Below are 57,671 nucleotides of genomic sequence, written 5' to 3' on the forward strand. Positions count from 1 at the left end.
GCCCATGGGGACCGACCTTTCCGCGCAGGTGGCCCGCGCGGGTTTCGCCGAGCGCAACGGTCTCGCCCCGCTGGACTTCTCCTGGTACGGCGGGGTCAACCAGTTCGGCTACAGCCTCTACACCCAGACGCTCGGCGCGTCGGTGGGTGTGCGTACGGTCGGTGCGGTCGCGGCGGTCGTCTCCGCAGTGGCACTGGCCTGGTTGCTGGTGCTGACGGGTGCCCGCCGTCCGCTGCTCGGCGGCCTGCTGGGAGCGGTGGTCCTGGTGGGGAATCTGGCCAGTGGTCGGATCACCTTCGCCGTCGGCCTGATGTGGGCGCTGCTCGCGCTCTGCGCGGTGGCCGTGTCCCGAGGGGCGCGGTGGTGGCGGCTGTCGGCAGCCGGTGCGACGGCCGTGCTCGCGACGGCCGCCAGCCCGGTGGCCGGCCTCTTCGTCGGCCTGGCCGGCGGCACCCTGCTGATCCTCGACATCCGGCGGCACCGGCGACCCGGGACGGCCGCCCTGGTCCTCTGCCTGGCACCGCTGGTGACGGTGGCGCCGATGGCGGTGCTCTTCGGCAACGGTGGCTGGCAGCCGTTCAGCGCCGAATCACTGCGGATCAACCTCGCCCTGGCCGTGGTGGTGCTCGCGCTCGTACCGGTCCGGGCCCTGCGGGTCGGCGCCGCGCTCACCGCGCTGCTCCTGGTCGCGGCCTACTACCTGCCCAGCCCGATCGGCTCGAACGCGCTGCGCCTGCCGATGCTCTTCGCCCTGCCGCTCGTCGCGGCCTACGCGGGGCTGGGCCGACGGTGGCTGGCCGCGCTGCTCGTCGCCCTGTTCTGGTGGCAGTCCCCGGTGATGACGAACGACATCGCCCGCCGTGGTTCGGCACCGGCGTACGCCACCTTCTACCGACCGTTGCTTGACGACCTGGACCGGCGGGCACCGGTGGGCCGGGTCGAAGTGGTGCCGCTGCGCGACCACTGGGAGAGCGCGTTCGTGGCCGCCGCCGTACCACTGGCCCGGGGCTGGGAGCGGCAGGTCGACGCGGGACGTAACGCCCTCTTCTACGACGGCAGCCTCGATGCCGACAGGTACGGCGAATGGCTGCGCCGGAACGCCGTGAGCCACGTCGCCGTCGCGCCGAACGCGGCCCTCGACCGGTACGGCCAGGCCGAGGCGACACTCATCCTGGCCGGTCAGCCGTACCTTCGCGAGGTCGGTCGCCCCGGGCGGTGGCGCCTCTACCAGGTGCTCGACCCGGAACCGCTTGTCTCCCGTCCGGCTCGGCTCGTCGGATCCGACGACGCCGGTGTGCGGTTCACCGTCGACGCGCCGGCCGATGTGCTCGTCCGGGTCCGGTGGTCCCGCTGGCTGTCACTGGTGGCCGGCGAGGGCTGCCTGAGGCCGGGCGCGGACGGATGGGTCACGGTCCGGGCCCGGACTCCGGGCCCCTTCCAGATCACCAGCAGCCTGCGGCCGTCGGGCCACTGCCGGTCCGGTTGACGTCTGCCGGTGCCGGTGGCCCGTGCGTCGCGGCGAAGGCTGGCGTGCGGTGTGGTCCGTGCCCGCCGCGCCGTGCCCACCTCCGGACCGCGATCACGGTACTGGCAGCATGTCGGACGTGCCCCATCACCTCGTGCGCTGGACCGGACTGGCCGGATCGATCATGCTCTCCGTGGCGGCGTTCCTCGGTGGCGCACTGCCCGACGGTGACCTGCGACCCAACCCGGTCAAGATCTGGCTGGGCCCGAACGGGCCGCTGATCATCGGGCTGTGGTTGTTCGGTACCGCAGCGATGGCGGTGGCCTGGTGGACGCTGCGGGACCGGGTGCCGTCGGCGCGGTGGGCCCTGGTCACCGCCGGGCTGTGGGTGCTGCCGTTCCTGTTCACCCCGCCGCTGGGCAGCCGGGACGCCTACGCGTACGCCTGCCAGGGAGCGAGCTACGCCAACGGCATCAGCCCCTACGAGTACGGCGTCTCCACGCTGCCCTGCCCGTGGCTGGACACCATGTCGTACATCTGGCGGGACACTCCGGCACCGTACGGTCCGCTGTTCGTGGTGCTCTCCGGCGCGGTGGTCGCGGCGACCGGTTCCCTGATCGGCAGCATCGCGTTGTTCCGGGTACTCGCCGTGGCAGGTGTGGTGCTGACGGCCGCCTGCCTGCCGGTGCTGGCCCGCCGCTGCGGCGTACCTGTCGAGCGGGCGCTCTGGCTCGCCCTGGCCAGCCCGCTGGTGGGGGTGCACCTGATCTCCGGCGTGCACAACGACGCGCTGATGGTCGGGCTGCTGGTGGCCGGACTGGCCGTGGTGGTCAGCCGCCCGGGACGGCCCTGGCCGCTGCTGGCCGGCGGCGTCGTGCTCGGGCTGGCCGCCGGCATCAAAGTGACCGCGCTTGTGGTGGTGCCGTTCGCGGCGCTCGCCGCGATAACCGGCGGCTTCTCGCTGCGCGCGCTGCTGCGCCACGGTACGCCTGTGGTCGGTGGCGCCGTGGCCACGCTGTTCGGCGTGACTCTCGCCGCCGGACTGGACCTCGGCTGGATCACCGGGCTGTCCCACGGCAACGAGGTGGTCGCCTGGACCTCCCCGCCGACCGCCGTCGGGCAGACCGTCAACTACCTGGCGTTGCCGTTCGGCCAGCACATCGACGCGCTGCCGGTGACCCGGGGCATCGCGGTGCTGGTGCTGGCCGCGTTGCTGGTGTGGCTGTGGTTCCGGGCCCGCCACCGCGAACCGCTCTGGCACGCCGCGCTGGCGTTGACCGCGACGGTGGCGCTCGCCCCGCTGTTCCATCCCTGGTACTGGTTCTGGCCGCTGGCGCTGCTCGCCGCCACCGCGCAGCGCACCTGGTGGTTCAGCGCGGTGACCGTGTACGCCGCGTTCCAGGTGCTGGCCGACGGTACCGGGCTGCCCCGGTACACCAAGACGGTGGGTGCGCCGCTGATGACGCTGTTCGTGATCGTGGTGGCGATCCGCTTGGTACGGTCGGCGAAGGAGGCCCGGGCGGCTCGCCCCCCGGTTCCCGTCGAGTAGAGAGGTACGCCGGTGACCGGTCCCGGCGATCGCTCCGATCCCGGCGTCCGGCCCGGTTCCGGTCCCGGCGTCCGGCCCGGTTCCGGTTCCGACGTGCGGGCGGTGGGCCCGCGGGACCGGGTCGCCCGGTACACCGGACTGGTGGGGGCGCTGCTGCTGGCGGTCGCCGGATACCTCGGCGGGGCGCTGCCCGACGCCACCACCGACCGGGTGTGGAACACCGACGCCGGCCCGCTGACCGTCACCCTGTGGCTGCTCGGCACGGCCGCCATGGTGGGCGCCTGGTGGACGTTGCGCGAGGGTGCGCCGTCGACGAGGTGGGCGTACCTGACCGCCGGGTGGTGGACGCTGCCGCTGCTGGTCACCGCCCCACTGGGCAGCCGGGACGTCTACTCGTACGCCTGCCAGGGCTGGATCTACGCCGACGGCGGTGATCCGTACGCCACCGGGGTGGCCGCGGCGGGTTGCCCCTGGGTCGAGGCGGTTGCGCCGGTCTGGCGGGACACCCCGGCCCCGTACGGGCCGTTCTTCGTGCTGCTCGCCGCGCTGGCCGTACTGGTCGGTGGCGGGTTGCTCGGCACCGTGGCGCTGCTGCGGGTGCTGGCGCTCGCCGGCGTACTGGCGGCGGCAGCCTGCCTGCCCGGCCTGGCCCGGGCGGCCGGCGTACCGCCCCGGCGGGCGACCTGGCTGCTGCTGGCCTGTCCACTGGTCGGGGTGCACCTGGTGGCCGGCGCGCACAACGACGCGCTGATGCTCGGCCTGCTCCTGCCCGCCCTGCTGATCCTGGCCCGCCGTGGACCGGATCAGTCCGATGTCAACGGGGCAGGTCAGCGGGTGGTGACAGCCGGTGGGCTGCTGGTGGCCGGGATGCTGCTCGGACTGGCGGTGTCGGTGAAGGCCACCGCCGTGGTGGTGCTGCCGTTCGCGGCGCTGGCCGCCGTGCGCGGGCGGCCCGTCGTGCGGGCGCTGCTGCGCGACGGTGGCCTGCTGGCCGTCGGGGCCTTCGGCGGGCTGCTGGTCCCCGCGCTGCTGACCGGTCTCGGGCTCGGCTGGCTCGGTGGGCTGGGCCGCAGCGGCGACACCGTGCAGTGGACCTCGCCACCGACAGCCGTCGGCATGCTCGTCGACTATGTCGGCGAGCTGTTCGGTCGCCACCCCGACGCGGTCCCGTTGACGCGCATCGCCGGACTGCTCCTCCTGACCGCCCTGCTCCCGCTCCTCTGGTACCGCACGCTCTCCACCCTCCACCCCCCACCCGAGTCCCGCCCAGCCGGGTTGATCATGAGGTCATGGCGCTGGGCAAGCGCTTACCCAGGCGATAACCTCATGATCAACCCGGCTGGGGTGGTGTTGGGGGGAGCGGGGGTGGCGTTGGCGGCCACTGTGGTGCTCGCGCCGGTGTTCCATCCCTGGTACGCCACGTGGCCGCTGGCGGTCCTCGCGGTGGCGGCGACCCGGACCGGCTGGTTCGTGCTGCCGTGTGCGCTGGCCTCGTTCCTCGCCCTGCCGGACGGCACCAATCTGGCCCGGCTGACCAAGGCCCCAGGCGCGATCGCGATGACGATCCTGGTCCTCGCCATAGTCATCTGGTCACTGTCCCGCCGCCGACCACAACGGTCGCCCCCACCCCCCTGACCATCGGTACGCGCCGGTACGCGGCCGAACCGTGGCAGCAAAGTTGCCCGACACGCCGCTGCGGCAGCACCGGAACTGCCACGGTTACCAGCCTTGCTGCGTCGAGCCGCCAGGGCCCGATGCGGCAGGGGTCCGGGTCAGCGGCGGGCTCCGCAGGTGGGGCAGGGTTCGCCGGGGCTGCCGCCGACCCGACGTCGCAGGGCCACGGCGGCCGGCAGCAGGGCCGGCCCGAGCAGCCCGACGGTGAGGGCGGCACCGACAAGGGTGGGGTAGGTAGGGCGCGGTGCGCCACCGAGACCGTCCACCGCCCCGGCCAGGATGTGCACGCTGAGCAGGCCGATCGGAGTGAGCAGGACGACCACCGCCCAGCCGCCCCGCCAGTCCCGTCGCATGGCCAACCCGACGGCGAGCAGCAACGCGATCCCCAGCAGCACCGCCCCGGCGGCCGGCAGCAACTGTTCGGACGTCCACCGGTACGAGCCCCAGTAGAGCTCGTTGCCGGCACCGGCGGCGAATGCGCCGCCACCCGCCGCTGCCATGATCGGCAGCACCCGAGCCGGCAACGGCAGGTGACTGTCGACGGCCAACGCCAGCACGCCGAGGGCGACCTGTGGCACCAGCACCAGCAGTGGCGGCCGGGGCAGCCCGGCGACCGGGCTCACCAGGAGAACCGCCACAGTGGCCAGCACCGCCCCGGCGACAGCCACCCGGGCGGGCCGGCCCGGTGCCACGAGCACCAGCAGCGCAGAGACCAGCCACGCCAGCCACGCGACGATGCCTGTCGACACGAACGGGCCGAACACCGGCACGCCCGCCTCGGCGGGTGGTTGGTTCTGCTCGACGAGCGTCCAGAAGCCGGCCAGGAAGGCGGCGGTGGTCAGCGCGAGCAACGCCGCGAGGCGTACCCCGGGAGCCAGATCGGTGGCGCCGGCGGCCCGCACCCGCTGGCGGAGGCCGCCACGCACGAGGTCGGCGGCGTCCGCGAGGGAGGGCCAGCGCCGTCGCGGGTCCGCCAGGTCGAGGTACGTCCCGACGATCTCGTCGCCCCGGTCGTGGCGGTAGTCCGTCGGGTACGCCCGCAGCAGGTGCCGGTATCGACGCTCCAGGTTGCTCATGCCGGCCCTCCGCTTCGCTGCGTGCCGGCCTGAGGCGCCAGCGCACTGCGTTGATGATTCGCTCGCTGACGCTCGCTCATGCCAGACCTCCGGCGGTACGCGGTGCGAGCGGGTGCACCGAGCGGGCGCGCAGCCGTGCGGTGGCGGCCTCGACGTTGCGGCGCAGCCGTTCGGTCTCGGCGGCGAGCGTGGCGCCGCCGGTCGTGGAGAGACGGTAGTAGCGGCGCAACCGCCCGTCGACGGTCTCCTCCCGGTCGAGTTCGACCAGGCCGGCGTCGGTGAGCCGGTCCAGCGCGCCGTAGAGGGTGCCGGGGCGCAGCGACAACCGCCCGTCGGAGAGGGCCGCGACCTCGCCGATGATCGCGTAGCCGTGCATCGGCTCGCGGGCGAGCGCGGTCAGGATGAGGAAGGTGGGTTCGCGTAGCGGAGTGTCCACCCGGCGAATATATCGGACGCGAAGGTATTGCGTTGCCCCTACGGCGACCGAATGCGAGGCGTCAGACCGGAATGTGGTCGGCGACAACCTGGGCCCAGCGCCGGTAGCCGGCCGCCGAGAGATGGAACCGGTCCGTGGCGAAGAAATGCCGCGGCGGGATTTCGGTCATCGTGACCCAGGTGGCGCACGGGCGCGTCCGGCAGATGTCGCGCGAGACCTCGTCGAGTGCCTCGGCGCGCGCGGTCAGCACCCGGCCGAGGGCCGGGGGGACCGACGGAAACAGTGCGAACGGCGGGATGCCGGCCACGATCACGTGGCCGGAGCGCTGGACGTGCCGGCCGTACCGGTGGTGGGTCCGGCCGCCGGCGGGGCCATCTTGATGGTGGCCTTGAGCCACAAGCCCTGCATCGTGGCGAGCGGCAGGTCCAATGCCTTCATCATCGGCTCGACACCCCGCTGTGGGCCTTGCCCGCCGTGATCCGGGACGCCGCCTTGCGCAGCACGCCGGGCACGAGCCGGCGATGCAGGACCGACAGCGGAGGCCAGACCAGGTGCGCCAGCCAGCGGTCGTAGCGTAGGAATGTGCCCAGAGCCACGCGGTCACCGCTTGCTTGGACGACCAGGTTGGCAGCCAGGAACCAAGAGTCAGCCTCGAGTCGGATCCAATCGTCACCCTGCTCGCCGATCTGCCAGCCGGCTACGGTGTCCGCCGACGCGGTGCGGCTGAGCCTCAGGCCCATCAGGCCCCGCCACAGAAACAGCTCGATGGCGTCGGGCGTGTCACCGAACATCACGCGTGCCCATCGTTCGACCGTCGCGGCGGCGTCGGTCGGCAGCACGAAGTGGTCGGCGTAGTCGATCCGGGACAGGGAGCTGAGGGCGCGCACCGACGCGGGCAGACGTTCGGCCCCGACGGTGCTGATGGCGGCTCCTGCGGTCATGGGGACAGCTCCATTCGCAATATACGGTGCCGTATATAGCTACCGTAGCGGGGATATACGGTGGTGTACACAACAGGACGAGGTGAGAGGCAGTGGCTGTCACCCGCACGCCCCGCGACAGGTGGATCGAGGAGGGCCTGCTGGTCTTGGCCGAGGGCGGCCCGGACGCCGTCCGGGTCGAGGTGCTCGCGAAGCGGCTCGGCGTCACCAAGGGCGGTTTCTACGGCTTCTTCGACGACCGTGATGCGCTACTCCGCGCGATGCTCGACGTGTGGGAGCGCGAGAGCACGGACGAGGTGATCGCGCGCGTCCAGCGTGAGGGTGGCGACCCGCGCAGCCAGATCCAGCGGGCCGGCGTGCTCACGTTCTCCAGTAGCCGGTTGCTGCCGATCGACCTCGCGATCCGCACCTGGGCGCGGCGCGATGAGGTGGTCGCCGAGCGGCTGCGCGCGGTGGACAACCGGCGGATGGCGCTGCTACGCCAGATGATCGGCACCTTCTATTCGGACCCGGAGGAGATCGAGGCCCGCGCCCTGCTCGCCTTCTGCATGGCGATCGGCGTGCACTTCCTGGCCGCCGATCACGAGCAGCACACCCGCAGTGACGTGGCGCAGCGTGCGGTCGACCTGTTGTTCGACCGCGCGCCCCGATCAGCGGCGGCCGAAACGGCGGTACCCAGGCCCTCGGCGTGACCACTGCTTGGACTTCGCCACCGCCATGGAGCGGATCCGCCGACTGGCCTGCACCAGCGCCACGGCGTCAACACCCACGTGCCCGAGTGGCCGGACGTGCCCGACCGGACCCGGCCGCTCATCGACGGCGCGCTCGGTCAACACGAAACGGCGGCCACGCCGGCTGTGAGCCGGGCATGACCGCCGTCCGTGAGGTTGTACCCAACCTGCACCCAAGATCAGTAGTGATCCTTTTGGCGCAGGTCAGAGCCTTGATCAGGCTCAGCAGTCGAAGTACATCGCGAACTCGTGCGGGGTCGGGCGCAGCCGCACCGGGTCGACCTCGTTGGCCCGCTTCCAGTCGATCCAGGTGGAGATCAGGTCCGGGGTGAAGACACCGCCGTCGAGCAGGTAGTCGTGGTCGGCCTCGAGCGAGTCGAGCACGGCCGGCAGCGAGCCCGGCACCTGCTTGACGTCGCCCCACTCCTCCGGCGGGAGGTCGTAGAGGTCCTTGTCGATCGGCGCCGGCGGCTCGATCTTGCTCTTGATGCCGTCCAGGCCGGCCATCAGCATCGCCGAGAAGGCGAGGTAGACGTTTGCCGACGGGTCCGGCACCCGGAACTCGACCCGCTTGGCCTTGGCGTTGCTGCCGGTGACCGGGATGCGGGTGCAGGCGGAACGGTTGCGCTGCGAGTAGACCAGGTTGACCGGCGCCTCGTAACCGGGCACCAGGCGGCGGTACGAGTTGACCGTCGGGTTGGTGAAGGCCAGCAGCGACGGGGCGTGGTGCAGCAGACCACCGATGTACCAGCGGGCCGTGTCGGACAGACCGGCGTACCCGGTCTCGTCGTAGAACAGCGGCTCGCCACCGAGCCAGAGGCTCTGGTGGGTGTGCATGCCGGAACCGTTGTCGCCGAAGAGCGGCTTCGGCATGAACGTGGCGGTCTTGCCGGCGGCCCAGGCGGTGTTCTTCACGATGTACTTGAAGAGCTGGAGCTGGTCACCGGCGTGCAGCAGGGTGGAGAACTTGTAGTTGATCTCCGCCTGGCCGGCGGTGCCGACCTCGTGGTGCGAGCGCTCCACGGTGAAGCCGGTGTCGATCAGTCGGCGGACGATCTGGTCGCGCAGGTCGGCGTAGTGGTCGACCGGCGGCACCGGGAAGTAACCGCCCTTGTACGCGGTCTTGTAGCCGCGGTTGCCGCCCTCCTCCTCACGACCGGTGTTCCAGGCGCCCTCGATCGAGTCGATGTAGTAGTAGGCCTGGTGCGCGGAGGTCTCGTGGCGGATGGAGTCGAAGATGTAGAACTCCGCCTCCGGACCGAAGTAGGCGGTGTCGGCGATACCGCTGGCGGCCAGGAAGGCCTCGGCCTTCTTCGCCACGTTGCGCGGGTCACGCGAGTACGCCTCGCGGGTGAACGGGTCGTGGATGAAGAAGTTCAGCGCGAGGGTCTTCTGCGCGCGGAACGGGTCGATGAAGGCGGTGGCGACGTCCGGGAGCAGGAGCATGTCCGACTCGTGGATCGCCTGGAAGCCGCGGATCGACGACCCGTCGAAAGCGAGACCGTTGGTGAAGAAGTCGTCGTCGACGGACTCCACCGGCAGGTTGAAGTGCTGCATGACGCCGGGCAGGTCACAGAATCGAACGTCGACGAACTTCACGTCCTCGTTCTTGAGGTAACGCAGGAGTTCCTCGGGATTGGCGAACACTCGTCCTCCTGGCACGTCCACGGGTAGCTAGGCTCCTGGCGACGCTATGGCCGTGCGGTTGCCCGGCCATGTCTCCAGTGTTTCTGCCGTGTTACGTCCCTCGCGTTGGGTCACCCCGGTGCCTGACCCGGACACCTCAACCCGAGGAACGGGTCCGGCTGTGCCAGTGTAGTGAAACTTGATGAGATTGGTCCTTTTTGGCGCCACGCGTCGGCCCGGCCCGGGCGCCCCTTCCGGTCGGTCTGGCGCCCGGGTCCGGCCCGGCTCGGCACCAGGCGGTGCGCGCCCGCTTCCCGCCCCAGCGCCACCGTCACCGGCATCTGCCGACCCCAGGCGAACACCGGCCCCGGCGCGGCGTCGGGCCAGCACCGGGTCGGCCACGGCGCTGACTAGGCTCGTCCGGGTGACCACCCAGCCGCGCCCCTCGCCGCCACCCGCCACGGACCCCGACTTCGTCCCGGCCGACCTGGGTCGTCGGTTCGGGGCGCTGGTCGTCGACTGGATTCTCTGCCTGCTCGCGTCGGGCCTGTTCGCCAGCCCGGCCCGGGACGCCTGGGCACCCGTGCTGGTGCTGATCCTGCTGTACGGCGTCTTCCTGGGCCTGTTCGCCCAGACCCCCGGCATGTACCTCACCCGGATCCGGTGCGTCGACTGGACCGACGGCGGCCGGATCGGCCTGCTCCGGGCACTGCTGCGCGGTGTGCTGCTGGCCCTGGTCGTTCCGGCCCTGCTGATGGACCAGCACCGGCGGGGCCTGCACGACCGCCTCACCGGCTCGGTCGTCACCCCCGCCCCGCGCTGATCCGACCTCCCGCCCGAGGTGGTTCCTGAACCCGCAGAACCCCTCATCCCCGTCGAATCGCCGACCCGAAGTGCATGATCGGCGCGGTGGAGGTGAGGGGTTCTGCGCGGTGGGAATGGGGCGTCGGGGTCAGCGGCCGCGCATCTGGCGGGACGCCCCGCGCGGCGGGCGGAGGTTCTTGGGGATGGCGCCCTTGGGCATCTGGGGACGGGCAGTGAGTGCCTTGAGCCGCTTGTCCAGGGAGTTGACGTCCTTGCCGCTGAGGTTGCGGGGCAGCCGCATCAGCGTCATCCGCAGCTTACGGATCGGCAGCTCACCCTCCTCCTGCCCGATGACGTAGTCGTAGAGGGGGGCGTTGCCGATCACCTTGGCCAGCCGACGCTTCTCCTGGCCGAGCAGCCCTCGGACCCGCTGCGGGTTGCCCTCCGCCAGCAGGATCACGCCTGGCCGGCCGATGACCAGGTGCACCATGTCCATCTGGGTGGTCGAGCTGACCGCCGGGGAGACCCGCCAGTCACCGCGCATGTTCTCCATGATCTGCGCGGCGGCGCCCGGCTGCCCCTCGGCCGCGTTCATCATCGCCCGGTTGGACCGGAGGTTGAGCACGATCAACAGACAGAGCAGGGCGAACAGGATGCCCAGCGGCAGCCAGAGCCAGCCCCAGAGCGCGACCGCGACCACGGTCAACGCGAGCGGGATCAGCACCGCACCGGTGGCCATGGGGGCGAACCACTTGTCCTGCTTGGCGGTGAACCGGAACACCAACCCGATCTGCTTCAGCCGCTGGCCGAACGAGACCTTCTCCTGGGGCTTTGCCATGGTGTCGAGTCTAGTGGTCGCCCGCCGCACCGTTGATCCGCGGCCGGCTGAGTACCTTACGACCCGCCTGGGCCGTCAGCGAGCCGGGGTAAGGAGGGCGAGCGGGTAGAGATGAGGCGCTGTGCCCATGCCCCGGTGGCACCTTCGCGAGCAGAGTCAAAGTCACCAGTTGACGACGATCGCAGGGAGCGCGACATGTTCGGTCACGACGCCAACCTCATGCTCACCCTCTACCGTACGCACTCCGCGGAGCTGCGGGCCGAGGCCGCCCGGGACCGACTGGCCCGGTCGGTCCCGCACCGCTCGGCACGCGGCTGGCTGAACCGCCGGCACCATCGGACGCGCACCGACGAGGCGCGCCACTGAGCGCCGACATGGGGGAGAACCAGCCGGCCGAGGTCAAGCACCGTGCCCGTCCCGACACCGCCACAGGTGTCGGGACCGGCCCGGTCACCGGCGGCGACACCAGCACCGGCCCGGGCACCAGCAGCAGCGCGGGTACCGACCCAGGCATCAGCAGCGGCGCAGTCACCAGCACGACCGGCACGGTCACCAGCACCACCGGTACGGTCGCGGCGAGCGGGACGGGCACCAGCAGCGGCCCGGCGGTCGGGGATCGGGAGGACGGCCGGCGGGCCGGCGGGGGTGGGCGTGGCATGCTCGGTCCCGTGACCGTCCGCCCCACCAGTACCGTCCTCGTCGGCCGCCAGCGTGAGATGACCCGACTACGCGAAGCGGTCGCGCGCGCCCGCACCGGGGAGCCGGTCACCGTTCTGGTCGGCGGCGAGGCCGGGGTCGGCAAGACCCGCCTGCTGGAGGAGTTCGGCCGCTCCGTCGGCGACAACGCCCGCCTACTGGTCGGGCAGTGCCTCGAACTCGGTGAGGCCGGCCTGCCGTTCGCCCCGTTCGCCGCGGTCCTGCGGACGGTGCTGCGCCGCGACGGGACCGGCGTCCTCGACGGGTACGACGCCGAGTTCGCCCGCCTGCTGCCGGAGCTGGCCCGGCCGGCCGGTGCCACCGCGCCCGCCGCCGCACCACCCTCGGACGCCCCCCGGGGCTACCTGTTCGAACTGGTCGCCCAGCTGTTCGGCCGGCTGGCCGCCGAACAGCCGTTGATTCTGGTGATCGAGGATCTGCACTGGGCGGACCGGTCGACGCGCGACCTCATCGGCTTCCTGGTGCGGGCGGGCCACACCGGCCGGCTGTTGCTGGTCTGCACCTACCGCACCGACGAACTGCACCGGGGTCACCCGCTGCGGCCCTTCCTGGCCGAGCTGGACCGGGTCCGGGGCGTCGAGCGGGTCGAGCTGTCCCGGCTGGAGCGGGACGGCACCGGGGCGGTCCTCGCCGGGCTGCTCGGTGCCGAGCCGGCCGCCCGGGCGGTCGACGACATCCACGACCGTACGCAGGGCAACCCCCTGTTCATCGAGGAGCTGGCCGCCGCCGGCAGCCCGATCGGCTGCGCCGCTCTGCCGGACACGCTGCGTGACCTGCTGCTGGCCCGGGTGGACCGGCTGCCCGAGACGGCCCAGCGGGTGCTGCGGATCGCCGCTGCCGGCGGCAACCGCCTGGCCCACCAACTGCTCGCCGAGGTCGCCGGCCTGCCCGAGGCGGAGCTGGACGACGCCCTGCGGGCCGCCGTCGCCGCCCAGCTGCTGGTCGCCGACCCGGACGGCGACTACGAATTCCGGCACGCCCTGGTCCGCGAGGCGGTCCACGACGAGCTGCTGCCCGGCGAGCACGCCCGGCTGCACGCCCGGTTCGCCGCTGCCGTCGAGGCGCAGCCGCACCTGGTCGCCGCCGGCCGCGCCCCGGCCGAGATCGCCCACCACTGGCACGCCGCCCATGACCATCCCCGAGCCCTGGTGTCCGCCCGGGTGGCCGCCTGCGCCGCTGCCGACCGGTACGCGTACGCGGAGCAGACCCGGCTGCTGGAACGGGTACTGGAACTGTGGGAGCTGGTGCCTGATGCGGCCGACCGGCTCGGTATGGACCACCTCGCGGTGCTGGAGGAGACGCTCAGCGCGGCGACCACCGCCGGTGACTACAAGCGGGCGCTGACCCTGACCCGGGCCGCGCTGGCCGAGGTCGACACCGAGGCGCAGCCGCTGCGCGCGGCGCGGCTGCTGGACCGACGTGGCCGGATGCTGGCCATGCTCGGCAAGAGCGACGGCGCGACCGAGCTGCGGGAGGCGTACCGGCTGGTGTCAGGGGTGTCGGACGGCCCGGAAAGACTTCGGCTGCTCGCCGACCTCGCCGATCATCTGGCCCGCATCGACCATGCCGACGCGGCCCGGATCGCCGCCGAGGTGGTGACCGCGGCGCAGACCGGCGGCGCTGACTGCGCCCTGCTGCCGGTGCAGCTCGCGGTGTTGAGTCGCCGGGAGGGCGCGGCGGATCTCGGGCTGGCCGAGCTGCGTCGCTGCGAGGCCCTGGCTCGCGCCGCCGGGGAGGTGCCGGCGCTGGTCAGCGCACTTGTGCACATCTCCGACGTGCTCTTCGAACTGGGCCGGTACGACGAGTCGGCGCAGGCCGCCGCCGACGGGATGAGCGAGGCGCGTCGGGTCGGTATCAGCCGCTCCACCGGGGCGTACCTGCTCTCCAACCGGGCGGAGGCGCTGCTGGCGCTGGGGCGTTGGGCGGAGGCCGACCAGGTGTGCGCCGAGGCGGCCCGGCTCGACCCGCCGGGCGTCTCCGGGCTGCACTGGCTGCAACTGCGGGCCGTGCTGCGACTGGCGCAGGGGCATCCCCGCGCCGACGAGACCGTCGCCCGGGCGTTGGGTTTCCTCGCCAAGCCGTACCTGCATCCGCACAACCGGCTGCCACTGCACCAGTTGCGGCTGGAGGCGGCGCTGGTGGCCGACGACCGGTTCGAAGCGGTGCGGGCGGCGCAGGCGAGCCTCACCGACCCCGCGATCGTCGACTATCCCCGTTACGGCTGGCCGGTGCTGGCCGCGACAGCGCGGGTCGCCCGGCACACCGGTGACGAGGAGGTGGCCGCCGAGGTCGCCAAGCTGGCCGGCGGCGTCGCGGCCCGGTTCCCCGCCGAGCGGGCGTACGCCGCTGAGGTCGCCGCCACCGTGGCGGCCGGCGCCGAGGCACTCGCCGCCTGGCAGGCGGCGGTCGCGGCCTGGCGGACCGCCGGTCAGCCCGGGGAACTGGCGCGGGTGCTGCTGGGTTACGCCGAGGCGGCGGCGGGCGCGGGGGAGCGGGACGAGGTCGGCGCGGCGGTGAGCGAGGCAGCGGCGCTCGCCGACGGGCTCGGTGCGATCCGGCTCGCCCAACAGGCGGCCACCCTGGCCCGCCGGGTGGGCCTGCGTGGTGCCGGCCGGGGCCGCCCGGGTGCGGATCTGCTGACCGAGCGGGAACGTGAGGTGTTGCGCCTGGTCGCCGTGGGACACAGCAACAGCCGCATCGCCGAGCAACTGTTCATCTCGCCCAAGACGGCAAGCGTGCACGTCTCCCGGATCATCGCGAAACTGGACGTGACCAACCGCGTCGAAGCCGCCGCCGTCGCACACCGCCTCAACCTCCTCACCGACCAGCCCTGACCTCAGACCCCGCGCGGGCTGAGCGACGGGGGCTGTTAGCGGGTGGGGAGGGTGACGGTTTCGCGGGCGGCGAGGGCCTGCTGGTAGAGGCGGCCGGCGCGGTAGGACGAGCGCACCAGCGGGCCGCTCATCACACCCGCGAAGCCGATCTCTTCGGCCTCCTCGCGCAGCTCGACGAACTCCTCCGGCTTGACCCAGCGTTCCACCGGGTGGTGCCGGGGGGAGGGGCGCAGGTACTGGGTGATGGTGATCAGCTCGCAGCCGGCGTCGTGCAGGTCGCGCAGTGCCTGGGAGATTTCGGCCCGCTCCTCACCCAGACCCAGGATGAGGTTGCTCTTGGTGACCAGGCCGTCGGCGCGGGCCTGCCGGATGACGTCCAGGGACCGCTCGTAGCGGAAGGCCGGCCGAATCCGCTTGAAAATCCGGGGGACCGTCTCCACGTTGTGCGCGAGCACCTCCGGTCGGGCGCCGAAGACCTCGGCGAGCTGCTCAGGTACCGCGTTGAAGTCCGGGATCAGCAGCTCGACACCGCAACCGGGCTGCAGGGCGTGGATCTGCCGGACGGTCTCGGCGTAGAGCCAGGCACCGCCGTCGGGCAGGTCGTCCCGGGCGACGCCGGTGATGGTGGCGTACCGCAGGCCCATCGAGACCACCGACTCGGCGACGCGACGCGGCTCGTCGGCGTCGAACTCGGCCGGCTTGCCGGTGTCGATCTGGCAGAAGTCGCAGCGGCGGGTGCACTGGTCACCGCCGATGAGGAAGGTGGCCTCGCGGTCCTCCCAGCATTCGTAGATGTTGGGGCAACCGGCCTCCTGGCACACCGTGTGCAACCCCTCGCGGGCGACCAGCCCGCGCAACTGGGTGTACTCCGGCCCCATCTTGGCCTTGACCTTGATCCATGGCGGTTTGCGCTCGATCGGCGTCTCGGCGTTGCGTGCCTCGATCCGCAGCAGTCGCCGCCCCTCGGGGGCGGGCGTCGCGGTACTCGCGGCCTGGCCGGTCGTCGGCGCGGAGTGCTCGATCGTCACAAAACGAGCCTACGCCGGACGGCGGCCGTCGATGAACGGCGGGCGACGGCCGTCACCCCGGAAATCCTGTGACACCGGACACCGGGGCCAGGAAAAACGGGTCACACGGTGACGGCGGGTGGTGCTAGCGTGCCCGTCACGAAGCGATGACGGAGCCGAGTAGCGTCCCGCCCCGCCAGTTGAAGAGAGCCGCCGGTTGCTGCGAGGCGGTCTGGCACCGGGGCCGCGAAGACCCTCCCGAGCTGCGGGAAGAACAGCGTTCGATGACCTGACGGCCCTGCTGAACAGGGCCACCCGGCATCCGCGCCCAGTAGAGCCCGCCCGGCTGGCCCCGGTGAAAAGGCGACGAACGAGGCTTCTGCCTAGGCGGGAGCGAAGGTGTGGTGGCACCGCGAGGTTCCCGCTCGCCCACACCTCCCGGGGATCGCGTTGCGATTGATCGAGGAGGTAGCCATGCAACGCATCCTGTCCGACCAGCTCACCCGGCACACCGGCGCCACCGTCCGGATCGCCGGCTGGGTGCACCGCCGCCGACTGCTCAAGTCGGTGGCCTTCCTGATCGTCCGGGACGCCGCCGGCCTGGCCCAGGTGGTGGTCACCGACCCCGCGGTGCGCGCCGAGGTCGAGGCGCTGCCCGAGGAGACAGTCGTCGAAGTGGTGGCCACCGTGGTCACGAACGCGGCGGCCCCCGGCGGGTTGGAGCTGACCGAGCCGACGGTACGGCCGCTCGGCCCGCCCGCCGAGACACCCCCGTTCGACCTCTACCGACCCGACCTGGCCGCCACCCTGCCGACCCAGCTGGACCACGCCCCGCTCGCCCTGCGCCACCCGACCCGGTCGGCCGCGTTGCGGATCTCGGCCGCGGCGGTGGCCGGCTTCCGGGCCGCCCTGGACGCCCGCCGCTTCGTGGAGATCCAGACGCCGAAGGTGGTCGCCTCCGCAACCGAGAGCGGGGCGAACGTCTTCGCCCTGGACTGGTTCGGTCGGCCCGCGTACCTGGCCCAGTCGCCGCAGTTCTACAAGCAGCTCATGGTCGGGGTCTTCGAGCGGGTGTACGAGGTCGGGCCGGTGTTCCGCGCCGAGCCGCACGACACCGTGCGACATCTGGCGCAGTACACCTCGCTCGACGTCGAGCTGGGCTTCGTCACCGACCACCGGGACGTGATGGCGGTGCTGCGGGACACCCTCGCCGGGATGCTCGACGCGGTCGGTGACCGGGCCGCCGGTGCGCTTGCCACTCTCGGTGTGACGCCTCCACCGGTGCCGACACGGATCCCGGCGGTGCATTTCACCGACGCGCTGCGGATTGCCGGCGCGCCTGCCGACGAACCGGATCTGGCACCGGCGCACGAACGCGCGCTGGGGGAGTGGGCCCGACGCGAGCACGGCTCGGAGTTCCTTTTCGTCACCGGGTACCCGATGGCGAAGCGGCCCTTCTACACCCATCCGGACCCGGCCCGGCCGGGCTACTCAAACGGCTTCGACCTGCTGTTCCGGGGCCTGGAACTGGTCACCGGCGGGCAGCGGCTGCACCGCCACGCCGACTATCTGGCCGCGCTGGCCGCCCGGGGCGAGCCGGTGGAGCCGTACGCCGGCTACGTCGACGCCTTCCGCCACGGCATGCCCCCGCACGGCGGTTTCGCGATCGGTCTGGAACGCTTCGTCGCCCGCCTGACCGGCGCTCCCAACATCCGCGAGGTAACCCCCTTCCCCCGCGACCTCCACCGCCTAACCCCCTGACCACCCGCCACCCCCATGGGTTGATCAAGAAGTTTGCGTCGGAATCCCCGCTCGGCCCGACGCAAACTTCTTGATCACGCGGGCCGGGCGGGTCAGGGGGTGGGGTGGAGGGTGGGAAGGTGGCGCTCGACTGCGGGGAGTACGTCGGTGACGGTGATCGGGCGGCCCAGCTCGGCGGTGAGGGAGGTGACGCCGGCGTCGCGGATGCCGCACGGCACGATCCGGTCGAAGAACGCCAGGTCACAGTCGCAGTTGATCGAGAAGCCGTGCAGGGTGACTCCCCGGGCGACCCGGATGCCGATCGCCGCGACCTTGCGTTCCGGGCCTCGGTCGTCGGCCGGTACCCAGACCCCGCTGCGCCCCTCGACCCGGCCCGCGGTCAGGCCGAACTCGGCGCACACGTCGATAAGCAACTGCTCGACCCGGCGCACGTACGCGACCACGTCGACCGGGTCGGGCAGGCGCACGATCGGGTAGCCCACCAACTGGCCCGGGCCGTGCCAGGTGATCTTGCCGCCCCGGTCCACGTCGATCACGGGGGTTCCGTCGACCGGGCGGTCCCACGGCTCGGTGCGCTTGCCGGCGGTGTAGACGCTCGGGTGCTCCAGCAGCAGCACGGTGTCGCCCTGCCCGCCGGTGACCACCGCCTCGTGCAGGCGGCGCTGTTCGTCCCAGGCGGCGGCGTAGTCGAGGACACCGGCGCGTACGGCCGTCAGGCCGGAGGTCGTCACGGTCACGCGTCCAGCCTAGACCCGTACTCGCTGGTCACCAGTGGTGAGCCGGCTCACCGCGGAACCGCCGCCGTACGGCTGGACCGGCCGGCTCACCGCCGGACCCGCCACACCCAGACGTCCTCGACCCGCTCCGGCTCGCCGAAGAGCAGGACCAGGGTACGGCGAATGGCCTCCTCGTCGACCGGCCACTTGGCCCCGTGCACCTCGTCGGCGAGCACCACCGTCTCGATCCGCCAGTGCTCCAGGTCGGCCTGCACCTCCTCGCGGGTGCCCTGGGTGACGATCGGCGGCAGACCGGTGCGGGCGGCCTGGTCCAGCAGCGCGCCGAAGGGGCGCGGCACCGGACCGATGCGTCCCCGGTCGTCGGGACCGCCGGGGCCGAGGAAGAACCCGGACGGGATGGCGAACTCACCCTGCCGGTTCGCCAGCGCGTACGCCTGCCAGCGTTGGCCGTCGGGGTAGACGTCCAGGGCGAGCGGTGCCGGGGTCAACACCCCGCCGGGGGAGACGTGATCCCGCCAGGCACCGGAGGTGATGAAGCGCGGGATCGGCTCACGTTCGCTGGTCAGCAGCGGAGTTGGGAACAGCGGCACCAGGGCCACCGCGAAGCTGACCGTCCAGGCCACCGCCGCCGGGCGGGACAGCGGACGTCGACGCAGCTGATCCACGGCGTACGCCAGCAGCAGGCCGATCACCGGCGTCACCACGAGCGCGAAGCGGGCGGGTAGCGCGGCGTTCACCACCGGCAGGTGCCCGAGCAGGTCGAAGGGCATCGGCAGGTCGGTGCGCCGGCCGTCGACCTTGGCCACCGGCCCGAAGGAGAGCGCGGTGAAGACCACCGCGACGATCCCGAGCGCCCACAGGGTCGCCCGTCGGCGTGCGTCACCGCCTCGCCAGAGCAGCACGAAACAGCCGACGACGAGTACCAGCAGCGGCAGCCCGAAGAAGGAGTTCTCCTCGGTGGGATTCGGTGCCAGCGAGGTGCCGAAACCCGCCTCGCCCGCCAGTGAGCGGCGCGGGTAGGCCGCGTACGCCGCGATGTCCTCGGAATGGATGACCGCGTCGAAGCCGGTTCCGTGGAACCGCTGCGGACCGGCGAAGTGCAGCCACAGCGGGTAGGCCAGCAACACCCCGGCCACCACCGCGGTCACCGCCAGCCCGCGGAGGAACGAGGGCAGTACGGCGCGGGCCTCGGCCCGGTTGGCCGGATGCAGCGCCCAGACGGCGACGAAGAGTCCGAGCGCCAACGCGGTGAAGAAGAGTCCCTCGGCGGCGATCGAGAAGGCGACCGCGACGAGTACGCCGAGGATGGCGCCGTCACGCAGCCAGTGGCCCGGCCGGCGCAACGCGAACAGCCGCCACACCAGCAGCGGTACCAGCCAGCCGGCGGTCCAGTTCAGGTGGGCGTTGGCGTGCGAGACCATGCCGGGGGAGAAGCCGATGAACAGCCCGCCGATCGCGGCGGCGAGCGGGCTGCGGACCAGGTGCCGGGAGAGCAGCCAGTACCAGGCGACGGCGGTGGCGGCCAGGTTGAGGGTGAGGATCACCAGGAAGGTGGCCGACGGCCCGATCAGGTACGTCAGCGGGGCGAAGACCGCCGCGTACACCGTGATCGAGGTGTTGACCGCGAGGTTCACCCCGTCCGGGACGTTGATCAGGTAGGTGAAGAGGGGGTTGTCGCCGTGGGTCAGCGCGTGCCCGCCGAAGGCCAGCAGCCATTCGAACAGCGCCTGGTCGCTGGAGTTGACGGTGATCGCCCGCCCGTTCGGATCGATCCACAACCCACTTGTCACCCAGACGGCGAGCGCCAGCGCGACAAGCACCACTGTCAGGTCGGTGCGGCGGTCGCGAGTGACCCGCGAGGGCGACGGTGAGGCGGGCGCGGACGCCACGGACGGCGAGGTGGGCACCTAGCGGACGTTACCAATCGCACCGGGACAGGCCGGTCAGACCCGGCAGGTCCGCGTCGGCTGCGCCCGCCACACCCGGACATTGACGAATGTGTGCATGGCCACCATGTCATCGGTGCGACACAACTGCGTAACGTCGCGGCAATTATTGGTGATCCAGCTCACAACTATGGAGGCTCTCGTGCGCCGCACCCGTACCCGGCTCGCCGGTGCGCTGGCCGGGCTGGTCCTGGCCGCCGCCGCGCTGGTGGCCGTCGCCGCTCCCGCCCAGGCCGCGTCCCTGACCCAGGTCACCGGCTTCGGCTCGAACCCCGGCAACCTCGCCATGTACGCGTACCGCCCGGACAACCTGCCCTCCGGTGCACCGGCCGTGGTGCTGCTGCACGGCTGCGCCCAGAACGCCAGCGGCTACTTCACCAACTCGGGCTGGCAGAAGTACGCCGACCAGTGGCGATTCGCGCTGATCGTGCCCGAGCAGCGGTCGGCAAACAACTCCAGTTCCTGCTTCAACTGGTTCGAGACCGGTGACACCACCCGGGGGCAGGGTGAGGCGCTGTCCATCAAGCAGATGGTCGACCACGCGCGGTCGACGTACGGCACGGCCGCCAACCGGGTCTACGTGAGCGGGCTGTCGGCCGGCGGGGCGATGAGCGCCACCATGCTCGCGACCTACCCGGACGTCTTCGCCGGTGGCTCGATCATCGCCGGGGTGCCGCACCGCTGCGCCACCAGCATGGTCAACGCCTTCTCCTGCATGAGCCCCGGCGTGGACAAGACCCCGGCGCAGTGGGGCGACCTGGTCCGCAACGCCCACCCCGGCTACTCCGGCGCCCGCCCGAAGGTGGCCATCTGGCACGGCACCAGTGACTACACCGTGGCGACGGCGAATGCCACCGAGTCCCGCGACCAGTGGACGAACGTGCTCGGTGTCTCGCAGACGCCGACCAGCACCCGGCAACTGCCGGCGGGTACCAGCGTCGAGGTGTACGGCAACGACGTGGTCCGGGTGCACCGGGTCTCCGGCATGGGTCACGGCACCCCCGTCGACCCGGGCTCCGGCGCCGACCAGTGCGGTACCGCCGCCGCGTACTTCCTGGACACCATCTGTTCGACCTACCACGACGCGGTCTTCTTCGGCCTCGACGGCGGCGTCACTCCGACCCCGACGCCCACCCCGACCACGTCACCCACCCCGACCGCGAGCCCAACCCCGACCGCCAGCCCGACCCCCACCGGCACCCCGACCTGCGTGACCGCCAGCAACTACGCCCACGTCACCGCCGGCCGCGCCTACCACTCCGCCGGCTACGCCTACGCCACCGGCTCCAACCAGCAGATGGGTCTCTACAACACCTTCTACACCACCACCCTCCGTCAGACCGCCCCCAACCACTGGACCATCGGCTGCTGACCGTGCCCTACCCGGGAAGACCCTGCGTTGATCATGAGGTTAGCGGCAGTTACGGAGGTCATCTTCGCCGCTAACCTCATGATCAACACGGGTGTAGTGGGTGGGGTGGGGTGGTCAGGGGTGGAGGGCGGCTTGGAGGGCGGTGCGGAGGTCGGGGTGACGGAAGGTGAACTGGGCGCGGTTCAGCACACCGGGGAGGACGCGGGTGCTGGTGAGGGCCTCCTGGGCGAAGCCGCCGAGGGCCACCTTCAGGGCCACCGCCGGGATGGGGATGACCGCGGGGCGGTTCAGTTGGCGGGCCAACTCCCGGGTGAACTCGGCGTTTGTGACCGGGGCCGGGCCGACCACGTTCACCGGCCCAGCCAGATCGGCCCGGGCCAGCAGGAACGTGGTGGCGTTGAGCCAGTCGGTCATCGAGATCCACGGGATCCACTGCCGGCCGCTGCCGAGCCGGCCGGCGATGCCCAGCTTGAACGGCAGCAGTTGCGGTTTGAGCAGCCCACCGTCGCGGTGCAGCGGCAGCCCGGTGCGCAGCCGTACCACCCGTACCCCGGCATCCTCGGCCGGCCGGGTGGCGGCCTCCCACACCCGGGCCACGTCGGCGAGGAAACCCTCGCCGGCCGGCGCGTCCTCCTCGACCACCCGGTCGCCGGTGTTGCCGTACCAACCGATCGCCGAGGCGTTCAGCAGCACCTCCGGCCGGTCGGTCGCCGGCAGGCCGGCGATCGTGGTGGCCAGGGTGCTCGTGGTGTCCACCCGACTGGACCGGATCAGTTGCCGGTACCTGTCGTTCCAGCGCCGGTCGCCGACACCGGCGCCGGCCAGGTTGATCACCGCGTCGGCCTCGGCGACCACCGCCGGGTCCAACTGCGCCGCCGACGGCGACCATCGTCGCTCGTCGGCGGCGCGCGGCGGCCGTCGTACCAGCCGGGTCACCTGGTGCCCGTCGGCGACGAGCAGGTCGACCAGCCGGGTGCCGAGGAAGCCGGACGCGCCGGCCATGAGGATCCGCATGCCCTCCATCTTCGGGTACGCGCGGTGACCCCGCCGCGTCGAGTCGGTCACGCCCGTGCGGCGGTTCCTGCCGTACGCAGCTCCGACAGCTCCCGCTCGACCTCCGCGTAGGCGTCGGCGGGCAGCGGCCCGAGGGCGAGCACCCGGGTGTTCTCCTCGACCTGGGCCACCGTGCGGAAGCCAGGAATCGGCACCGTACGCGGGCTGCGAGCCAGCAACCAGCCGAGCGCGCCCTGGGCGAGGGTACGGCCGTCGGCGGTGAGTGCCGTCCGGACCTTGTCGATCCGCTGCGCCCACTCCGGCGCGGGTCGGCCGTCGGTGAACCAGGGCAGCCACTCGGGTGCCCGCCCCCGCACGTCGTCGTCGCCGAGCGACCTGGTGGCGGCGGTCAGCAGCCCCATCGCCAACGGTCCCCGGTTGATGCTGGCCAGGTCGTACGTGTCGCAGACCGCCAGCATGTCGGCGTTGTCCCGCAGCACTGACTGGTCGTGCTGGATCGCCGTGCAGTGTGCGGCGGCCGGGGCGAAGGCGGCGGCCGAGGTGGGGTGATCGGTGCTCCATCCGTACGCCCGGATCTTGCCCTGGGCGACCAGGCTCTCCAGCGTGTCGACCAGGTCGAGCGCGAGCGCCGGAGCCAGATCGTTCAGGTGCAGCTGCAACAGGTCGACGTGATCGGTGTCGAGCCGGCGCAGCGACGCCTCCAGACTGGCCACCGCGTACTCGGGACGGTGGTCCTCGCCGGTGGCCCGGCGGGTCGCCTCGTCGGAGGTGAATCCGAACTTGGTGGCGATCACCACCTGGTCACGGCGGTCGGCGAGGGCCCGGCCGAGTACCCGCTCGCTGTGCCCGGCGCCGTAGTTGCTGGCCGTGTCGAAGAAGGTCACCCCGTGCTCGATCGCCGCGTGCACGGCCCGTACCGACTCCTCGTCGTCGACCTCGCCCCAGCCCAACGGCTGCCGGTCGTCGCCCCACAGCGGTCCGCCGATCGCCCAGCACCCCATACCGATGGCGCTGACCTCGATCCCGCTGCGACCCAGTTTCCGTGTCATCGTCATGCCGCCAAGCGTCCCGCTTGGAGCGCACTCGAAGTCAAGCGCCACCGGCCCGCTGCCAGACGACGGCGCCCGGCCTCCTGCACGAGCCTCGTGTTGCCGCACGAGATGCCGCGAAGCGTGCCCTCCGGCGCCGGGGAAGACCCGAGATGCCGCAAGGCGTGCCCTCAGGCGCCCGGGGAGACCCGGGATGCCGCAACTCGCGCCCTCGGAGGCCCGGGATGCCGCAAGGCGTGCCGCTCAGCCGCCACGGCTGGCCCGGTCGTGTGGTCAGGTCGTGCCGGGGGGTTGGCCGTGCCAGCGGGCGCGGTACGCGGCCTCGTGGGTCTCGTGGGCGGTGCGCTCCTCGAAGACCACGGCGCGCAGCGTGTGCCGCGCCTCGGCCATCCACACCACCTCGGCGAAGACCAGGCCGACACAGATCGCGGTGAGCAGGGCCAGGGCGATCAGTCCCGGCATCGGCATGGCGACCGGGATGCCGACGACGAGGACGACAAGGGTGGTGACCCGCGTCCAACTCACCGTGTGCAGGGTGCGCAGCTGGAAGAGCATGTTCCCGAGCAGGTAGAGGAACACCCCGCCGAAAAGCATCGGCACGTCCGGCCCGTGGGCCGGCTCGGTGACCGGTACGCCGGGCTCGGCGACGTCGTGCACGATGCCCTCGGCGCCGAGGGCGAACAGGATGATCCCGGCGATCATCGGCAGGTACAGGTAGGCGTAGGCGTCGCGGGCCATCAGCACCCGGGCGCGACCGAGGGTGGCGTGCAGGGCGATCCGGGCGGCCGGGCCGATCAGGTCGTAGTGCACCCACCAGAGGGCGGCGGTGAAGAAGATCCCGAACACGGCGGCCGTCACGCCGGGCCAGGTCGGTGCCTGGCCGAGCAGGTTGCTGCCGACGCCGACGGAGATCACCGATTCGCCGAGCGCGATGATCAGGATCAGGTCGTACCGTTCGGTCCAGTGCTCCGCCGAGGTCACCTGCCAGCCCCAGGTGCGGGCGAGCAGCCCGGTGCCGTACTGGAGCAGCACAACGCTGACCCAGAGCGCGTCGCGGACGAATGCGGCGGTTCCGGCATCACCGATGTGGGTGGGTAGGAGAGCGGCCACCAGCAGCAGCGCGGTGCTCAGCGCCAGCTCTGGGGCGTATCGGAGCAGTTGTCGGCGCTCGGTCGGGTTGTCGCGCACGACGTGCAGGAACAGGATCAGGTGGATGACGCGGATGACCACGTAGCTGACCGCGACCACGACCGGACCGGCCTCGTCCTTGTGGTCCATGAACGCCTGGGGCAGGGCGAGGGCGAAGCAGAACAGCGCGGCCATCCCGATGACCATCAGCACCGGCACGAAACCCTCGCCGATGCGGATGCGGGTGGCCACCACCGTGTGCACCACCCAGCACCACCAGAGCACGGCCAGCACGAGCGCGGCGTGCAGCAGCTGGCGACCGTTGATGTTGGCCGCGGTGGCGCGGGTGATGATGAAGAACGAGAAGACGAAGACCAGGTCGAAGAAGATCTCGAATTTGTCGACCCGGGCGCCGGGTGCGATGCCGACGGCCGGCCCGAGCCGCCCCCGCCAGCCCACGTCGCCCACGGCCTGAGTCTCGCAGCGCCGACCTGGGCGTACGCCCGTTTCGGATCAGTCCGTGCGGCGGTGGCGCAGGCCGTCCATCAGCAGGTCGAGCAGGCGCTGGGCCTGGTCGCGTTGCTCCCGTGCGCCGGTGGCGAGCGAGACTCCGTTCAACCCGACGAGGACGTCACCGGGGTCCACGTCCGACCGGATCGTGCCGGCCGCCACGCCCGCCGTCAACAGCCGGGCCACGGCCGCGAGCAGTCGGTCCCGGCTCTGCGCGAACGGGTTGGTCCCGGCGGCGATCACCAGGCGCAGGGCGTCGGCCATCTCCCGTTTGGTGGCGAGGTAGTCGATGAAGTGGTCCATCCAGGCCCGGGTCGCCGCCTCGGGTGGCAACCGTTCGAGCAGCTCGGCGGCAGAGTCGCAGAGCCGCTCCAACTCGTTGCGGTAGGCGGCCTCCACCAGCGCCTCCCGGGTGGGGAAGTGCCGGTAGAGCGTGCCGATTCCCACGCCGGCGTCCCGGGCGATCTGCTCCAGCGTTACTTCCGCACCAGCCTGGGAAAATGCCCGGACGGCCGCCTCCAGCAGCCGCTGGCGGTTGCGCAGCGCGTCGGCGCGCAACGGTCGGGATGCCTGCTCCGGCACGTCTCCTCCTGACGGTCCGCCTCCGCCCCGCTGGCAAACGGAGGATCCTCCGGTTAGCCTGGTGGTAACGGAGGAGCCTCCGCTTCTCATCGTAGCGGCGGGCAGACCCGCCGTACATCTGAGACAAGGATGGATCATGACCATCGGCACACCTGTCAGCACCCCGTTCACCGCGGAGTCCACCGCGCTGGAGGTGGTCTCGGGCATCGACCTCACCGGTCGCCGGGCCGTCGTCACCGGCGGTGGATCAGGCATCGGCGTGGAGACCGCCCGGGCGCTCGCCTCCGCCGGCGCCGACGTCATCCTCGCCGTCCGCAAGCCCGAGCAGGGGGACCGGGCGGCGGCGGAGATCGTCGGTACGACCGGCAACGACCGGGTCACCGTGGCCCCGCTCGACCTGGCCGACCCGGCCTCGGTGGCCGCCTTCGTGGCGAACTGGGACGGGCCGCTGCACATCCTGGTCAACAACGCCGGCATCATGGCCGCACCCGAGATGCGTACCCCGCAGGGCTGGGAGATGCAGTTCGCCACCAACCACCTCGGGCACTTCGCGGTCGCCACCGGCCTGCGCCCGGCACTGGCCGCCGCGCAGGGCGCCCGGATCGTCTCGGTCAGTTCGGCGGCGCACCTGCGCTCGCCTGTCGTCTTCGACGACATCAACTTCGAGCGCCGGGCCTACGAGCCGTGGGCCGCGTACGGGCAGTCCAAGACCGCGAACATTCTCTTCGCCGTCGAGGCGAGCCGGCGCTGGGCGGACGACGGCATCCTGGTCAACGCGCTGCACCCCGGCGCGATCCGGACGAACCTCCAGCGGTACGTGACCGAGGAGGAACTGGCCAGGCTGCGCGCCGAGAGCGGCCCGGCCACGCCGTCCTGGAAGACCCCGGAACAGGGCGCCGCCACCTCGGTCCTGGTGGCCACCTCACCCCTGCTCGACGGAATCGGCGGCCGCTACTTCGAAGACTGCCAGCAGGCCGGCCCGCATCAGCCCGGCACCCGCACCGGCGTGGCCACCTACGCCCTCGACCCCGAATCCGCCCACCGCCTCTGGACCCTAACCACCCAAACCCTCACCCCCTGACCACCCCCTCCGCCGCGCCGATCATGCAGTTATGGCAGTGAACAAGAAGCGCATAGCCCCACGAATCAGGTGCCACAACTGCATGATCGCGAGGGCTGGGTGGGTGGGGACGGCAGGGCGCCCCGGTCCTGGGGACCGGGGCGCCCTGCTGGTGGGTTGGGGTTAGAGGCCCAGTTCGGCTTCGAAGTTGCCGGCTTCCAGGCGCTCCTTGACCGCGGTCAGGAAGCGGGCCGCGTCGGCACCGTCGATCAGCCGGTGGTCGTAGGACAGGGCCAGGTAGACCATCTGACGTACCGCGATGACCTCACCCAGATCCGGGTCGTTGACCACTACCGGACGCTTGACCACGGCACCCGTACCCAGCATCGCCGACTGCGGGGACGGGACGATCGGGGTGTCGAAGAGGGCGCCCCGGCTGCCGGTGTTGGTCAACGTGAAGGTCGCGCCGGCGATCTCGTCCGGGCTGATCTTGTTGGTCCGGGTCCGCTCGGCCAGGTCGGCGACCCGCTTGGCGATGCCCCCCAGGTTGAGGTCACCGGCGTTGTGGATGACCGGCACCAGCAGGCCCCGCTCGGTGTCCACAGCGATGCCGAGGTTCTCGGCGTCCGGGTAGGTGATCGTCCCGCCGTCCAGGTCCATGCTGGCGTTGACGATCGGGTACGCCTGGAGCGCCTCGATGGCGGCGAGAGCGAAGAACGGCAGGAAGGACAGCTTGACGCCGTGTCGCTGCTGGAACGACTCCTTGGCCTGCGCCCGCAGCTTGGCGACCTTCGTGACGTCCACCTCGACCACGGTGGTCAGCTGCGCCATCTCGTGCAGCGACGACAGCATCCGCTTGGCGATCGCCGCGCGGATGCGGGGCAGCTTCTCGGTGGTGCCCCGCTTGGCGCTCGGCTGCGGCCTGGCGGCCGGCTTGGCCGGGGCCCCGGCCGCCGGCTGTGCCGCCGGAGCCGGCGCGGCCTTGGCTGCCTTGGCCTTCTCGGCCGCGTCCAGCACGTCCTGCTTGCGGATCCGGCCACCGACACCGGTGCCGTTGACCGAGGCGAGGTCCACGTTGTGCTCGCTGGCCAGCTTGCGTACCAGCGGGGTCACGTAACCGGCCGCCTGCTCACCGCCGTTGGACGGTGCCGCCGTCCGTTGCGGTGCCGCAGCTGCCGGCTGCGCCGCCTGCTCGGCCTTGACCGGCTCCTGCGCGGTCTCGGCCTCGGCGGCCGGCTCGTTGTACGACATGCCGGGCGTCGGCTCGGACACCTTCGGCTCGGGCTTCGCCTCCGCCTCGGGCTTCGGCTCCGGCTTCGCCTCGGCCGGCGCCCCACCGGCGGCACCGACAACGGCCAGGGTCGCGCCGACTTCGGCGGTCTCGTCCTCGGCGACCTTGATCTCCAGGACGGTACCGGCCACCGGCGAGGGGATCTCGGTGTCGACCTTGTCGGTGGAGACCTCCAGCAGCGGCTCGTCGACCTCGACGGTCTCGCCGACCTGCTTGAGCCAGCGGGTGACCGTACCCTCGGTGACGCTCTCGCCCAGGGCCGGCATCTGCACCGGGGTGCCCTCGCCCGACGGCGCCGGGGCAGCCTGCGCCGGCTGCTCAGCCGGCTCCTCGACGGCCGGCTGCTCCGCCTCGGCCTGCGGCTCCTCCGCGGCCTCGGCGGCCTGCTCGACGGGGGCCTCCTGCTGCTGCCCGGCAGCCTCGCCGCCGCCGGCTCCGGCCGATTCGCCCTCGCCGGAGATCACCGCCAGCTCGCTGCCGACCTCGGCCGTCTCGTCCTCGCCCACCACGATCCGGGTCAGCACCCCGGCCGCCGGGGACGGGATCTCGGTGTCGACCTTGTCGGTGGACACCTCGAGCAGCGGCTCGTCGACCTCGACGGTGTCACCCTCCTGCTTGAGCCAGCGCGTGACGGTGCCCTCGGTGACGCTCTCGCCGAGCCGGGGCATGGTGACCGATACCGGCATGTTCTCCAGACTCCTTCATTTCCCTGGTGGGGGGAGCGTCGCCCGTCGCCGGACGCCGCGGGTACGTCGTGATCAGGCGTGCGCGTGCAGCGGCTTGCCGGCGAGCGCGAGGTGCGCCTCGCCCAGGGCCTCGTTCTGCGTCGGGTGGGCGTGCACGAGCTGCGCCACCTCGCCCGGGTACGCCTCCCAGTTGTAGATCAGCTGCGCCTCGCCGACCAGTTCGCCGACCCGGGCACCGACCATGTGCACGCCGACCACCGGACCGTCCTCGACCCGCACCAGCTTGACGAAGCCGGCCGTCTTGAGGATCTGGCTCTTGCCGTTGCCGCCGAGGTTGTAGTTGTACGTCTTGACCTTGTCAGCGCCGTACTGCTCCTTGGCCTTCGCCTCGGTGAGCCCGACCGACGCCAGCTCCGGGTCGCTGTAGGTGACCCGGGGAATGCCCGCCTCGTCGATCACCGCCGGGTTCTGGCCGGCGATCTCCTCGGCGACGAAGATGCCCTGCTGGAAACCGCGGTGGGCGAGCTGGAGACCGGGCACGATGTCGCCCACGGCGTAGACGTTCGGCACGTTTGTGCGTAGCCGCTCGTCGGTGAGCACGTAGCCCCGGTCGAGCTTGACGCCCTGCTCCTCGTAGCCGAGGTCGGCGGTGTTCGGGCCACGCCCGACGGCGACCAGCAGCAGCTCTGCCTCGACGGTGTCGCCACCGGCGATCGTCACCTTCACGCCGTCGTCGGTCTTCTCGACCTTCTCGAACGGCTTGCCGACCTTGAAGTTGATCTTCCGCTTGCGGAAGGCCCGCTCCAGCGCCTTCGACGACTCCTCGTCCTCAGCGGCGACCAGCCGGGGCAGCGCCTCGATGATGGTCACGTCCACGCCGAAGGACTTCCACACGCTTGCGAACTCGACGCCGATCACGCCGCCGCCGAGCACGATCGCCGAGCGGGGGACCCGGTCCAGGGTCAGGGCGTGGTCGCTGGTGATGACGCGCTCGCCGTCGATCTCCAGGCCGGGCAGGCTCTTGGCGTACGACCCGGAGGCCAGCACCACGTTGCGGCCGGTGTACCGCTTGCCGTCCACCTCGACCGCGTTCGGGGCGACAAGCTTGCCGTGTCCCTCCACGATCGTGATCGACTTGTTGCCCTTGAGCATGCCCTGGAGACCCTTGTAGAGCCGCGAGATCACGCCGTCCTTGTACGAGTTGACCCCCGCCATGTCGATGCCGACCAGCTCGGCCTTGACGCCGAACTGCTCCGATTCGCGGGTCTGGTCGGCGATCTCGGCGGCGTGCAGCAGGGCCTTGGTCGGAATGCAGCCGTTGTGCAGGCAGGTGCCCCCGAGCTTGCCCTTCTCCACCAGGGCCACGGAAAGGCCCAGCTGGGTGGCGCGCAGTGCGGTCGCGTAACCGCCGCTACCACCTCCGAGGATGACGATGTCGAAGGTTGCGTCGTTCGGCTCGCTCACGTCCAACTCCCAGGTCGCTTCGCTGCATCGGGGGTCACGGCGGGGTAACACGGACACACCCCACCTCGGCCATCTTGTCACCACCGCGTCGCACCCGCGTACCGAGGTGCCCAACGACACGTTGCCGCCACGTACCCTTGGCTCTGCCTTCGATACGCCACGACTGGGGAGACGGCTCGGTGGGACTGTTCCGGCGAAGCAAACGGACACGTGCGGCTGACCCTGACCGTACGGCCAATCGTGCCGATCTGGAGCACCTTGAGAACTTCGTCCGTACCCGCAAGGGCGTCGAGGCGTACATCGAGCCCCGAACCACGGTCACCGAGACCACCGTGATCCTGATCGCCGACGACGGCGAGTGGACCCGGCGGCGGATCGACGGGCCGGACGGCGCGCGGCGGTTCGCGTACCGGGTCAGCATCCCGATCTACGACGTGGCGCTGATGGGCTACCCGCAACGCATGCGCGACTACAACGAGCGCCGCAAACGCCGCCCCGAGCAGTACTGACTGTCCGCAGGGGTCCCTCGTCCGACGACGAGGGACCCCGTGCGCAGACCTCAGCCGTTGGCGGCGACGTCGTCGATCAGGTGCAGCAGCGTCCGGACCGGGACGCCGGTGCCACCCTTGGTCCAGTAGCCGGTCGCCTCGCCCGAGTGGTACGACGGACCGGCGATGTCGATGTGCGCCCAGGCGACGTCGTCGGTGACGAACTCGCGCAGGAAGACCCCGCCCTGGAGCATGTGACCGGCCCGGTCCATGCCCGCGTTGACCTGCGAGATGTCGGCGACGTCGGAGTCCATCCCCTTGCGCACGTCGTCCGGCAGCGGCATCGGCCAGGCGGGCTCGCCGACGGCGTCACCGGCGCCGCGGACCCGCTCGCACAGCTCCATCGTGCCCATCACGCCGGAGATCCGCTTGCCCAGCGAGACGACCTGGCCGCCGGTGAGGGTGGAGGTCTCGAACAGGTAGTCGCAGCCGTCGGCGCAGGCCCGGGCCATCGCGTCGCCGAGGATCATCCGGCCCTCGGCGTCGGTGTTGAGCACCTCCACCTTCTTGCCGTTGAACATGGTGATCACGTCGCCCGGTCGGTACGAGGTCCCCGAGGGCATGTTCTCCGCCATCGGCACGTACCCGGTGACCGCCACCGACGGCTTCAGCTCGGCCACCGCCAGCATGGTGGCGGCCACCGCCGCCGCCCCGGCCATGTCGGACTTCATCTCCCACATGCCCTGCGCCGGCTTGATCGAGATGCCACCGGTGTCGAAGGTGATGCCCTTGCCGACCAGGGCGACCCGCTTACCGGTGCCGCCACCGTCCGGGGTGTAGGTCAGCTTGACCAGTCGTGGCGGGGCCTCCGAGCCCTGACCGACTGCGGTGATGCCGCCGTACCCGCCCTCGCGCAGGGCGACCTCGTCGAGCACCTCGACCTCGAGGCCGGCCGCCCGACCGGCCTCGGCCACCGCGTCGGCGAAGGCCGGCGGGCGCAGCTCGTTCGGGGCGATGTTCACCCAGTCGCGGGTACGCCGCACCGCGCCGGCCACCGTCTGGGCCCGGGTCACCTCGGCCTGCGCTGCCGCGTCCGCGGCGTCCGGCACGGCCACCAGCACCTCGGCGACCGGCTCGCGGCGGTTCGGTTGCGGCCGGGTCTTGTACCCGGCGAAGCGGTAACCGCCCAGCAGCGCGCCCTCGGCGACCGCACGCAGGGCGTCGGCGGCGTCGGCGTCGTCGGGCAGCGGCAGCGCCATCGCCACCCGGGACGCGCCGGCCAGAGCACGCACGGCGGCTCCCGCCGCCCGGCGCAGCGTCTCCGGGGCGGGTGCGGCACCACTGGGCTCCGGGCCGAGGCCGACGACGGCGAGCACCGGCGCGGTGACCGTGCCGAGCGTCGCCAACTTGATCACCTCGCCCGGACCGCCGGTCGCGCCGAGCAGCGCCAGCGTCTCGGTCAGCTTGCCGTCGAAGGCGGCGGCGATGCTCTCGGCGCCGCTGGCGAGCAACAGGGTGCCGGCGAGGCCGCTGGTGGCGTCCTGCTCGCCGGTCGTACTGTGCACGCCGATCACGATCGCGTCGACGGCGAGCTCGGCGGGGTCGGTGTCGACCAGGCTCAGGGTGGTGCTGGGCGATGTCACGGAGGCTGCTCCCGGGCGGGCCGGGCCGGTCGCGTGGTGGCGTACCGGCGGTGGAGTTCCCCGGCGGATGATTTACCCGCCGGACGTCATTGCTGCCCCGCCGGGTCATCCGGCGGTCCCGCCGATGCTAACCAGCCCGGTGCGTCCCGGTAAGTTGCCACCCATGACCGACGTGACCACCGACGCCGCCGCGACCCGGCTGCGTCGTTCTCCGCTGGGCGGCCGGCACACCGCGCTCGGCGCCAAGTTCGCTCCGTTCGGTGGCTGGGAGATGCCCCTGGAGTACGCCGGCGGCGGGGTGCTGCGGGAGCACACCGCAGTGCGTACCGGGGTCGGCGTGTTCGACGTGTCGCACCTGGGCAAGGTGCGGGTGACCGGGGCGGGGGCGGCGGAGTTCGTCAACGCCTGCCTCAGCAACGATCTGGGCCGCATCGCCCCGGGCCGGGCGCAGTACACCCTCTGCTGCGACGAGGCGACCGGCGGCGTGGTGGACGACATCATCGCCTACCTGCACGCCGACGACCACCTCTTCCTCATCCCGAACGCGGCGAACAGCGCCGAGGTGGTGCGCCGGCTGCGCGCCGCGGCGCCGCCGCAGGTCACGGTCACCGACGAACACGAGGGGTACGCCGTACTGGCGGTGCAGGGACCCAGGTCGGCGGAACTGCTGGGCGGGCTCGGCCTGCCCACCGAGCACGGGTACATGAGTTTCACCTCGGCGACGCTCGGCGCTGTCGAGCTGACCGTGTGCCGCACCGGCTACACCGGCGAGCTGGGCTATGAGCTGGTGGTCCCGACGGGCGACGCGGTGGCGGTCTGGGACGCCCTGTTCGCCGCCGAGCCGGCGCCGCAGGCCTGCGGACTTGCCGCCCGGGACACGCTGCGCACCGAGATGGGGTACCCGCTGCACGGGCAGGACCTCTCGCTGGAGATCACGCCGGTGCAGGCCCGCTCGGGCTGGGCGGTCGGCTGGGACAAGCCGGCCTTCTGGGGCCGCGACGTGTTGGTCGCGGAGAAGGCCGCCGGCCCGGCGCGTACGCTGCGCGGCCTGGCGGCCGTCGACCGCGCCATTCCCCGCCCCAGCATGGCCGTCTACGCGGGCGACACCCGGGTCGGCACCGTGACCAGCGGCACCTTCAGCCCGACCCTGAAGCAGGGCATCGCCCTGGCGCTCATCGACACCGCCCCCGCCCTCCCCGACGGCGCCGAGCTGCACGTCGACATCCGCAACCGCCGCACCCCCGTCCGCCTGTCCCGCCCCCCCTTCATCCACCCCTCCGTCAAATAACCCCCACCCCCACCCCCCACCCTTCCTGCTCCCGTTGATCATGAGGTTGGCGGCAGCTTGAAGATCAACAACTGCCGCCAACCTCATGATCAACGAGGTGGTCGGGGGGTGGGACAGGGGGTGGGGGTTAGGGGGTGGGGGGTTCGCCCGCGTCCAGGACAGCCTGGGTCCAGCCGCCTTCGATGACGCCGCTGGTGTTGAGGACGGCCCAGTCGACGATGTCGGCGACCTCCACCACGACCGGGGAGCCGATCCGGATCGTCGGGTCGGTGTTGGCGTCGCTGGCGCTGGCACCGACGATCCGGTCCGGGGAGTCCCAGGTGGTCACCCCGGCCCAGACGTACTCCGGGCCGTCGTCGCCCGGCAGCCCGTACTTGACCACCAGTTGCGTCTCCGGCGGCAGCTGCCCGTCGCGGAACCGGGCCCGGATGTCGTCCAGTCCGGCGCGGGCGGTGGCGATCGCCCGGCTCATCGCGTCACCGGAGCGGGCGTAGCGGACGTCGGGCTGGATGCCCGAGAAGAGGGTGGCGCAGGCGTTCGCGAAGTATCGTCCGGCCGGACCGGGGTGCCCGGCCGGCGGGCGCAGGCTGAGGAAGGAGTCGGCGTCCGGGTCGGTGGCCGGGTCCAGCTCCAGGCGCAGCAGCACCGGCGCGGTCGCCCCGTGCTGCTCCGGATTGCCGTACGCCACCGCGATGTCGTGCCCGGTCACCGTGGCCAGCACCGGCAGCTGCACGAACGCCGGGACCTCCTCGCCGGCCAGTCCGTCGGTCCAGTCCCGCAGCAGTCGCCGGGCGGCACCTGTCATCACCGCGCCCCAGGCCCGGGTGAGGTGGTCGGGGACCCCCTGGGTCTGCAACTCCAGCAGGCCGAAGCGGCGCAGTCCCTTGGTGGTGAACCAGAGCCCTTCGGCGTCCGACGAGTAGGGCACCAGCACCCAGTCGACAAGCCGGACCCGACCCTCGGCGTCGGGCAGCGAGCGCAGTGCCGCGGCCGGGTCCAGGAACTGTAGGCCGAAGACGTCCACCACGTCGCCGCCCACCGCCTCGGCGACCGCCGCGGCCACCGCCCGGGCGGCCCACTCGTGGGCGGGCGGCCAGCCCGGCCGGTACTCCGCCTGCACCACCATCAGGTGGGTCGCCGCCGCCAGCCGGTCCAGTTGCGCCTCGCTGGCCCCGAACGCGGTGAGCAGGTCCGGGGGCAGCTCGGGAAACTCGCCGACGGGCCGGATGTCGACGCTCATCAGCGGACTGTCGAGCATCTGCCGGGCCAGCCCGTACACCGGTTCGGCGAGCCGGCCGGCCAACCCCCGGACGGCCGTCCGAGCCGTCACCGACGGCAGTCCCGCCGTCGGCACCAGATAGGTCGCGCTGAGCGACTCCGGGACCGGAACGGGCAGGAAATCGTCGGTGATGAGCATGTCGTCCCCCGGATGGCCGCGCCGGTCTGTCGTCGCAGGTACGCTACCCGGCGCCGTCCGCCCGGCTCAGCCGGACAGCACCAGTCCCAGGTAGACGAGCGTGGTGACCAGCTCGACGGTGGCGCCGAGCACGTCTCCGGTGATCCCGCCGAGCCGGCGTACCACGTGCCGCAGCAGTCCGGCCGCGACGGCGAGCGCCGCCAGGACGACAAGCGGGCCCTGCCACGGCCGCTGCGGTACCGCCGCGACCGCCAGCAGCGCGACGGCGGCGGTGGCGACGGCCAGCGCGACCGGCCCGACGCTGCCGGCGACGAGCGCACCCAGCCCTTCCGGGCGCGCCGCCGGCACCCCGCGCCGGCAGGCCAGCGTCACCCCGAGCCGTCCCGCCGCCGTGGCCGTCAGCACGGCCGCGAACACCGCCGGGCGGGGCTGGCCGGCCAACTCCGCAAGCGCCGCGGCCTGCACCAGCAGGACGAGCACCAGGGCGACCACGCCGAAGGGCCCCACGTCCGGCTTCTTCATGATCTCCAGTGCGGCCGGTCCGCGCCGGTACGATCCGAGCGCGTCCACGGTGTCGGCCAGCCCGTCCAGGTGCAGGCCCCGGGTGAGCAGGGCGGCCGCCGCGACTGTCACCCCGGCAGCGACCAGCGGCGCGGTGCCGGCATCCACAAGCAGCAGTACGCCGGCCAGCGGCACGCCGAGCAACGCGCCGACCGCCGGGGCGAGCGTCATCGCCGTACCGGCGGTGGCCCGGTCGATCCGGCCGACCCGCAGCGGCAGGATGGTGAGGGTGGTGAGCGCCAGCCGCGCCCCGTCGCCGAGCCGGGGTTCAGCCGGCACGTGCGGCGGCGGTCTCCGCCGGCTCGGTGGCCGGCCCGGTGGTGGTCGGTCCGGGCCCCTCGGGCTCCGGCTCGTGGAAGTCGGGCTCCGCCTCCTCGACAGGGTCCGGCTCGTCGCCCTCTTCGGCGCTGCCGTCGCCCTCGGGGCGGGACGGCAGTGCGGCGGCCAGCGCCAGCGCCGACCGCAGCAGCGGCAGGACGGTGAGCGCGTTGGCCCCCTCGCCCAGATCGAGCCGCAGCTGGGTCAGCGGGTCCAGGCCGAGCACGTCGGCGGCGAGCCGCACGGCCGGATGGCCGCCGTCGTCGGCCAGCAGGCACCAGTGTCGGGCCTGCCCGGCCAGGTCCCGGCTGGTCAGCGCGGCGGCCACCCCGACTGGTCCGTCCAGCAGCACCGGCAGCCGGTGGGCGGTCGCACCCAGCAGGATGCCGGTGGCGACGGCGATGTCCCCGCCACCCAACTCGGCGAGCACGTCCACGGCGTCCCGGGAGGAACGGCGGGTGCGGTGCAGCGCGTCGCGGACCGCGGCGCAGCGGGCCATCCAGGCCACGTCGTCGATCTGCCCGCCGGCGGTGACGACGCGGGCGAGTACCGCCGGCGGTTCGGCGCCGGCGGTCGCGGCCAGCACCGCTGCGGCCGTGGCCTCGGTGCCGGCACCGCACGCGGCCAGCACCAGCAGCTGTACGCCGGCCTCCGCCGCCTCCTCGGCCAGCCGCCAGCCGTAGCGCAGGGCCGACTCGACCTGCTCGGCGCTCAGCGCCGGGCCGTGCTCGATCGGCGCGGCGGCGGGGGCGTCCACCACCTGGAGGCTCGCTCCGCTCTCGGCGGCCAGCCGGGCGAGCACGCCCTGCCCGGCTCGGGCCTGCTCGGCCCGCCGCGCCGACTCGGCGGTCGCCGTGCCGGCGGCGACCCCGCCGGCGTGGTCGCCGTGCACCAGCAGCACCCGCACCGACCGCCACGGCGTCGGGGTGGGGGTGCCCTGGGTGGCGGCGGCGAAGGAGATCACCTGCTCCAGTGCGCCGAGCCCGGTGCCCGGCAGGTCCAGGCTCGCCAGCTGGTCGACGGCCTGCGGGCCGGCGTACTCGTCGGGCATGGGCAGGTCCATGCCCGACTGGATGACCAGGTCGGTCGCGGCCACCGACAGGGTCGTGGTGGGTGCCGTCCCACCGGTACCGACGGTGTCGGGTCCGGTGGGCACCTGCGGGGTGGTCACCGGCGGTGAGCCGGGCAGCGGCGGGGTGACCGGCAGCTCGCCGGTCGGGCCGGCCTGGGCGGGCACCGTGGCGCCGCCAGCGGCCGGTTGACCGAGGGCGGCCACGGCGGCCGGTGGCGCCTCGGCGGCGGCTGTGGGCTGGCCGACGGCGGGCTTCAACCGGCACGGCTGACCGGCGACCACCAGGACGACCGTGTCGCAGGCGTCCGCGACGGCGCGGTTGACCGCGCCGAGGGCGTCGGTGAACGCCCGCCCCAGCGGTGTGGTGGGCACCAGGGAGAGCCCGACCTCGGGGCTGACCAGCACCAGCCGGGCGGCGCAGGACCGTACGGCGGCAGCCAGTTCGTCGACCGTGGCGGTGTCGTCGGCCGGCTGGTGGGCCGGATCGAGCAGGACGGTCACCCAGCCGCCGAGGTCGTCGACGAGCAGCGTCTCCTCCGGCCGGGCGCTGGCGATGACGTCGGCGAGGCGGCGCGGGTCGGCCGCTGTCTCCTCGGTGCGCCAACTCGCGGGCCGGCGGGCGCGGTGCGCGGCGAGACGCGCGGCCCACTCCGGGTCGTCGCCCGCGTCGGCGGCGGTGGCCAGGTAGCGGACCGTGGGCGCGTCGGCGACCAGGGACTCGGCGAACTCCGACTTGCCGGACCGGATTCCACCGAGGACCAGAAGCGTGTTCCACCCGTCTAGGGACATGCTGCGTACCTTACGTCCAGCCGGGCGGCCGGGGCACCGCAGGTACGGCACCGCACCGCCGGCCCGAGGTGCGGTCAGTGCCGTTCGGGGGCCCGGTACCTGTAGTCGTTGGGGTTGACGTTCGCCGGCTTCGGGTCCTCCTGCCAGGCGCCCTCACCGGGACGGGCCTGGAGGGCGTCGATCAGTTCCTCCCGGTCCATCTCCCGAGCCCCTTCGATACCGCCGCGTACCGCGATGTCGCGCAGTTCCGTCGTGTCCATCTGCGGGATCGGTGTCGTCATTGTCGCCTCCTGTGCGTCGGGTTCCCGAAACACATACCCGGCCACGGCAGGCTCAGTCGCAGTGCTCGAAGGGACTGCTGTAGCTGGCGCCACCGGCGGATCCGCCCCACTTGACGCAGGTCCCGGCCGCCTCGGCCCGCACCGGGCCGGCGTAGTAGCGGAACGAGCCGTCGTCGGTGGACCGGCCGCGTCCGCGTACCTCCAGGAAGGCCGAGACCGCCGTCTGCGCGCCGACCGAGCTCTCCTTCAGCGTCACCACGCAGTTCGAGCCGGTGCCCGCGTGGTAGAGCAGGTGGACGGTGGCCTGCCGGCGACCGTCGGCGGTCAACGGCGCCGAGTTGATCACCCGGTAGCCGCTGCCGCACGCCTGGGTGGCGGTGTAGGGGTTCGCCTGATCGCCGCTGCCGGGTGTGGCGCTCGGCCGGGGCGAAGGCGAAGCGGAACGGGTCGGCTGCGGGGTGACCGCCCCGGCGTCGTCGCGTCCCGGTGACGGCGACGAGGTGCCCTTCGTCGCCGGTACGGAGGCTGTCGGTGACCGGCTCGCCGACCGCTCACCCGTGCCCTGCGCGCCCGTCGCCCCGGCGGTGGCCAGTCCCGCCGCGCCCGGTGTGGACGCGGCCACCGGAGGGTCGGCGCCTTCGGCGTCCGGCTGCGACACCACCGCGAGCGCCACCCCCGCCGCGGCGACGATCACGACACCGGCCACCGCGGTCACCACAGCCGGAGCCCCGAACCGCCGGCCACCGCCCGGACGCGTCGGGGCGCTCGCCACGGTGACCGCCCCGGTACCGGATCCGGCCCCGACCGGCGCGGGCACGGCCAGGCCACCCGGCCCCGGATGCGCAGCCGGCGGCGGCACCGCGATGCCGCTCGGCCCGGGGTGTGGGGCGTGCTCCGGCGCGGTGGCGCGGGCAGCGGCGGCCAGGTCCGCCGCGCTGGCGTGCCGGTCGCCGGGCTGCCTGGCCATGGCTCTGAACACCAGTGCGGCCACCGGCGGGGGAACATCCGGCGGGAGCGGGGGCGGCTCCTCCCGCAGCCGCCGCAGGGCCACGTCGAGCGGGTTGTCCCCGACGAACGGAGGTCGGCCGGCGAGGCAGAGGTACGCCACGGCGCCGAGCGCGTAGATGTCGCTCAGCCCGGAGATCGGCTGGCCGCCGGCCTGCTCGGGGGACATGAACGAGGCGGTGCCGAGCACCGTGTGGGCGGCGGTGATCCCGGCCGTGGCGCCGGAGCGGGCGATGCCGAAGTCCACAAGCACCACCTGGCCGTCCGCCTTGACCAGGAGGTTGCCCGGTTTCACGTCCCGGTGCACGATGCCGGCGAGGTGGGCGGCGTGCAGCGCCTCGGCGGTCTGGGCCACGACGGACATGGTGGTGGCCGGGTCCAGCCGGCCCAGCCGGCGCAACCGGGCGCTCAACGGCTCGCCCTCGACGTACTCCATCACCAGGTAGTCCACCTGGCCGCCGTCGGCGAGCGTGGCCTGGCCGACGTCGTGCACCGCGACCACCCCGGGGTGCCGCAGCGCGGCGAGCATCCGTGCCTCGGCCCGGAAGCGGGTGGTGAACTCGGGCTCGGCGGTCAACGCCGGCAACAGCACCTTCACCGCCACCTCGCGGCCCAGCAGCAGGTCCGCCGCCCGCCAGACCGCGCCCATCCCACCGGTCGCCACCCGCTCGCCCAGCCGGTACCGCCCGCTGAGCACGCCCCCTTGAGTCAGCACCGGGCCACGGTACCGGCCGTCGATCGACGCCCGTGGCCCGGTCGTCGGCCGTGCGGTACGACTACGCTGGCAAGGTCCGTCCCATGGGGGCATCAGCGGCGAGGGGAGACGCGCACATGGCGTGGAGCTGGCGGTACGAGGGCGCGAACGGCGAGTCGGTCGACGGGCCGGCCGAGTCGTTCGGCAGCCAGGCGGATGCCGAGTCCTGGATCGGTCAGACCTGGCGGGAACTCGCGGCGTCCGGCGTCACCTCGGTCGCGCTCCTCGAAGACGATCGGGTGGAGTACCGGATGAGCCTGCTGCCCGCGGCGGAGTGATGACACCCAGGGACTCCGAGCCGCTGGTGCTCGGGGTGCCCCGGGCGGCCTTCCGGCCCAGCCCGGTCTTCCTGGCACTTGTCGCCCTGCTGGTGACCAGCGCCGTGTTGACCTGGCACGGAGTCGGCAACGTCCGGCTCACCGTGTTCGGATTCGTCGTCTCCGGCTGGCTGGTCTCGCTGTGCCTGCACGAGTACGCCCACGCCGTGGTGGCGTACCGCAGCGGCGACCGGGGGGTGGCCCACCGCGGCTACCTGACGCTGAACCCGTTGAAGTACAGCCACCCGCTGCTGTCCATCGCACTGCCGGTGGCGGTGGTACTGCTCGGCGGCATCGGCCTGCCGGGCGGGGCCGTCTGGGTGGACCGGCACGTCATTCCCGGTCGGCTGCGGCACACCCTGGTCAGCCTCGCCGGACCCGCCACGAACGTGCTGTTCGCACTCGTGCTGGTGGTGGTGCTGCGGCTCGGTGTCGGCGGTGGTGGGCCGGTGGAGTTCTGGGCGGCGGTGGCCCTGCTGGCCTTCCTCCAGATCACCGCAAGCCTGCTCAACCTGCTGCCGGTGCCCGGGCTGGACGGCGGAAACATGATCCAGCCGTGGCTGAACGCCCAGTACCGCCGGATGTACGACCTGTTCGCGCCGTACGGGTTCATCCTGCTCTTCGCGTTGCTGTGGAACCCGACCATCGGCGGCTGGTTCTTCACCGCCGTCTTCGCCATCGGCGACCTGCTCGGCCTGCCGCCGTGGCTGTACGCGACAGGCCTGGACCTGATCCGGTTCTGGCGGGACTGACCGTGGCCGGTGCCCCGTCCGCCCGGCCGGTGTGCGGTACACCGGCCGGGCGGGGCGGGCTCAGGGCCGCTCGGCCGGCGACTCGGTACGCGCGGGGTCCCGCTCGGTCACCGGCTCGACGATCTCGTCGATCGCCTTGAGCAGGCCGGCGTCGAGCTTCACGCCGGCCGCCTTGACGTTGTCGTGCACCTGCTCGGGGCGCGACGCCCCGATGATGGCCGAGGACACGTTGGGGTTCTGCAGCACCCAGGCGATGGCCAGCTGGGCCATGCTCAGCCCGGCCTGGTCGGCCAGCGGCTTGAGCTGCTGCACCCGGGTCAGCACGTCGTCGGTAAGCCACTTGGCGATGAAGCCCGCGCCGGACTTCTCGTCGGTGGCCCGGGAACCCGACGGCGGCGGCTGGCCGGGCAGGTACTTGCCGGAGAGCACACCCTGGGCCATCGGCGACCAGACGATCTGCCCGAGGCCCAGCTCCTCGCTGGTGGGGATGACCTCGGCCTCGATGACCCGCCAGAGCATCGAGTACTGCGGCTGGCTGGACACCAGCGGGATGCGCAGTTCCCGGGCGAGGCCGTGCGCCTCGCGGATCTGCGACGCCTTCCACTCGGAGACGCCGATGTAGTGCGCCTTGCCGGAGTGCACGACGTCGGCGAAGGCCTCCATCGTCTCCTCCAGCGGCGTGCTGTAGTCGTACCGGTGAGCCTGGTAGAGGTCCACGTAGTCGGTACGCAGCCGGCGCAGCGATCCGTTGATCGACTCCATGATGTGCTTGCGGGACAGGCCCCGGTCGTTGCGGCCCGGCCCGGTGGGCCAGTACACCTTGGTGAAGATCTCCAGACCCTCGCGCCGCTCCTGCTGGAGCGCCCGGCCGAGGACGTCCTCGGCGCGGGTGCCGGCGTACACGTCGGCGGTGTCGAAGGTGGTGATGCCGGCGTCGAGGGCGGCTCGTACACAGGCGAACGCCGCTTCCTCCTCGACCTGTGAACCGTGGGTGATCCAGTTGCCGTACGAGATCTCACTGACCATGAGGCCGGAGCGGCCCAGGTGTCGGAATTCCATAGGTCGACCCTAGCCCGCCCTGGTGAACCGGTTGGCGGCGGTGATCAGTCGAGGTCCGACAGCAGTGCGTGGCGCAGGGTGCGACCGAGCCAGTGCCGGAAGGTCGCCTCGTCCCAGCCGCGCTCCAGCACCAGTGCGCCGTAGTGCGCCGGGTCGTTGTAGAACCACACCTCGTCGATGGCGGCCTCGACATCGGAGCCGTGGCGCAGCGGCCCGTTCAGAGCTCGTACCCGCTCGACCACCATCGTGGCGCCGAGCCGTCGGTTGCGCAGCAGCGTCTGCCAGACCTCGGCCACCTCCGGGCTGCCGTCGGCGGCGCGCCGCACGGTCTCGAACACCCGAGCGGTCCGGGCGCCGATCAGGGTGCAGACCCCGGCGTACGCGTCGAGCACCTCGCCCGAGGTGGTGGCCTCCCAGACCGGCCGGTACCAGGGACGTTGCGCCACCGGCACCGGCTCGTCGTCGCCAGCGAGCGCCTCGTCGAGGACCTGGCGCAGCAGTGCCGCCTTGGAGCCGAACGTGGCGAACACGGTGGGTCTGGCCACTCCGGCAGCGGCTGCCACATCAGCCAGCGACGTGCCGGTGTAACCCCGCGCGACGAAGAGGTCGGTCGCGGCCGCGACCACGGCCTGCCGGGTGCGGCGGGCGTTCTCCTCGCGGACCCGGGACCGGTACGGCCTGGTCGGTTTTCCGTCCTTGACTTCACCCATGGCGTCGTCATACTAGCAATGTATTCACTAGACTCCTAGCTATCGAATAGCTCTAAGGCTATCGAATAGCTGGTTGTCCACCGAAGTTGCCGATCCTGGGAGGCACCATGTCCGTCCATCCGTTCGTACTGCGGCCTGACGAGGGAGAAGCGCACTGGTTCCTGGGCAACCTGGTCACCGTGAAGGCGACAGGTGCGCAGACCGGCGGGCGGCTGACAGCTGTCGAGTTCGTCAACCCGCCCGGCTTCGCCCCGCCGTTGCACCGGCACCAGGTGGAGGACGAGATGTTCTACCTGCTCTCCGGCACCGCCACGTTCTACTGCGACGACGCGGAGCTGACCGCCGGACCAGGCGACTTCGTGCTGCTCCCGGCGGGTCTGCCACACACCTTCGTGGTCGGTCCGGACGAACCGCTGCGGGTGCTGCAACTGACCACCCCCGCCGGATTCGAGGAGTACGTCGCCGAAGTCGGGGTGCCGGCGACCGAACGCCGGCTGCCGGACCCGGCACCTGTCGATCCGGCCGCGCTCGGGCACGCCTCCGCGCGGCACGGGATCGAACTGCTGGGACCGCCGCCCGGTCATCAGCCGACCGGTCCGGCTCCCCAACCGGCTCCCCGGCCGGTGTCGTGACCACCGTCGATGCCCGTCGGGGCGGCTCGCCGCCCGACCGGGCAGGTCACGACCGGCGACGAAACCGTGGCACCGCCCCGGGCCACCAACCAGAGCCCGGCCCCGGCCGCTCCGGCCACCAGCGCGCACCCGGCCCCGGCAGCGCACGTCGTCAACGCGCAGCGGGCCCCGGCAGCGCACCTCGCCACCCGTGCCGGGTGGGACCCAAGACCGGCCAGGCCCGGACCGCGCCTCGTCCCGTTCGGTAGCGCCGGCCTGAGTCGTCCCGGTACGGCCGACACCGGTGGTGGTGCGGTAACAGGCGGGTCCGGCCGCCGGCCTCAGAGCACCGGGTTGGCGTCGGCGAGCAGCCCGTCGATCTCGGCGACGACCGCGCTCGGGTGGTGGAACATCGGGTCGATCAACGACTCGCCGCGCCGGTCCAGCGCACCCCAGTTCCCGGCGCTGTTGGTGGCCAGGAAGGCGACCGGGTGGATCAACAACGCCGGGTGGGCGGGCGCGACGATCACCTGTCCACTGCGGTCCACCACGCCCTTGCGGCCGGCCAGGTCCACCACGGCCAGTCCCTCTTCGGTGAAACCGTCGACGTAGTGGCCGTCGGCCAGGGTGGTGTGGAAGCCGTGGTAGCGGGTCGGCACCACGATCCGGCCGGTGCGATCGACGGCACCCCAGCCCTCCCGACGTACCACCGCGACGCCCTTGCGGAAGGGCCGGACGTCGGCGAAACCCGGCGGCACCGCCACCTCTCCGGTGGTGTCGACGGCGTGCCAACCGCTCTCGTCCCGCACCACCCAGGCCAGGCCGTCGGAGAACGGCCGAGCCGCCAGGTAGGTCGGCCCGAGCACCGTCTCGCCGGCCAGGTTGATCAACGACCACCTGTCGGTCTGCGGTCCGCGTACCCAGGCCAGGCCGTCCCGGAACGGCTGTGCCTCGGCGTACCGGGCGGGCACCACCATGTCGCCCTCGGCGTCCGCGTAGCCCCACAGGCCCTGGCCGCCGTCGCGCGCCGGCACCGGAGCCCGGTCCCGCTCCAGGACCTCGTCCCAACTGCGTGGGTACGGCCCGAAGCTGCTCTCCTCGGCCCGGGCGGCGACCGCGTCGAGGCCGATCCGGACCCGGGCCAGCAACTCGGCGTCCTGCTCGCCACGCAGGTCGAGAGCCCGCTCGAAGTGATGGCAGGCCTCGATCAGCCGGCCCTGGTCGTAGCAGCAGCGGGCGGAGTGTTCGTGCAGTGCGGCGCGTAGCCGGTCGGGCAGTTCGATCGAGTTGGCCTCCGCGAACAGCCGGTCGGCCTCGGCGAACTCGCCGCGCCAGCGCAGTACGTGGGCCAACCGGGCCTGGGCGAGCGCGGCTCGGCGCAGTTCGCCGGTCGCCTCGGCGTAGGTCAGCGCCATCCGACCGTCGGCCAGCGCGTCGTCCAGATCGTCGAGGACCCGCGAAGCCACCGCGCGCAGGCTGAGCAGCCGGGCCCGGGACCGGTTGTCCAGGGCTGTGGCGAGTTTCTCGGTGAGCCGCTCCCGGACCTCCCGCAGTTCCTCCGGATCGTCCACCAGCTCCCGCAGGGTCACCGGGTCGAGACGCCAGCGGAAACCCGCCAACACCTGTTCGGGATCGGGCGGCGATTCGGGTACGGGCTCGCCGTCGTCCGCGTCCTCGGTGTCCTGCTCGTCATCGGCCGGCGGGCCGGACACGGACGATGTGGCGAGCACGTCGTCGACCGGGTCGGTGCCGTCAGCGGGCGGCATTTCGTCGTCGACGTCACCGAACCCGGTGCTGCCGGGACGCTCGCCGACGCCGGACCCGGTGGTGTGGTCGGCGGCCTGGGCCAGGTCGCCGGATGACGCGGTGTCAGCCGGCGGTGCGGAGACCGGCGGTGCGGACGCCGGCACGGCGGAGACCGGTGCGCCGAGGTCGGGCTCACCGGGCGGTACGGGCACCGGCGCTCCGTACGCCGGCGGCGCGGAAACCGGAGGCACCGGGAACGGCGGCGCGGAGACCGGGGCCGCCGAGGTCGGTGCTGCCGGCGGTGGCCCGACCGGCCGTTCGGGCAGCGGCGGTGCCGAGGTGGGGACCGCCGAGACCGGTGAGGCGGGAACGTCGACGGCGCCGAGCGGCGCGACGTTCGGTGGTGTGGAGAAGGCGGGCGGTGCCGGTTCGGCTAGCGACCCCGAGGCGGGGGGTGTGAGCTGCTCCCGTGGTTGCGTGGCACCGGGCCCGGCCTGCGCCGCGGCGGGCGGCTCGGCGGCCGGCCCGAACCAGCTCTGCGGGCCGTCGGACGCTGGACGGGCGGGCGCGGGCGCGGGCGTGGACGGCTCGGGCGCTGGGGGGATGTACCGGGTGGGCTGGCGGGCCGCCGGTGTGGTCGGCATCCCCGGTGCGCCGTCGGTCCGATCGGGTCGTGCCGCCGGTGGCGGGCCGAGCGGTGCCTGGTCGGTACCGGCCGGCTCGGACGTCCGCCCCGGCGGTGCGGGAACGGGTGGCCGGCTGGGTGGTGCGGAGACCGGCCGATGGGTGGGTGGCGCGGAGACCGGCCGGTCGGCCGGCGCGGGGACGGGCGGCTGAGCCGGTGGTGCGGGAACCGGCGGTCGGGTGGGTGGTGCGGAGACCGGTCGGTGAGCCGGTGGTGCGGAGACCGGCGGTCGGGTGGGTGGTGCGGAGACCGGTCGGTGGGCCGGTGGTGCGGAGACCGGCGGTCGGGTGGGTGGTGCGGAGACCGGCCGGACAGGGGAAGGGGCGACGGGAGGTGCAGCGGCGACCGAGGGCGCCGGCGTCGGTGGTGGCGAGGCGACGACCGGCTGGTCGTGCAGCGGAGCCGGTCGGACCTGGTGCTCGTGCAACGGCGCGGGACGCACCTCGTGCTGGTGCAGGGGTGCCGGTCGGACCGAGTCCCCGGCCGGTGCCCGATCGGCACCGGAGGCGGCGGCGGGCCGGTCCCGGTCCTGGCCGGGGAGGTCGGTCCGGTTCCGGTCGGGGCGCCCGGTCGGACCACGGTCCTGGCCCGGTTGGCGGGTGTCGCTCCGGTCCCCGGCAACGGCGGCGGGGCGAGCCCGTTGCGGGTGACCGACCTCCGGCTGGTGGTGCTGCGGGGCGGGGGAGACCGGTCGGGCCCGCCCGGCCGCGGGGGATACCGGACGGTCCTGCTCCGGAGCGGGGGAGACCGGGTGGTCCGGCACCACCGAGAGATGACGGCGGCGCGGGTCCTGATCGGGTGCCGCGGAGGCGGGCCGCTCGGGGTCGGGCAGCGCAGCGGCCGGCCGGTCGTCGAACCGCTGCGGGCCGGGACCGTCAGGTACACCGCTCGGTCGCCGGTCGGCATCCTGCTCCGGCGGGACCGGCCGCTGGTACTCGCGATGGTCCCGTCCAGTGCTCGGCCGCAGCGGTCCGGGCGCGGGCCAGGGCAGGTCGCCGCGCGACGGAGCGTCGTACGCCTGCCGGTCCGGTGTCGGCGGCTCCTGGCGACCCCGTCGGCGGGCCCGGTCCGGGCGGTCCCATTCGTCGGAGGCGGGACGGGCCGGTTCCTCGTCGACGAATCCGTCCGGGTACGGCGCGGCGTCCGGGTCGCCACCACCGACGAAGTCGCTGCGGTAGCCGTCCACCACCGGACCGTCGGTGCGGTTCGGCTGCCCGGGGTGGTGACTCCACTGGTAGCGAGGGCGCTGGGCGGCGTCCTCAGCCGTCCGGCGGTCGGCGCCCTCGACCGGGCGGTGTGCGGCGGCGGGCCGACGTGTCTCCTCGTCCGCCTCCGCTACCCAGCCGGGTTCCGGGCGGGCGGCCGGGGACACCGGTGCGCCACGCCGGTACTCGTCGCGCCCGGTCGGCTCGGAGTGGCGCGGCCGATCCGCGTACCGGTCGGGTTCCCGCTGGCTCCGTCGCTCGGGTTCGGGTCGCGGATACCGGTTGTCGCGGCGGTCCGGGTCACGCCGTTCGGGTTCCCGCCGGGGGTACCGCTCCGGGTCACGGCGCGCGTACCGGTCGGGGTCACGCTGGTCGCGGGAGCGGGCCGGGTCGCGACGGTCGGGATACCGGTCGAGGTCGTGCTGCTCGCGGCGCTCGACGTACCGGTCCGGGTCGCGCTGGTCGCGGCGCGACGGCGCGCCCGTACCGGAGGCCTGCGGTCCGAAATCCGACCAGACGACCCCGTCGCGGCCCCGGGCCGGCTCACCGTACGACGAGCGCCGTCCCTCGGGCCGCGACTGCTCCGGCCGGGAGCCGGGCGGCATCGACCGGTCGTACGGTCGCGAACCGTTCGAGCCGCCGGCGGGTCGACGGTCGAGGATCTCGTGCCGCCCCGGCAAGCCGTCCGGTTCCTCGTCCCAGGACCGGCCGACGTACGTGCCGTCGGGCCGGGTCGGTGCGAGCGGCGGCACCTCGGCACGTCCGACGGCGCTCGCTCGACCTCGTGCGGCAGGAGGCTGGTGCTCGACTCCGATGTCACCTGGATAACGCTGGCCAGGGAACTGCGGCTGCCATTCGCTCGTCGGCTCGACGACCCAGGATGGCTCGGCGGGATCGTGCCACCGGTCGGCGTAGCCGCGACTCATCCGCAGGACCTGTCGCTGCGGCGGGGACGTCGCCGGGACGCGGCCCTGGCCGCGACGCGGTGCGCTGGAGCCTGACCTGCGCAACCGTGACGATCGGACCTTCCGGTCCGGCCCGTGCCGGAGCCCAGGGCCGGCGCCCGCTCGCTCACGGTCGCGCCCCGGTGGTCGGCTCGCGTCCGCTCGCTCACGGCGATGTCACCTCGTCGGAAATGGTCGCGCTGGGCACCCCGGAGGCCGGCAAAATCGCTCGTCCGGGCACCGAATGGCTGCGCATGGAGGGTAGCGGCGCGGGCTCGGTCACCGCCACTGCGGCACCCTCGTCGACCCAAACGTTATCCTATTGATCCGGACATTTATCCCTATGCCGGTATCGGACTTCCGACGATGCTGCACCCACCGTCAGTTGCTCGTCGCCGGTGCCCGGGTGCCGGCGACCAGCTCCGGCACCAGCACCGCGACGGTGCCCGGTGCGCGGACGACAGACGTGCTCGGCGTGCGGTGGGTCGCGGTCAGACCTGGTCGCCGATGGCGACCCGCGGCTCCGGCGTACGCAGCTTGCGGAAGGTGATCGACCGCATGATCGCGTAGACGTACAGCGAACCCATCCGCTGGGTGGACTTCGGGAACCGCTCGCGGACCAGCTTCTTGATCCGGCGCGAGATGAGCACCGAGTCGACCACCACGCCCAGGGCCAGCGCACCCCAGAGCAGGTTGGAGGCCAACCGGATCACCGGCGGCATCGCCTGGTTCGAGCCGATCAGCACCACCAGGGCACCACCGAAGAACCAGGTGCCGACGGTACGCCGGGAGTCGACCACGTTGCGGGCCAGCAGCCGCTCGGGGCCCCGGTCGCGGGGGCCGCCCTCACGTCGGAACTCCGCCGCCGCCTCGGCGCGTCGTTGCCGACGCACCGCCTTCGCCTCGTCCTTGCTCAGCGGCTTCGTGGCCCCGGCGGGTCGGCGACCGGTGACGGGTCGCTTCGGCGTCTCCCGTCCCTTGGCGGGCGTGTAGGCACGGGACCGGGCCGCCTCAGCCGCCTCCTCCTCCACCGGAGTCAGTGGCTCGGTGGCGGGATCGGCGAGGTCGGCGGACTTGCGGCGAAACAGCGACGGCACGCGGCAAGGGTAGCCAACGCCGCGCGCCCGGTGCACATCGCGGTGCAGCGAACGCGCGGCGGGCGGCGTCGGGCCGACGTCGCCGGCTGACTACGGCCGTTCCACCTGCGCGCCCAGATCGGCGAGCTTGGCCTCGAAGTCCTCGTAACCCCGATTGATCAGGTCCACGCCGTAGACCCGGGAGGTGCCCTCGGCCGCCAGCGCGGCGATCAGGTGGCTGAAGCCCGCCCGCAGGTCGGGAATGACCAGGTCGGCGGCGTGCAGCTTGCTCGGACCGGCGATCACCGCGGAGTGCTTGAAGTTGCGCCGGCCGAAGCGGCACGGGGTGCCACCCAGGCAGTCCCGGTAGACCTGGATGTTCGCGCCCATCGAGTTCAACGCCTCGGTGTAGCCGAGCCGCTGCTCGTAGACCGTCTCGTGGACGATGGACAGGCCGCGGGCCTGGGTCAGCGCCACCACCAGCGGCTGCTGCCAGTCGGTCATGAAGCCCGGGTGCACGTCGGTCTCCAGCGCGGTGGCCTGGAGTTCGCCGCCGGGGTGCCAGAAGCGGATGCCACCCTCCTGACCCGGCTGTCCCGGCCGAGGCGGACGGGTGTCGGTCACCTCGTACTCGCCGCCGACCGAACGGAAGACGTTCAGGAAGGTCATCATGTCGGCCTGCTCGGCACCGAGCACCTCGACGTGGCCACGGGTGGCCAGCGCCGCCGCGGCCCAGCTCGCCGCCTCGATCCGGTCCGGGATCGGCCGGTGGGTGTAGCCGTGCAGTCTCGGTACGCCCTGGATCTCGATCACCCGGTCGGTGTGCACCTTGATGATCGCGCCCATCTTCTGCAGGACACAGATCAGGTCGATGATCTCCGGCTCCACGGCCGCGTTGCGCAGCTCGGTGACGCCCTCGGCCATCACCGCGGTCAGCAGCACCTGCTCGGTGGCGCCCACGCTCGGGTAGGGCAGCGCGAACTTGGTGCCGTGCAGTCCGTTCGGCGCGGACAGGTGCAGGCCTTCGGGGGTCTTCTCGACGGTCGCGCCGAACTCCCGCAGCGCCTGCAGGTGGAAGTCGATCGGTCGGGGCCCGATGTGGCAGCCACCGAGGTCCGGAATGAAGGCGTGCCCGAGGCGGTGCAGCAGCGGCCCGCAGAACAGGATCGGGATCCGGCTGGAGCCGGCGTGCACGTTGATCTGGTCGGTGCTGGCGCTCTCCACGTTCGCCGGGTCGAAGACCAGCTCGCCGTCCTCGTCGCCGTCGGTGACCTTGACGCCGTGCAGCCCGAGCAGGCCCCGGACCACCTCGACATCGCGGATCTTCGGTACGTCGAACAGCCGGCTCGGGCTGTCGCCCAGCAGTGCGGCGACCATCGCCTTGGAAACCAGGTTCTTCGCGCCGCGCACGCGGATCCGCCCTTGCAGCGGCGTGCCTCCGTGTACGACCAGGACGTCGTCGGTCAACGCAACCTCCAGCGCGTGCGTGCTGCCGTTTCGATGGATGGACACCACCGGTTCGCTACCCGGGGAGCGGTCGCGCCCAAACGCCCGCGCCGCGTGTGTCGTCGCCCGGCAGCATAGCCCTCCGTGATGAGAATGGATCCGGTCACACCGCCTCGGAGGGCATTTATCGGTGATCCGGCACTTTCGCGTACAGCGGGCGTGACAGAGGGTGACGCCCGGTCGAGATCAGGCTCCGGACAGCGCGAGCATCTGGTCCAGGGCCACCCGGGCGTGGTGCGCGGTGTCGGGGTCGACCGTGATCTGGTTGACCACCCGCCCGGCGACCAGCTCCTCCAGCGCCCAGACCAGGTGCGGCAGATCGATCCGGTTCATCGTCGAGCAGTAGCAGACCGCCCGGTCCAGGAACATGATCTGCTTGTCCGGGTGGGCCAGCGCGAGCCGGCGCACCAGGTTCAGCTCGGTGCCGACGGCCCACGCGGTGCCGGCCGGAGCGGCCTCGATCGTCCTGATGATGTACTCCGTCGACCCGACCTGGTCGGCGGCCTGCACCACTTCGTGCCGGCACTCCGGGTGCACCAGTACGTTCACGCCCGGCACCCGCTCCCGAACGTCGTTGACGCTCTCGAGGGTGAAGCGGCCGTGCACCGAGCAGTGCCCGCGCCAGAGGATCATCTTCGCGTCGCGCAGCTGCTCCGCGCTGAGCCCACCGTTCGGCTTGTGCGGGTCGTAGAGGACGCAGTCGTCCAGGGAGAAGCCCATCTCCAGCACGGCGGTGTTGCGGCCCAGGTGCTGATCGGGCAGGAAGAGCACCTTCTCGCCCTGCTGGTACGCCCACTCCAGGGCCCGTTTCGCGTTCGACGAGGTGCAGACCACACCGCCGTTGCGCCCGACGAAGCCCTTGATGTCCGCCGAGGAGTTCATGTACGTGACCGGGAGGGTCTGCTCCGCGAGACCCAGCTCGGTGAGCACGTCCCAGGCGTTCTCGACCTGCGGCAGCGCGGCCATGTCCGCCATCGAGCAGCCGGCGGCCAGGTCGGGCAGGACCACCTGCTGGGCGGCGGAGGTGAGGATGTCCGCGCTCTCAGCCATGAAGTGCACGCCGCAGAAGACGATGTACTCGGCCTGCGGGCGGGCGGCGGCCTCACGGGCCAGCTTGAACGAGTCGCCGGTCACGTCGGCGAACTGGATCACCTCGTCGCGCTGGTAGTGGTGACCCAGCACGAAGACCCGGTCGCCGAGTGCGGCCTTGGCCGCCGTGGCACGGGCCACCAGGTCGGGGTCGCTCGGTGCCGGCAGGTCACCCGGACACTCCACGCCACGTTCGGTGGCGGGGTCGCTGCCGCGGCCGAGGAGCAGCAGCGCAGTGGCGGTGTTGGAGGGCTCAACCCAGGTCGACGTCACGCCCTCCATGGTCCCACAGCGTGACCGTCGTGCCGCCCGTGCCGGTGTGGGCTGCCACACTGCCAGGCATGCGCGTACTGCTCTGCCCGGACAAGTTCGCCGGTACGCTGCCGGCCCCGCAGGTCGCCGCCGCCGTGGCCGACGGCTGGCGGGAGGTGGCACCCGGCGACGACCTGCTGGTCAGGCCGCTGGCCGACGGGGGACCGGGCTTCCTCGACGTGCTCGCCGAGGCGCTGCCCGGCCGGCGGGTGCCGGTGGCGACGACCGACCCGCTGGGTCGCCCGGCCGCCGGTGAGATGCTGCTCACCGACGCGGGCGCGGTCGCCTGGCTGGAGAGCGCTCAGGCCTGTGGCCTGCACCTGCTCGACCCCGCCCAGCGTGACCCGTCGGTCACCACGTCGTACGGCCTGGGACTGCTGATCGCCGCCGCGGTCGAGGCCGGCGCGCGCACGGTGGTGGTCGGTCTCGGTGGCTCGGCGACAAACGACGGTGGCGCGGGGATGCTCGCCGCCCTGGGCGCGGTGGGGTTGGACGACAGCGGAGCGGCCCTGCCGTACGGCGGCGCGGCGCTGGCCGCGGCGGCGACGCTCGACGGGGCGCCCCGGTTGCGCGAGGCCAGGCTGATCGCGGCCACCGACGTCGACAATCCGCTGCTCGGGCTGCACGGCGCGAGCAACGTCTTCGGTCCGCAGAAGGGCGCCGACCGGGCCGACGTGCTGCGGCTCGACGCCGCGCTCGGGCGGTGGGCCGAGGTGCTGGAGCGGGACCTGCCCGGCTGTCCCAGCGGGCTGGGCGCGCTGCCGGGCGGGGGCGCTGCCGGCGGTGTCGGTGCGGCGTTGCTCGCTCTCGGTGGGCGGTGCGAGTCGGGCATCGGCCTGGTCAGTCGGGCCGTCGGGCTGGACACCGTGCTCGACGAGGTCGATCTGGTGGTCACCGGCGAGGGCAGGTTCGACCACCAGTCGCTGCGCGGCAAGGTGGTGGCCGGGGTGGCCGGTGCCGCCCGCGACCGGGGCGTACCGTGCGTCGTGCTCGCCGGGCAGGTCAGCACCGGGCGGCGGGAGGCGGCGTCGGTCGGAGTGACCGACACGTACAGCCTGGTGGAGCACTTCGGCGGCGAGGAGCGCGGCGGGCTGGCCGCCGCCCTGGAGCGTCCGGCCCAGGGGCTGCGGGAGCTCGGCGCCCGGCTGGCCCGGCAGTGGAGCCGCTGACCCGGGTTTCCACCGAGTGCCTGGTCACGCCGCCGGGTCAGGCCGCCGCCGGCGGCCTACAATCAAGAACTGGACCACTGTGGGAATCGCTGACCGGCGGCTGACGTTGGCCAGGGGAGGACCACACCGACGCGCCGCAGGGAGAATTCCACGTGACCACGCCAGCGCAGACCGAGTCGACCGAGGCCAAGGCCCCCACGTCCGTCGTCCTCACCGACGTCGCGGCGCAGAAGGTCAAGGCCCTGATCGAGCAGGAAGGCCGCGACGACCTGCGGCTCCGGGTCGCCGTGCAGCCGGGCGGCTGCTCCGGCCTGCGGTACCAGCTCTTCTTCGACGAGCGTTCGCTCGACGGTGACATCGTCACCGACTACGACGGTGTCGAGGTCGTCGTCGACCGGATGAGCGCCCCCTACCTGACCGGCGCCACCATCGACTTCGCCGACCGGATCGACGCCCAGGGCTTCACGATCGACAACCCCAACGCGGGCAACTCCTGCGCCTGCGGGGACTCCTTCAGCTGAGTCCGGTCTTCACGCGGACGGCGGCACGGCCTCACCGGCCGTGCCGCCGTCCGCGTCTCTGCCTCCCCGCCCCGAGCACCCCACGCTTGATCATGAAGTTGTTGTCGCGCCACGCCGGTGCGGATGGCAACAACTTCATGATCAACGGTGGGGTTTCGCGGTGGAGGTGGTCTGTGGTGGGGTGGTCGCCGGGGGATGGTGGTGCCGGTAGGCTGATCGGGCTCTGCCGCCGATCCCGAGGGTTGCCATGAAGATCGCCGTGACCGGCTCGATCGCCACCGACCACCTGATGAGCTTCCCGGGCCGGTTCGCCGACCAGCTCATCGCCGACCAGCTGCACAAGGTCTCGCTCTCCTTCCTGGTGGACGATCTGGTGCTGCGCCGGGGCGGGGTGGCGGCCAACATCGCGTTCGGCATGGGGCAGCTCGGTCTCCAGCCGGTGCTGCTCGGTGCCGTGGGTGCCGACTTCGCCGACTACCGCTCCTGGCTGGAGCGGCACGGGGTGGACTGCGACTCGGTGCACGTCAGCGAGATCGCCCACACCGCCCGCTTCGTCTGCACCACCGACACCGACATGTGCCAGATCGCCTCGTTCTACGCGGGGGCGATGAGCGAGGCCCGCAACATCGAGCTGCACCCGGTCGCCCAGCGCCTCGGTGGGCTGGACCTGGTGCTGGTCGGCGCCAACGACCCGGAGGCGATGCTGCGGCACTCCGCCGAGTGCCGCGAGCGTGGTTACCCGTTCGCCGCCGACCCGTCCCAGCAGCTCGCCCGGATGCCCGGCGAGGACGTGGTGGCGCTGATCGACGGTGCCGACTACCTGATGACCAACGACTACGAGAAGTCGCTGCTGCAGAGTAAGGCCGGCCTCTCCGACGACCAGCTGCTGGACCGGGTGAAGATCCGGGTCACCACGCTGGGCAAGCACGGGGTGGAGATCGCGGGGCGGGAGATCGAGACGATCCACGTGCCGATCGCGCGGGAGACCCAGGCGGTCGATCCCACGGGCGTCGGTGACGGCTTCCGCGCCGGCTTCTTCACCGCGCTGTCCTGGGGTCTCGGGCTGGAGCGGGCCGCGCAGGTCGGCTCCCTGCTCGCCACACTGGTGCTGGAGACCGTCGGCACCCAGGAGTACCAGGTCCGCCGCGACGTGTTCGTCAAGCGTCTCGCCGAGTCCTACGGCGACCAGGCCGCCAACGAACTCCGCCCCCACCTCCTCCCATAACCCCTCCCACCCACCCCCACTCCTCCTCCCGCACCACCATTCCTCCCGCCGATCTTGCACTTTCGGCGCCCATTCGGGGTGGTTGGTCCCTTTCGCGGCGACAAAAAGTGCAAGATCGCGGGAGCGGGAGCTAGTGGGTTCGGCGCACGTCGTAGCCGGATCCGGGTGCGCCGCCCAGAAACTCCTGCTGGCGCATGCGGCACCAGGCCGGGATGTCGACAGCGGCGGCCGGGTCGTCGGCGAGCACCCGGACCACCGCGCCCACCGGCAGCTCCGGCAGCCGGCGGGCCAGGGCGATCACCGGCAGCGGGCAGCGCTGGCCGAGGCAGTCGAGCACCTCGTCCGGCTGGGCGTCGGGGACGGTCACAGCCCCACCACCCCCGCCTGGTCCCGGAGGTCGGCGACGATTCCGGGCAACTCGGTGAGGAAGCGTTCCACGTCGGCCTCGGTGCTGCCGGCGTGCAGCGAGACCCGCACGTTGCCGTGCGAGAGCACCCCCATCGCCTCCAGCACGTGCGACGGGCGCAGGGTGGCGGAGGTGCACGACGAGCCCGACGAGACGGCGAAACCGCGCCGGTCCAGCGCGTGCAGCAGCGCCTCGCCGTCGACGTACAGGCAGGAGAAGGTGACCAGGTGCGGCAACCGGTGCTCGGGATCGCCGACCACCTCCACGTCCGGCACCTCGGCCGCGACCCGGGCCCGGATCCGGTCGACCAGCGGCGACAGCCGTGCCGCCTGGGCCGCCGCGTCGGCCGCCGCCGCGCGCAGGCTCGCCGCCGACGCGACCACCGCCGGCAGGTTCAGCGTGCCGGGCGTACGCCCCGATTCGCGTTCATCGGTCGGCCAGGGCGATTCCCAGCGGGTGCCCTTGCGGACCACGAGCAGCCCGACGCCGGGCGGTCCACCCCACTTGCGGGCACTCGCGGTCAACACCGACCAGCCGGGCGGAACTGGTGCCCGGCCCACCACCTGCGCGGCGTCGACGTGGAGCGGCACACCGACGCGGGCGCAGGCCGCCGCAGCGGCCTCGACCGGCTGGAGGGTGCCCACCTCGTGACTGGCCGCGATCAGCGCGGCGAACGCCACCTGGGCACCGGCGACCGCCCTCGACCAGGCGTCGAGGTCCAGCCGGCCGAGACGGTCGACCGGCACCTCGACGGCCGTGCCGCCCCCGGCGACGTGCTGTTCGGCGGCGTACAGCACGGCCGAGTGTTCGATCGCCGAGTGCACCAGGACTCCGCCGGCCCGTCGGCGTCCGCGCAGGCCACCGAGCACGGCGGTGTGCGCGGCGCTGGTGCCGCTGGGGGTGAAGGACAACTCGTCGGGGCGTACGCCGAGGGTCTCGGCCGTGGCCTCGCGGGCCGCGTCGAGCAACTGGCGGGCGCGCCGGGCCTGCGAGTAGAGCCGGTCGGGGTCGGCCCAGCCGTCGTCGAGCGCGGCCAGCAGCGCCTGCCGGGCGACCGGATGCAGCGGCGCGGCGGTGGCCGCGTCCAGGTAGACGGGGGAGGGAGTCACGTCTGCCCACGCTATCGCCTCGGTCGGCACAAGATCCCCCGTCGGGTGCGGACAACGACCCCAACCGGGTCCAGCCCGTCATGGTCGAGTAATCTGCGACCGTCGGTGACGCCTTTGCCGCCGGTGCGGCGGCTCCGCTCGGTGGAGCCGGCCGAAACGAGGACACCGCGGCGCGCTAGGGAGGCAGGACCAGGTGGTCGCAAGGAGTTCGGAGGTACGGCCGACGGCCGTACGGCGCAGCGCAGCCTCGCGAGCCGGTGGGCGGCGGGGGCGTCGTGCCGGGCGTCTCGCCGGGCTCGGATTCAGTGGGGCGGCTCTGCTGGTCCTGCTCACGGGCTGTGACGTCGGAGCGGCGTTCGGCGGCTTCGGTTGGCCGCAGGGCGGCATCACTCCCGAGGCCCGGCGGATGTACGACCTGTGGATCGCCTCGTGTGTCGCGGCACTCGCGGTCGGCTTCTTCGTCTGGGGCCTGATCTTCTGGTGCGTCGTGCGCTACCGCAAGCGTGGCAACGAGCTGCCGGTGCAGACCCGCTACAACCTGCCGATGGAGTTCCTCTACACCATCGCGCCGGTGCTGATCGTCTCGGTGCTCTTCTACTACACCGCGGTGGTGCAGACCGACGTGGTGAAGACCACCAACAACCCCGACGTCACCGTCGAGGTCGTGGCCTTCAAGTGGAACTGGCAGTTCAACTACCGCGACGGCCAGGGCGTCGATGCCGAGACCACCGCGTCGGTGCTCGGCACCAGCGAGGTCATCCCGATCCTGGTGCTGCCGACCGACCGGTCCATCCGGTTCGAGGAGACCAGCCGCGACGTCATCCACTCGTTCTGGGTGCCGGAGATGCTGTTCAAGCGGGACGTCATGCCCGGCAGCATCCGTAACGTCTTCGAGGTCTCCTCACTGGAGTCCGAGGGGGCCTACGTGGGTCGCTGTGCTGAGCTGTGCGGCAGCTACCACGCCTTCATGAACTTCGAGCTGCGGGTCGTCTCGCCGGAGAACTTCGACCGCTTCCTCGCGGCCAAGCAGGGTGGCGCCTCGACCCAGGAAGCCCTGACGTCCATCGGCGAGGAGCCGTACGCGACCACCACGACGCCGTTCGAGACCCGGCGTACCGAGAGCAACTTCAACCCGGACACCGCTCCGGCCGGCACGGGAAGCTGAGGCAACCGGCATGAAGACCGAGTGGCGTATCTTCCTGATCATCGCCGGGTTCCTGCTGTTCGCGACCTTCCTCTACGGCGGCTGGACGTGGGCCGACTCGGACGGTCGGGTCGAGTGGATCGGCACCGTGGCCCTGCTGCTGTCGTTCCT

The 57,671-nt window shown here is 72.5% G+C and carries 51 protein-coding genes (1 of these 51 running past the window's edge); 21 read left to right on the forward strand and 30 right to left on the reverse strand.

What is annotated here, in order from left to right; genetic code table 11:
• The 3 genes from AB0I71_RS18815 to mptB (AB0I71_RS18825) all read left to right on the forward strand — a co-directional run.
• The coding region (locus tag AB0I71_RS18815) for a hypothetical protein (protein ID WP_357586231.1) at window positions 1-1,486 on the forward strand (1,486 nt) is incomplete at its 5' end.
• A gap of 118 nt (window positions 1,487-1,604) precedes the next feature.
• Window positions 1,605-3,014, forward strand: coding sequence for a polyprenol phosphomannose-dependent alpha 1,6 mannosyltransferase MptB (mptB, locus tag AB0I71_RS18820; protein ID WP_357586233.1), 1,410 nt, complete (start codon window positions 1,605-1,607; stop codon window positions 3,012-3,014).
• A 102-nt stretch (window positions 3,015-3,116) separates the two neighbouring features.
• Window positions 3,117-4,649 (forward strand): polyprenol phosphomannose-dependent alpha 1,6 mannosyltransferase MptB, encoded by a 1,533-nt coding sequence (gene mptB, locus AB0I71_RS18825; RefSeq protein WP_357586482.1) that lies wholly within the window; start codon window positions 3,117-3,119, stop codon window positions 4,647-4,649.
• Window positions 4,650-4,786: 137 nt separating this feature from the next.
• Here the strand turns inward: mptB (AB0I71_RS18825) and AB0I71_RS18830 are convergent, their stop codons facing one another.
• From AB0I71_RS18830 to AB0I71_RS18850, 5 genes are all read right to left on the reverse strand, one after another.
• A complete protein-coding gene (locus AB0I71_RS18830) occupies window positions 4,787-5,764 on the reverse strand; it encodes a hypothetical protein (RefSeq protein WP_357586235.1) in 978 nt (325 codons plus the stop codon).
• Between the two features lie 76 nt (window positions 5,765-5,840).
• Window positions 5,841-6,200, reverse strand: a complete 360-nt coding sequence (locus tag AB0I71_RS18835) for a PadR family transcriptional regulator (protein ID WP_357586237.1) — start codon at window positions 6,198-6,200, stop codon at window positions 5,841-5,843.
• Between the two features lie 61 nt (window positions 6,201-6,261).
• Complete coding sequence (locus AB0I71_RS18840) at window positions 6,262-6,513, reverse strand: hypothetical protein (protein WP_357586239.1); 252 nt, start codon at window positions 6,511-6,513, stop codon at window positions 6,262-6,264.
• Window positions 6,510-6,641, reverse strand: a complete 132-nt coding sequence (locus AB0I71_RS18845; protein WP_357586241.1) for a hypothetical protein — start codon at window positions 6,639-6,641, stop codon at window positions 6,510-6,512. The genes AB0I71_RS18840 and AB0I71_RS18845 overlap by 4 nt, the downstream gene beginning before the upstream one ends.
• Window positions 6,638-7,141: a hypothetical protein gene (locus AB0I71_RS18850; RefSeq protein ID WP_357586243.1), complete on the reverse strand. Its 504-nt coding sequence runs from the start codon at window positions 7,139-7,141 to the stop codon at window positions 6,638-6,640. The genes AB0I71_RS18845 and AB0I71_RS18850 overlap by 4 nt, the downstream gene beginning before the upstream one ends.
• Before the next feature lie 92 nt (window positions 7,142-7,233).
• On the opposite strand from AB0I71_RS18850, the gene AB0I71_RS18855 reads away from it, so the two are divergent.
• Window positions 7,234-7,833, forward strand: coding sequence for a TetR/AcrR family transcriptional regulator (locus AB0I71_RS18855; RefSeq protein WP_357586245.1), 600 nt, complete (start codon window positions 7,234-7,236; stop codon window positions 7,831-7,833).
• A 261-nt stretch (window positions 7,834-8,094) separates the two neighbouring features.
• Here the strand turns inward: AB0I71_RS18855 and glnA are convergent, their stop codons facing one another.
• Complete coding sequence (glnA, locus tag AB0I71_RS18860; protein ID WP_357586247.1) at window positions 8,095-9,519, reverse strand: type I glutamate--ammonia ligase; 1,425 nt, start codon at window positions 9,517-9,519, stop codon at window positions 8,095-8,097.
• Window positions 9,520-9,985: 466 nt separating this feature from the next.
• Between glnA and AB0I71_RS18865 the strand changes: the two genes are divergently transcribed.
• The gene (locus AB0I71_RS18865) at window positions 9,986-10,321 is read left to right on the forward strand and encodes an RDD family protein (protein WP_357586484.1); all 336 of its coding nucleotides are present in this window, start codon (window positions 9,986-9,988) and stop codon (window positions 10,319-10,321) included.
• Window positions 10,322-10,450: 129 nt separating this feature from the next.
• On the opposite strand, the gene AB0I71_RS18870 is transcribed toward AB0I71_RS18865, so the two are convergent.
• A complete protein-coding gene (locus tag AB0I71_RS18870) occupies window positions 10,451-11,140 on the reverse strand; it encodes a DUF4191 domain-containing protein (protein ID WP_357586249.1) in 690 nt (229 codons plus the stop codon).
• Window positions 11,141-11,335: 195 nt separating this feature from the next.
• Between AB0I71_RS18870 and AB0I71_RS18875 the strand changes: the two genes are divergently transcribed.
• Together AB0I71_RS18875 and AB0I71_RS18880 are read left to right on the forward strand one after the other, a co-directional pair.
• Window positions 11,336-11,506, forward strand: a complete 171-nt coding sequence (locus AB0I71_RS18875; RefSeq protein ID WP_357586251.1) for a hypothetical protein — start codon at window positions 11,336-11,338, stop codon at window positions 11,504-11,506.
• Between the two features lie 8 nt (window positions 11,507-11,514).
• Window positions 11,515-14,691 (forward strand): AAA family ATPase, encoded by a 3,177-nt coding sequence (locus tag AB0I71_RS18880; protein WP_357586253.1) that lies wholly within the window; start codon window positions 11,515-11,517, stop codon window positions 14,689-14,691.
• Window positions 14,692-14,726: 35 nt separating this feature from the next.
• On the opposite strand, the gene lipA is transcribed toward AB0I71_RS18880, so the two are convergent.
• On the reverse strand, window positions 14,727-15,719 hold the full coding sequence (lipA, locus tag AB0I71_RS18885; RefSeq protein ID WP_357586255.1) for a lipoyl synthase: 993 nt from the start codon (window positions 15,717-15,719) through the stop codon (window positions 14,727-14,729).
• A 453-nt stretch (window positions 15,720-16,172) separates the two neighbouring features.
• On the opposite strand from lipA, the gene aspS reads away from it, so the two are divergent.
• Window positions 16,173-17,459: an aspartate--tRNA(Asn) ligase gene (aspS, locus tag AB0I71_RS18890; protein WP_357586257.1), complete on the forward strand. Its 1,287-nt coding sequence runs from the start codon at window positions 16,173-16,175 to the stop codon at window positions 17,457-17,459.
• A gap of 92 nt (window positions 17,460-17,551) precedes the next feature.
• On the opposite strand, the gene lipB is transcribed toward aspS, so the two are convergent.
• The gene (gene lipB / locus AB0I71_RS18895) at window positions 17,552-18,196 is read right to left on the reverse strand and encodes a lipoyl(octanoyl) transferase LipB (protein WP_357586259.1); all 645 of its coding nucleotides are present in this window, start codon (window positions 18,194-18,196) and stop codon (window positions 17,552-17,554) included.
• 86 nt (window positions 18,197-18,282) lie between these two features.
• Window positions 18,283-20,103 carry a DUF2079 domain-containing protein gene (locus AB0I71_RS18900; protein WP_357586261.1) on the reverse strand — a complete coding sequence of 607 codons (1,821 nt, stop codon included), beginning with the start codon at window positions 20,101-20,103 and terminating at the stop codon, window positions 18,283-18,285.
• Window positions 20,104-20,272: 169 nt separating this feature from the next.
• Between AB0I71_RS18900 and AB0I71_RS18905 the strand changes: the two genes are divergently transcribed.
• Window positions 20,273-21,514 (forward strand): PHB depolymerase family esterase, encoded by a 1,242-nt coding sequence (locus AB0I71_RS18905; RefSeq protein ID WP_357586263.1) that lies wholly within the window; start codon window positions 20,273-20,275, stop codon window positions 21,512-21,514.
• A 114-nt stretch (window positions 21,515-21,628) separates the two neighbouring features.
• Here AB0I71_RS18905 and AB0I71_RS18910 read toward each other — a convergent pair whose 3' ends face one another.
• The 4 genes from AB0I71_RS18910 to AB0I71_RS18925 form a co-directional block, all read right to left on the reverse strand.
• Entirely contained in the window at window positions 21,629-22,528 is a 900-nt protein-coding gene (locus tag AB0I71_RS18910) for a TIGR01777 family oxidoreductase (protein WP_357586486.1), read from the reverse strand.
• 47 nt (window positions 22,529-22,575) lie between these two features.
• Window positions 22,576-23,583: an aldo/keto reductase gene (locus tag AB0I71_RS18915; protein WP_357586265.1), complete on the reverse strand. Its 1,008-nt coding sequence runs from the start codon at window positions 23,581-23,583 to the stop codon at window positions 22,576-22,578.
• 267 nt (window positions 23,584-23,850) lie between these two features.
• Entirely contained in the window at window positions 23,851-25,173 is a 1,323-nt protein-coding gene (locus tag AB0I71_RS18920) for a low temperature requirement protein A (RefSeq protein ID WP_357586267.1), read from the reverse strand.
• Between the two features lie 45 nt (window positions 25,174-25,218).
• Window positions 25,219-25,797, reverse strand: coding sequence for a TetR family transcriptional regulator (locus tag AB0I71_RS18925; RefSeq protein ID WP_357586269.1), 579 nt, complete (start codon window positions 25,795-25,797; stop codon window positions 25,219-25,221).
• 136 nt (window positions 25,798-25,933) lie between these two features.
• Between AB0I71_RS18925 and AB0I71_RS18930 the strand changes: the two genes are divergently transcribed.
• Complete coding sequence (locus AB0I71_RS18930) at window positions 25,934-26,878, forward strand: SDR family NAD(P)-dependent oxidoreductase (RefSeq protein WP_357586271.1); 945 nt, start codon at window positions 25,934-25,936, stop codon at window positions 26,876-26,878.
• A gap of 162 nt (window positions 26,879-27,040) precedes the next feature.
• On the opposite strand, the gene sucB is transcribed toward AB0I71_RS18930, so the two are convergent.
• Complete coding sequence (gene sucB, locus AB0I71_RS18935; protein ID WP_357586273.1) at window positions 27,041-28,834, reverse strand: 2-oxoglutarate dehydrogenase, E2 component, dihydrolipoamide succinyltransferase; 1,794 nt, start codon at window positions 28,832-28,834, stop codon at window positions 27,041-27,043.
• Between the two features lie 72 nt (window positions 28,835-28,906).
• Window positions 28,907-30,298: a dihydrolipoyl dehydrogenase gene (gene lpdA / locus AB0I71_RS18940; RefSeq protein ID WP_357586275.1), complete on the reverse strand. Its 1,392-nt coding sequence runs from the start codon at window positions 30,296-30,298 to the stop codon at window positions 28,907-28,909.
• Between the two features lie 179 nt (window positions 30,299-30,477).
• On the opposite strand from lpdA, the gene AB0I71_RS18945 reads away from it, so the two are divergent.
• Window positions 30,478-30,807 (forward strand): hypothetical protein, encoded by a 330-nt coding sequence (locus tag AB0I71_RS18945; protein WP_357586277.1) that lies wholly within the window; start codon window positions 30,478-30,480, stop codon window positions 30,805-30,807.
• A gap of 50 nt (window positions 30,808-30,857) precedes the next feature.
• On the opposite strand, the gene AB0I71_RS18950 is transcribed toward AB0I71_RS18945, so the two are convergent.
• On the reverse strand, window positions 30,858-32,429 hold the full coding sequence (locus tag AB0I71_RS18950) for a leucyl aminopeptidase (RefSeq protein ID WP_357586279.1): 1,572 nt from the start codon (window positions 32,427-32,429) through the stop codon (window positions 30,858-30,860).
• 163 nt (window positions 32,430-32,592) lie between these two features.
• Here AB0I71_RS18950 and gcvT point away from each other — a divergent pair, with 163 nt between their 5' ends.
• Window positions 32,593-33,717, forward strand: a complete 1,125-nt coding sequence (gcvT, locus tag AB0I71_RS18955; RefSeq protein WP_357586281.1) for a glycine cleavage system aminomethyltransferase GcvT — start codon at window positions 32,593-32,595, stop codon at window positions 33,715-33,717.
• Between the two features lie 127 nt (window positions 33,718-33,844).
• Here gcvT and AB0I71_RS18960 read toward each other — a convergent pair whose 3' ends face one another.
• The 5 genes from AB0I71_RS18960 to AB0I71_RS18980 form a co-directional block, all read right to left on the reverse strand.
• Window positions 33,845-35,134: a DUF2314 domain-containing protein gene (locus tag AB0I71_RS18960; protein ID WP_357586283.1), complete on the reverse strand. Its 1,290-nt coding sequence runs from the start codon at window positions 35,132-35,134 to the stop codon at window positions 33,845-33,847.
• Window positions 35,135-35,200: 66 nt separating this feature from the next.
• Window positions 35,201-35,974, reverse strand: a complete 774-nt coding sequence (locus AB0I71_RS18965; protein ID WP_357586285.1) for an adenosylcobinamide-GDP ribazoletransferase — start codon at window positions 35,972-35,974, stop codon at window positions 35,201-35,203.
• The gene (gene cobU / locus AB0I71_RS18970; protein ID WP_357586287.1) at window positions 35,964-37,874 is read right to left on the reverse strand and encodes a bifunctional adenosylcobinamide kinase/adenosylcobinamide-phosphate guanylyltransferase; all 1,911 of its coding nucleotides are present in this window, start codon (window positions 37,872-37,874) and stop codon (window positions 35,964-35,966) included. Before cobU ends, AB0I71_RS18965 begins: the two co-directional genes overlap by 11 nt.
• Before the next feature lie 74 nt (window positions 37,875-37,948).
• Window positions 37,949-38,155 (reverse strand): hypothetical protein, encoded by a 207-nt coding sequence (locus AB0I71_RS18975; protein ID WP_357586289.1) that lies wholly within the window; start codon window positions 38,153-38,155, stop codon window positions 37,949-37,951.
• Window positions 38,156-38,207: 52 nt separating this feature from the next.
• The gene (locus AB0I71_RS18980; protein WP_357586291.1) at window positions 38,208-39,875 is read right to left on the reverse strand and encodes a protein kinase; all 1,668 of its coding nucleotides are present in this window, start codon (window positions 39,873-39,875) and stop codon (window positions 38,208-38,210) included.
• Window positions 39,876-39,991: 116 nt separating this feature from the next.
• Here AB0I71_RS18980 and AB0I71_RS18985 point away from each other — a divergent pair, with 116 nt between their 5' ends.
• Window positions 39,992-40,192, forward strand: a complete 201-nt coding sequence (locus AB0I71_RS18985) for a hypothetical protein (protein ID WP_203996708.1) — start codon at window positions 39,992-39,994, stop codon at window positions 40,190-40,192.
• The gene (locus tag AB0I71_RS18990; RefSeq protein WP_357586294.1) at window positions 40,192-40,983 is read left to right on the forward strand and encodes a site-2 protease family protein; all 792 of its coding nucleotides are present in this window, start codon (window positions 40,192-40,194) and stop codon (window positions 40,981-40,983) included. Before AB0I71_RS18985 ends, AB0I71_RS18990 begins: the two co-directional genes overlap by 1 nt.
• Before the next feature lie 60 nt (window positions 40,984-41,043).
• Here the strand turns inward: AB0I71_RS18990 and AB0I71_RS18995 are convergent, their stop codons facing one another.
• Together AB0I71_RS18995 and AB0I71_RS19000 are read right to left on the reverse strand one after the other, a co-directional pair.
• Entirely contained in the window at window positions 41,044-42,042 is a 999-nt protein-coding gene (locus AB0I71_RS18995; protein WP_357586296.1) for an aldo/keto reductase family protein, read from the reverse strand.
• 44 nt (window positions 42,043-42,086) lie between these two features.
• On the reverse strand, window positions 42,087-42,752 hold the full coding sequence (locus AB0I71_RS19000; protein ID WP_357586298.1) for a TetR/AcrR family transcriptional regulator: 666 nt from the start codon (window positions 42,750-42,752) through the stop codon (window positions 42,087-42,089).
• A 107-nt stretch (window positions 42,753-42,859) separates the two neighbouring features.
• Between AB0I71_RS19000 and AB0I71_RS19005 the strand changes: the two genes are divergently transcribed.
• Window positions 42,860-43,384, forward strand: coding sequence for a quercetin 2,3-dioxygenase (locus AB0I71_RS19005; protein WP_357586300.1), 525 nt, complete (start codon window positions 42,860-42,862; stop codon window positions 43,382-43,384).
• 320 nt (window positions 43,385-43,704) lie between these two features.
• Here the strand turns inward: AB0I71_RS19005 and AB0I71_RS19010 are convergent, their stop codons facing one another.
• On the reverse strand, window positions 43,705-47,751 hold the full coding sequence (locus AB0I71_RS19010; RefSeq protein ID WP_357586302.1) for a WG repeat-containing protein: 4,047 nt from the start codon (window positions 47,749-47,751) through the stop codon (window positions 43,705-43,707).
• 48 nt (window positions 47,752-47,799) lie between these two features.
• On the opposite strand from AB0I71_RS19010, the gene AB0I71_RS19015 reads away from it, so the two are divergent.
• Window positions 47,800-48,000 carry a hypothetical protein gene (locus AB0I71_RS19015; protein ID WP_357586304.1) on the forward strand — a complete coding sequence of 67 codons (201 nt, stop codon included), beginning with the start codon at window positions 47,800-47,802 and terminating at the stop codon, window positions 47,998-48,000.
• Between the two features lie 434 nt (window positions 48,001-48,434).
• Here AB0I71_RS19015 and AB0I71_RS19020 read toward each other — a convergent pair whose 3' ends face one another.
• From AB0I71_RS19020 to nadA, 3 genes are all read right to left on the reverse strand, one after another.
• The gene (locus AB0I71_RS19020; RefSeq protein ID WP_357586306.1) at window positions 48,435-49,040 is read right to left on the reverse strand and encodes a DUF3043 domain-containing protein; all 606 of its coding nucleotides are present in this window, start codon (window positions 49,038-49,040) and stop codon (window positions 48,435-48,437) included.
• 90 nt (window positions 49,041-49,130) lie between these two features.
• Entirely contained in the window at window positions 49,131-50,486 is a 1,356-nt protein-coding gene (murA, locus tag AB0I71_RS19025) for a UDP-N-acetylglucosamine 1-carboxyvinyltransferase (RefSeq protein ID WP_357586488.1), read from the reverse strand.
• A gap of 225 nt (window positions 50,487-50,711) precedes the next feature.
• Window positions 50,712-51,887: a quinolinate synthase NadA gene (gene nadA, locus AB0I71_RS19030; RefSeq protein ID WP_357586308.1), complete on the reverse strand. Its 1,176-nt coding sequence runs from the start codon at window positions 51,885-51,887 to the stop codon at window positions 50,712-50,714.
• Between the two features lie 68 nt (window positions 51,888-51,955).
• Between nadA and AB0I71_RS19035 the strand changes: the two genes are divergently transcribed.
• From AB0I71_RS19035 to AB0I71_RS19045, 3 genes are all read left to right on the forward strand, one after another.
• Window positions 51,956-53,095: a glycerate kinase gene (locus AB0I71_RS19035; protein ID WP_357586310.1), complete on the forward strand. Its 1,140-nt coding sequence runs from the start codon at window positions 51,956-51,958 to the stop codon at window positions 53,093-53,095.
• Window positions 53,096-53,247: 152 nt separating this feature from the next.
• Complete coding sequence (erpA, locus tag AB0I71_RS19040; protein WP_099850844.1) at window positions 53,248-53,616, forward strand: iron-sulfur cluster insertion protein ErpA; 369 nt, start codon at window positions 53,248-53,250, stop codon at window positions 53,614-53,616.
• 247 nt (window positions 53,617-53,863) lie between these two features.
• Window positions 53,864-54,841 (forward strand): carbohydrate kinase family protein, encoded by a 978-nt coding sequence (locus tag AB0I71_RS19045; protein WP_357586312.1) that lies wholly within the window; start codon window positions 53,864-53,866, stop codon window positions 54,839-54,841.
• 130 nt (window positions 54,842-54,971) lie between these two features.
• Here the strand turns inward: AB0I71_RS19045 and AB0I71_RS19050 are convergent, their stop codons facing one another.
• Window positions 54,972-55,208: a sulfurtransferase TusA family protein gene (locus tag AB0I71_RS19050; RefSeq protein WP_357586314.1), complete on the reverse strand. Its 237-nt coding sequence runs from the start codon at window positions 55,206-55,208 to the stop codon at window positions 54,972-54,974.
• A complete protein-coding gene (locus AB0I71_RS19055; protein ID WP_357586316.1) occupies window positions 55,205-56,356 on the reverse strand; it encodes an aminotransferase class V-fold PLP-dependent enzyme in 1,152 nt (383 codons plus the stop codon). Before AB0I71_RS19055 ends, AB0I71_RS19050 begins: the two co-directional genes overlap by 4 nt.
• A gap of 193 nt (window positions 56,357-56,549) precedes the next feature.
• On the opposite strand from AB0I71_RS19055, the gene coxB reads away from it, so the two are divergent.
• Window positions 56,550-57,521, forward strand: a complete 972-nt coding sequence (coxB, locus tag AB0I71_RS19060) for a cytochrome c oxidase subunit II (protein WP_357586318.1) — start codon at window positions 56,550-56,552, stop codon at window positions 57,519-57,521.
• 10 nt (window positions 57,522-57,531) lie between these two features.
• Window positions 57,532-57,671, forward strand: partial view of a cytochrome c oxidase subunit 4 gene (locus AB0I71_RS19065; protein ID WP_210830174.1) — the start only. The gene runs 289 nt beyond the window's last position; the window shows 140 of its 429 coding nt (coding positions 1-140); it begins with the start codon at window positions 57,532-57,534; its stop codon lies off the right edge, out of view.

It is taken from the genome of Micromonospora sp. NPDC049891, from assembly GCF_040660295.1.
Classification (GTDB): domain Bacteria; phylum Actinomycetota; class Actinomycetes; order Mycobacteriales; family Micromonosporaceae; genus Micromonospora.

Bases quoted from the DNA above. Each gene is read 5' to 3' on its own strand.
- AB0I71_RS19035 (WP_357586310.1), top strand. From the start codon at position 51,956: ATGCGCGTACTGCTCTGCCCGGACAAGTTCGCCGGTACGCTGCCGGCC.
- AB0I71_RS18845 (WP_357586241.1), bottom strand. From the start codon at position 6,641: ATGATGAAGGCATTGGACCTGCCGCTCGCCACGATGCAGGGCTTGTGG.
- AB0I71_RS19005 (WP_357586300.1), top strand. From the start codon at position 42,860: ATGTCCGTCCATCCGTTCGTACTGCGGCCTGACGAGGGAGAAGCGCAC.
- AB0I71_RS18875 (WP_357586251.1), top strand. From the start codon at position 11,336: ATGTTCGGTCACGACGCCAACCTCATGCTCACCCTCTACCGTACGCAC.
- AB0I71_RS18910 (WP_357586486.1), bottom strand. From the start codon at position 22,528: ATGCGGATCCTCATGGCCGGCGCGTCCGGCTTCCTCGGCACCCGGCTG.
- AB0I71_RS18990 (WP_357586294.1), top strand. From the start codon at position 40,192: ATGACACCCAGGGACTCCGAGCCGCTGGTGCTCGGGGTGCCCCGGGCG.
- AB0I71_RS18915 (WP_357586265.1), bottom strand. From the start codon at position 23,583: ATGACGATGACACGGAAACTGGGTCGCAGCGGGATCGAGGTCAGCGCC.
- AB0I71_RS18995 (WP_357586296.1), bottom strand. From the start codon at position 42,042: ATGGAATTCCGACACCTGGGCCGCTCCGGCCTCATGGTCAGTGAGATC.
- cobU (WP_357586287.1), bottom strand. From the start codon at position 37,874: ATGTCCCTAGACGGGTGGAACACGCTTCTGGTCCTCGGTGGAATCCGG.
- aspS (WP_357586257.1), top strand. From the start codon at position 16,173: ATGCAACGCATCCTGTCCGACCAGCTCACCCGGCACACCGGCGCCACC.
- AB0I71_RS18985 (WP_203996708.1), top strand. From the start codon at position 39,992: ATGGCGTGGAGCTGGCGGTACGAGGGCGCGAACGGCGAGTCGGTCGAC.
- sucB (WP_357586273.1), bottom strand. From the start codon at position 28,834: ATGCCGGTATCGGTCACCATGCCCCGGCTCGGCGAGAGCGTCACCGAG.
- AB0I71_RS18850 (WP_357586243.1), bottom strand. From the start codon at position 7,141: ATGACCGCAGGAGCCGCCATCAGCACCGTCGGGGCCGAACGTCTGCCC.
- AB0I71_RS18880 (WP_357586253.1), top strand. From the start codon at position 11,515: ATGGGGGAGAACCAGCCGGCCGAGGTCAAGCACCGTGCCCGTCCCGAC.
- AB0I71_RS19000 (WP_357586298.1), bottom strand. From the start codon at position 42,752: ATGGGTGAAGTCAAGGACGGAAAACCGACCAGGCCGTACCGGTCCCGG.
- AB0I71_RS18930 (WP_357586271.1), top strand. From the start codon at position 25,934: ATGACCATCGGCACACCTGTCAGCACCCCGTTCACCGCGGAGTCCACC.
- AB0I71_RS18960 (WP_357586283.1), bottom strand. From the start codon at position 35,134: ATGCTCATCACCGACGATTTCCTGCCCGTTCCGGTCCCGGAGTCGCTC.
- gcvT (WP_357586281.1), top strand. From the start codon at position 32,593: ATGACCGACGTGACCACCGACGCCGCCGCGACCCGGCTGCGTCGTTCT.
- AB0I71_RS19045 (WP_357586312.1), top strand. From the start codon at position 53,864: ATGAAGATCGCCGTGACCGGCTCGATCGCCACCGACCACCTGATGAGC.
- AB0I71_RS18975 (WP_357586289.1), bottom strand. From the start codon at position 38,155: ATGACGACACCGATCCCGCAGATGGACACGACGGAACTGCGCGACATC.
- AB0I71_RS18830 (WP_357586235.1), bottom strand. From the start codon at position 5,764: ATGAGCAACCTGGAGCGTCGATACCGGCACCTGCTGCGGGCGTACCCG.
- AB0I71_RS18905 (WP_357586263.1), top strand. From the start codon at position 20,273: ATGGAGGCTCTCGTGCGCCGCACCCGTACCCGGCTCGCCGGTGCGCTG.
- AB0I71_RS18870 (WP_357586249.1), bottom strand. From the start codon at position 11,140: ATGGCAAAGCCCCAGGAGAAGGTCTCGTTCGGCCAGCGGCTGAAGCAG.